This is a genomic window from Ruegeria sp. AG6, from assembly GCF_056541565.1.
This window is the reverse complement of sequence record NZ_JBQFYQ010000012.1, coordinates 1-57,671: the sequence shown is the minus strand read 5'-3', so window position 1 is coordinate 57,671 and position 57,671 is coordinate 1. Positions and strand designations below refer to the sequence as shown.

Below are 57,671 nucleotides of genomic sequence, written 5' to 3'. Positions count from 1 at the left end.
GAACCCGTCGACGCGCAGATAGGCCTCGGTGCTCAGGCGTGCCCACAATGTTCCTTGCTCGGCATGAGCCAGTAGGTTCGAGACAGGCGTGGCGACGCCTCCGCTTGCGGTTTTCGTTTGCAGGAAGATCACGGCCGGTGCGATGGCGATCGATGCAAGTCTTGCGGCTTTACGCAACAAAACCGGTAGCCCGGGATAGCCTGATCGGAACGCAAGCGACAGTTCGACCATACCCAGCAGCAGCCCCCACAGCGCAAAGGCCAGCCCGTGAATGAAAAACAGGATCAGCCCCAGGCAAGCCGTGACAGCCAGTTGCCGGACGGGGCGGTCCTGTGTCGCAATCCAGTATCCGATTGCGCCCAGCAGAACCCCCAACCCAAGCAGGAAATTCGAAAAACCCCAGATCAGGATATGGTTATACGCCACCAAACCGGCCAGAAATACGGTCAGTGCCGAGAGGCGGCCGTGCAGAACACGTGACAGGTACAAAATTCCCGCGAACGGGGCCGCAATGATCAGGCCAGCGATCAGCTTGGCACCCAAAAGCGGGGGCAGCACTTTCATGATACCCGTGCCCAGAACATCCAGCCCGAGATTGGGCAGCAGTTGCCAAGCCGCCTCATAGTTCTGTTGCAGTGTGGTCGAGTCCGGAAGATTGGCCAGAATGTAGTAACGGGCGATATGAGCGTAGAAATCCGTCAGTGGCAGAACGGGTGTCACGCACAAGGGGATAAGGCTGGCAAGCAGAGTCAGTGCCAGAACTGGTCGCAGAGAACGGCTTTGAGGTGTCGTAATCATTTCTGCCGCAGGCACTTTTCTAACCATATACTAGAAACTAAAAACTGATCCATCAGGTACCGATAGCACATCATTGTGCAATCTATTTTTCTTATCGCGACCACTCAAAATCCAACTGCGATGACTTGGCGTCAAAGGCTTAGAAGCCTGAGCGCCGAATTTCCTCCTCAAAACGGTACAAAGCGGGGCAGGCGGTTCAGGCTTGGCTCCATGAAATGTTGCAACCTTGCATCCGCATCCGCTTCGGTTTCACCGGGCAGGATGGGGGTCACAAACCGGACCAGAGCGCCATCGGTGCGCCCCATGGTGAAGCCGTCCTGAATAACGCTCATCTTGGCGCGGAAATCATTGACCATACGCTTGCCGCGCTGTTCGAACCAGTAATAGACCAGCTGTTTTGACAGCTCTTTCTGGATCACGGCGCGGTTGACCGTAAAGCGGCCATAAGGCGTGTTGCCGGGGTTGATCTCATACGGTTCAAGGCTGAAGATTTCCCAACCGCCCACCGGCAGGCACACTTCGGGCGAATGGATGCCGTCGCCGTCGGTCTGCTTGTCGTAAAAGGCCACGAACATGTTCACGAAATCGCCCGATCCGGTGTTGATATAGGTGGCATTGAGGTAATCGCTGGCACCCAGAACCTGTTCTACCTGTGGATCCAACGTGGTGGGCGACCCGGACCAGGGCCCAAGCTGCCGTGGATACAGTACAAACGGGTCACGTTCCACAGGCCGCACTTCGGAAGCGGGCCGCAGGGTCCAGGCGGTTGAAACCGTAAGCGTCAGAAGGGCCGCAACCGCCAGCGCCACCGATGCGCGAATGCCAAAGATACGCAAGGCAACAGAACCCAGCCCCTGGGTATCCAGATCAATGGTCTCGGCAAAGGGTTGCGGATTCGGCGCCAGGCGCTGCAAGCCGATGGCCATCAGGAACAGAATGGCGACGCAGAGCAGGAAGATGATCCAGCCTTCAAAGAAATGCATGAAGCCTTCAGCCTGCTCGATGCCGTGCTGATTAACCAGCACGCCGATCACGCCAATGCGGATCGAGTTCATCAGCACGGTCAGAGGGGCCGCCGAAACCAGCAAAACCACCTTGTGCCAGATCGGGCCACGATAAAGCAGGGCAAAGAGATACGAGAAGCTCAGGATCGGGAACAGATAGCGCAGCCCGGAACAGGCCTCGGCCACCTGCAGTTTGTAGACCCCCAGATCGATGATGTTGCCTTCGATGAAAACCGAAACACCGGCCATCTGCACGAACCAGACGCCCAGTTCGGACGAAATCCATTGCAGGAAGATCGTGAGCTTCCAATAGACGAACTGCGGCAGCGGCAGCATGAACACCAGATGCAGCACGGGCAGCTGGTGGTATTTGCCCCGCTGCCAGCCGAACACGGTCAGCATGACGCCGCCCACCCAGATGATCATGGCATAGGTGACGATATCGGGAATACGGGCCAGGTTGCCCAGAATGGCGATGATCAGGGCCACGGCAATCACAAGCACGCCCGGCCAGCGATCATGCACAACCGGGTTGGGGGGCGGCATATCCCGCAATTCACGCAGGAACAGATACAGCGAGATGATCGGGATCAGCGGGCCATGGCTGTATTCGGGGGTGCTCCAGGCGGCGCCCAGAGACACGATCCCGATCCAGAAGACGGGTACCGATCCAAGCAGCAGCAGGACAAACCAGAACAGCCCGACGGTGTTCAGGACCGGCAAGCCTCTTCTGGCCGCTTCAAGGATATTACTGCGGCTGTTTTTCGAATCGAGGTGATGCATCACGGTCCATCATGCACAATAAGGTGTGGCCTGAAATTATGACGGCTCAAGTTCCCGCTATTTTGATCCGTTTTCGGGACATTGGGCGCGGGATGTCCTGATTGTCGATATCATGAACCGCGTGAATGAACGTCAGGGTTTGAGAGAAAAGCGTCGGCCCAAAGTCAGAAAGACCGAGTTTGAAGTTGCCTTAAAGCCGTTCTGATCGTCCATTTCATATTGGTACCCCACGTTTACAGCCCAGTCTTTCGTGACCGCCCGTGTATAGGACGCACTGAACGTACCGCGCTGGCGCGGGTTGGGTTGACCGGTTCCCTCGTCTTCCTGGTCGATGTAATCGACGCTGAAAGACAGACCCGATACCGGGTTGATGAAATAGTCATATGTCAGAAACACCAGTGTTTCACGTGTTTCTATGCTCTGCGTACTGGTGCCGACCCGGCGTTGCACCGTTGCTCCGATCCGGGAACTGGCCAGCTGATAGCTGTAGTCGAGCTGCCCGATCGGTGTGACTTCGTCGAATGGTCCTCTGGTCAGGCCCAGGTTGAAGCTGAATAGTCCGTTGGCGCGCTGAAAACTGCGGCCGGCCGTTGCGTTTATCCGTGACCCATTGACCCCGAATGTCTGGTCAATCTGAAAATCCGCCGAACCATCTGGCAGGGTTTTATTCCATGCGAAATCCCAGACGAAATCCTCGGTCACGGTGTTGGTATTGGTTGTGCGCTGCGTGTCATCCACCTGACTGTAACCGATATTCGCACTGACGGTGGTGACAGGGGATATGTCATAGGTCCCCCCTACTGTCACAACCGTTGTTTGCTCATCGGTTCGCACGTTGTCTTCTGCCGAGAAATCAGTGTAGCCGAGACGCAAGTTGGCTTGGAAAACCGGTGACACCCGCAATGTCGTGATCGCCGTGTAATCGCTTGATTTGTTGTCGAACAGGTTCGGATCGATCGTGTTTGTATAAGTGCGTTCGCTATAGCTGTAGATGAATTGGAACCCGATTGGATCATTCAGGCCGGTTTGCCAATTCAGGTTGCCCAAGGAGTTGACCTGATCCCCGATGGTTCCGGTCACATCGGCGGCATCGATTCTGCCATCCAGATTGGTGTCGGTCAGTGAACGATTAAAAGCCAGATCCTGTTCGCGGTAATCCAATAGCAGGTCAAGCTGGCTGTTCTGGCGCGACCGCTGATACGACAGGCGGGCAGACGGGTCCGCAAAGCTGGAATCCGTCCCGATAATCGGCTCATTGGCGATCCGGTACAGTCCGGAAAGGTCAAGAGCCAATCTCGAATCCGAGGTCTGCTTCAGAATACCCAATGCCAGCGTATTCTCCCACCAGGTCGTGGACCCAAGCGAAGGATCGGTCAGGCGAAGATTGCTGTCATGTCTGAGCGACGAGAGATAATCCAGGGTCACACTCAGGCCGGTCCCGGTCCCAATCTGCTGACCGGTCGGCAGGCCGACCCTTCGGGCCGGGTTTCGCTGTGCCCGTTGTGCGATCAATTGCTGGCTGGGTGTCTGCTGCACAACTGTCGGTGCGACGGTTGTCTGCTGCACGGATGTTTGCTGTGTCGAGGTTTGTGTTTGCTGCGCAGTCGTTTGCTGTGTCGAGGCCTGCTGCCCGACAGCTGGTGTAAACGAACTTATGACAGCGATCCCGCCCCCCAGAATGGTGGACAGCCTGCTCCTGGATTTCCCCACCTGTATCAGCCCCTATTCGAACAAGCGGCGTGCTGGTACGACAACCACGTCTCCGGGTCTAAGCACTGTATTGCCTTGGATGCCACCGCCCGAGCCTTTGTAGTTATAGGTGTATTTTCTCATCACGCCTGTTTTACTGTCAGCCCGGCGCAATTCGATGCGCTTGCGAGCCGCGAAATTGGTCAGACCACCGGCCTGAGCCAAAACCTGAAGAATTGTCGTGCCTTCGGTTGCCAGATGCTTGCCGGGCACATTGACCTCACCCATGATGAAAACATCGATGGTTGGTCCGGATGCGGCCTGTCCGCCCAGAAGCGGCGGCGGAGCCAGCGACGCCACTGAAATAAAGACTGTCGGCGGCGTATTGAAATTCGAGGCCAACGCCGATGAGAGCGACGCGCTTAATCCGCTGGTCGACTGACCGGCCGCACGGATCGAGCCGGCAAGCGGAAAGTTGATGGACCCGTCCGGCAGAACCAGAATGGTCCGATTCAGGGTGGGGTCTTCGAGAACTTCAACCTGCAGCGCATCACCCGGTTGGATTTGATAGGATTGCGCCCATGATGCGGTGGCCGCGATCATGGTAAGGGCAAGAGCGATTAATGACCCGATGACTGTACGCATATTCAAATCTCTCACTTTTTCCTACTTATGCCTTCCCACAAGCTGCAAAACAATCAGCAGGGAGTCTGATACATACAAGATGCGGCAGAAATGCAGCGGCGGCGCGCGTGCACTCTGTGCGCTTACTGACCTGCGTTGCTCATCGTGACCAGCCGTTCGATCTCGGCCTCTATGGATGAGGCAATCTCAGCCGAGGCTGCCCCGGTCGCTTCAGCTGCACGAAAACTGCGCAAAGCTTCTTCGTGCCGGTCCAGAGCGGCGTATGTTTTGCCCAGATGGTACAAGACCAGAGGATGCCCAGCGAAAACCTGTGCCGCAGATTCCAGGTACTGGACGGCCTCTTCATAATTGCCGACCTGATACGCCACCCAGCCATAGGTATCTTGAAAGGCGGGCTCTTGCGTGCCCCGCAGACGCTGCGCCAAAACATGCGCTCGTTGCAGGCTTTCGGCATCGTTGCGCTGGGTTGTCAGCAGGCTGGCAAGGTTGTTGGCAACCAAAATCGACTGACCACTGAGGGGGTAGAGCTTTTCGTAAACGGCAATGGCCTGCTCCATATCGCCGGCCTGTTCGTGAAGCGCTGCCTGCACAAATAGCAGATCGGGATTTTCGGGCAGGGCAATCAGTGCCTCGGCCAGGACATCCTGGGCTTTTTCGATATTGCCACGCTCGGCTTCCAGCATGTGAAGCGCGACCCATGCCCGTGTTATGTCAGGGCGCTCATCGATGATCGCGCGATAAATCTGTTCGGCCTTGTCAAGTTCCCCTTCTTCTGCCAGCGCACGTGCCTTTACAAAGCGCAATGGCAGGGAATCCGGGGTTTCCGTAAGTTTCCGATCGATCCGGGCAAAGGCTTCTTCGTGTTTGTCCTGAGCCAGCATCAGTCGGATAACCGCGATATCAGCGGGCAAGCCGAATTGGGGATCTGCGGCCAATTCGTTGAGAAATTCCATCAGGTCGTCAGAGCGGTTCTGGGAGGCCAGCATGTATGCCCTGAGCTCGTTCGAAAGGCGTTGCGCGTTGGGATCTGTCAGCGCTTCGAGCGACTTCAGAACAGCTTCAAGGCGGTCCCAGTCCTGCTGACGCATATAGGTTTGGGCAAGCAGAGACAGCAGGTCCGGATTTTGCGGGCTTTTACGCAAGGCATCCAGCAACACGCTCTGGGCGATTTCCAAGTCATTTTTTGACAGCAGATATTGACCGTAGCGCGCAGCCTCGGTTCCTGCGTTCTGGGACATCTCCGCAGCCAGGGCAAGCATTTCGCCCATCAGTTCGTGATCGCCGTTGCGCTCGTGAGCATTGGCCATAAGGGTCATCAATTGCGGATCGCGGGGGGTCTGGCTCAGGGCTTCGCGCAGCAGGATAATCGCATCACCGGTCTGATTATCCTCAATCAACCAGGCAGCCTTGAACTTGAGCGCCCCCACCTGTTTCGGATCTTCTTCAAGAATCTTTTCGACCAAAGCACGAGCTTCTTCAGATTCCCCCTCGCTGAACAGCATCCGGGCAAATTCTACTTCGTTTTCCCGTGTTTGTGCGGTTCGCTCTGCATCTGCCAGAAGATTGCGCATTTCAGAAAGCGCGGTTTGCGTGTCCCCGCTGTGAAATTTCAAAGTGGCCCGCCATGCGCGGAGCTTTGCGGCGTTTGTACTATCCTGCGCGATGATTGCATCAATTTCGTTGATAGCGGCTTGGGGACCGCGATGGTCGTTCAGGAATGCAATAAGGCGTTGAGTTGGCATGTGATCTTCGGCCTGAGGGTCGATCTTCCCGCGCAGAATATCCTCAGCCGCATCCAGCTCGTTCCAGTCGATGTAATGCTGAACCAGCATCGCCTCGACGCCCTCATCCTCGGGGTAAAGCTGAAGCATGCCTTTGAGCTGTAAAGCTATCTCTTCGTGTTTGTTCTGAGCCTGTAGGGCACGCAGTCGGATCGCGTACAAATTGTCCTGCTTCGGCACTACGGCCAGTGCGGCATCAATCTCGTCGATAGCATCATCCCAGAGCTCGTTGCGGACAAGCCAGTCGATCACGATTTTCCGCGCGCTCATCAGATCGGGTTTTTGGTCGATCATTTCGCGTGCGGTCCGAATGATGGAATCCGTTCTGGCCACATCCCCGTTACGGATCGAGTCGGTATAGGCCAGGCTGTTATTGATGGACTCGACCTCTATATTGTCGGGTTCCAGTTCGGCGGCTATCGCACCATGGCGTCTGACAGCGTCCCAGTTGCCCAAGTCAAACGCCATCTCGGCCAGTGCGAAGTGGCTTTCGAAATTGTCCGGGTATTGTTCGACCAACAACAGGTACTGGCCGAATGCGACAGGGATGTTCTCTCGATCACGCTCAAGCCGGGCATAGGTCAGGCGCGCCTCTTTGTGCTGGCCGTTCAGTTTGAAGACGTTGCGGAATTCGACCAGAGCGCGCTCGACGTCGCCCTCTTCCAGCAAGGCCAGCCCGGCCTGGTAATGTTTCTCGGCCCGCTCTTCAGCGGTGTCACAGGCACTCAGGAACAGGAACGCAGCACACAGAAGCGATGCAAGACGTGGGAGACGGGAAAAGACGGACTGGTTCATGGGTAGGTTTCCACACGATCTGGGCGCAACAAGGATACAGCCATCCCAAAAGGCTGCAAAATGACCGTTTCAGCAACCGGTCCCACGCAGAACCGCAAAAATTGTCCGAAACAGGATATGCATGTCCGTCTTGAGCGACATATCCTTCCAGTATTCCACATCATGCTGCGCGCGCTCGGCGAATGTCGAGTTGTTTCGGTTGGAGACCTGCCATGAGCCGGTAATGCCGGGGCGCATTCTGTAGTACATGTTGTTTGGATAAAGCTCTTTCTGGCAAACCATCATGGGGCGGGGCCCAACCACGGACATTTCGCCAACGAAAACATTCCAGAATTGCGGCAACTCATCCATCGAGGATTTGCGCAGGAATGTCCCGAACTTGATGATGCGCGGATCATTCCGCAGTTTCTGGTCGCGATTCCATTCCTCACGGGCTTCAGGGTTTTCTTTCAGATGTTCTTGCAGCACATTTTCGGCGTCATGCACCATTGTGCGTAGCTTGATCATCTTGAACGCCTTGCCGTTCTTGCCCAGCCGTTCCTGCCGATAAAACGGAGTCACGCCCTGGAATGCCAAAAATGCGGCTAGCATAAGAACAAAAGGCACAACGAAAGGTGCTGCGAGCAAAGCGAACGCAATGTCAAAAAGACGCTTGCCCGCACTTCTGTACACCCCTCGACACGGCAACGGAGTGGATACAACAGAAATACCGGAGTAGCCCGCGCCAGCGTTGGCCACTTCTTTCGAATGACTTGTCACTATTTAAACCCCCAACACACACAATTACTCACGAACCACTCACCAAACTTACGAACCGAACACGCTCGACCTCAACCACACATATTTAAAATCTTATATTTTTATACCACTTCGACCCTGCACTTACTCACTTGCGAGGCCGCTTTCCCGTATCCAACTGTTAACAAATTCCACCTGCCTTGCAAAACATTAATGCTGGCGAACGTGTTCTCTGGTCGCTGAATACAGTTGCTTTTTTATAGTATCGTGAAGATGCGATCAGCTGATTGGCCGCAAATTCATGAACTTTCGTTTCCCCGTGGGACACAATGAGCGAAAATTTCACCCTTTGGGTTTGATTTCCGCCCTTAGAATCTTTTTTAATGTGTGATCACATCAGGTTCTGGTCGCCTCTTTTTTGGTCAACCTAATAAGGACACAACGGAAACAATCGCACCGATCACTCCAGATTGAGAAAGCGGAAAGGTCAATTCACCGCGTGTGCAGTTTAGTGGTGCCTGCTATCTTGATTTTGTGACAAACTAGTACCCAAGTACTTTTTGTTTATGTGATGTGTTCTTTGTGTAAGGGATTTCTGGTGGTTCAGAGCATGAGTTTGGATAATCTCCGGGGGGCCAGTACGAGGTTTGACAAGGCAGAAGGCAACCGAGGTGCAATGGCGTCCAGCGACGGGTTTTATCTAGATTATTTCGGGCTTGACCGACGGCCCTTCACGCTGCTTCCGGATCCCGGATTCATGTACTGGTCGCCGCTGCACAAGCGCGGTTACTCGGTCCTGCAATTCGGCATCATGAGTTGTGCGCCCATCACCGTGCTGACCGGGGAAATCGGGGCCGGGAAAACAACCCTGATACAGCATCTCCTCAGCGAGATGGAGCAGTCGATCACCGTAGGGTTGATCTCGAATGCGCAGGGCGGTCGCGGAGAGCTGCTGCAATGGGTCCTGCACGCGCTGGGTCTGCCGATCGAGGCGGATGCAAGCTATGTACAGATATTCCGGGCGCTGCAGGATTTCCTGGTCGCGGAATATGCCGAGGGCCGGCGGGTGGTTCTGATCTTTGACGAAGCGCAGAACCTGACCGTCGAAGGGTTGGAAGAAATCCGGATGCTGACCAATATCAACTCGAATACGGATGAGCTGATCCAGCTTGTTCTGGTTGGTCAGCCTGAATTGCGCGACATGGTTCTTGATCCCAAGATGCGCCAGCTGACACAGCGCGTTGCCGCAAGTTTTCATCTTGAACGGATGGATGAGTCTTCGGTCAAAGCCTATATCAGCCATAGGATGAAAACGGCTGGCGGTTCAGGCGATGAATTCACCGAAGAGGCCTGCAAGCAGATTTTCAAACAAACGCGCGGTGTTCCGCGACTTGTAAATCAGTTCTGCGACTTTGCCCTGCTTTACGCCTGGACGAATGAGGCCGAGAAGGTGGATGAAGAGGTTGTGGAGCAAGTGGTCAAAGATGGCGTGTTCTTTGGCGGAAACTCACTCGAGAAGGAGCTGACAGTCTGATATGGGCCCGGTTCGCTATTACTTTTCCATTTTCCTGAGACGGTTTCCGTATTTTCTGATCGTCGCGCTCATTGTCTCTGTGGCATCGATCATCATAGCACGGGCGCTGCCCCCGACCTACCTGTCTCAGATGCGCCTGATCGTGGAATCGCCCCAGATTCCAGGCAGCCTGGCCGCGAGTACTGTGACCACACCTGCAGCAGAGCAACTGCAGATCATCGAACAGCGCCTGCTGACCCGACCAGTCCTTCTTGATATCGCCCATGAATTTGAGGTTCTGCCTGATCAGGACGAGGCAACCCCCGATCAGATCGTCAACGCCATGCGCAAGAGCACCTCGATCTGGATCACCGGGGGTCTCAATCAGGCCAATCTGATGACAATCACCTTCGAGGCACGCAGTGGCCAGATTGCGGCAGGTGTGTTGAACAGATACCTGACGGAAATCCAGAAGCTGGATGTCACCTATCGCAAGGAACGCGCGACCGATACGCTGGCCTTCTTCCAGTTGGAAGTCGACCGCCTCAGCGACGAACTGAGCAAACGTAGCGCCCGTATTCTTGAGTTCAAGAATGACAATTCCGATGCGCTCCCCGACAGTCTGCAGTTCAGGCTGGCGCAACAAGGGGCGTTGCAAACCAATCTTGAACAGACGGACCAGCAGATATTTTCCCTCAAGGCGCAGCGAGAAAACCTTATAAGCATCTTCAGCTCGACAGGTCAGGTTGTCGGTGTTTCACCACAAAATCAGACCCAGGCACAGCAGCAACTCAGTCAGTTGCGATCTCAACTCGACAACCAACTCGTGGTCTATTCCGAAAACAGTCCGCAGATCAAACTGCTCCGCGCCAGGATCGAAAAGCTTGAGCAGGTGGTAGCTGCCGAACAAGCAAACGCCCCGGCACCATCTAACCAGACAGGCAATTCGTCCCTTGATCTGCAGCTGGCGCAAATCGACTCGCAGATTGCGGCGCTCGAAGATCAGCGCCGCGTGCTTCAGGACCGGCTCGACGCACTCACCCTGACGATTGATCAGACCCCGGCCAATGCCATCACACTATCTGAACTGCAGCGCGAACATGACAACATCCAAACCCAGTACAATGCCGCAGTCAGTCGTCTGGCCGCAGCCTCGACCGGGGAACGGATTGAGGTCACGTCCCAAGGGCAACGTATTTCCGTCATTGAGCATCCCTCTACGCCAAGCGAGCCTTCGAAACCCAACCGCCTGATGATTGCCGGAGGGGGATCGGCCTTTGGTATCCTGCTGGGGCTGGGGCTGGTGGTTTTGCTGGAGGTCCTGAATCGGTCCGTGCGTCGGCCCGAAGACCTGATCAACAAGCTTGAGGTCTGGCCAATCGCCACTATTCCCTATGCTCCATCACGCGGTGAAGTGTTGATGCAGCGCGCGGTATGGGGTGGGATCATACTGGCCATTCTAATCGGAGTGCCAGCCGGGGTCTGGGCGGTGCATACCTATTACCTGCCCCTCGATCTTATTACCGAGAGAGTGATGGATAAACTGGAGACATACTGGTGAGTATTGTTTCGATTGATTTGGTGAATGTGTGATGGACCGTCTTCAGAAAGCGATTCAAAAGGCGCGCGAGGAACGGCAGAGCCGCGAAAGCCCGCCGCCGGTCATGGAACAACCGCCCCGTCACGCCCCGTCAGAAGACACTCGTGACGCCCGGTGGCAAAGCGTGCCCGAGATACAGATCGACCCAAAGCTCGCAGTGCGCAACCGGCTTGCATCTCTGGCTGGCGGCGCGGACGCCACCCCCTACGACATGTTGCGGACCAAGATGCTGCAGCAGATCTTGTCCAACAAATGGCGCAGGGTGGCATTGACCTCCCCGTACAGCGGGTGCGGCAAAAGCACGACGACGGCCAACCTGGCGTTCAGCCTGGGGCGGCAGGAAGATCTGCGGACGATCGTGATCGATTTCGACATGCGGCGCAGGGGGCTGGCCGAGATTCTGAAGCAAACCGGCAACCACAGTATGGCCGACGTCATTCAGGGGGCGGTGCCGTTTCATGAACATGCGCTGCGGTATGGCAAGAACGTGATCTTCGGGCTGAATTACACGCCCACGCGCAACCCGGCGGAGATCTTGCAAAGCCGACGGGCAATCGAATTCCTCGAACAGCTTGAGGCGGATTACAAACCCGACGTCATTCTGTTCGACACGCCCCCCCTGATGATGAGCGATGACAGCCACGGGTTTCTCAGGAATGTCGATTGTGCCCTGCTTCTGGCGGCCGCCGAAGAAACCAGCATTGACCATATTGACGTTGCCGAACAGCAACTGGCGGAACTGACCAGCGTCATGGGGATCGTGCTGAACAAATGCCGATACATCAGCGGGACGTTTGGCAATGAGTACGGATCCTACTGATACGGCCCCGGCCGATGCAGTGATCATTCCCCATTACAACGATTTGCCCCGGCTGGAACGATGTCTTCTTGCCCTGAGAGAGAATGATCTGACGGCAACTGAAATCGTTGTCGTTGACAACAACTCTCCGGTGTCGCTGGATACGATGCGCCGGGCCTTTCCCGAGGTGCGTTTTGTGGTGGAAACCCAAAAGGGCGCGGCCCATGCCCGCAATCGCGGAGTTGCAGAAACCAGAGCGCCCCGACTGTTTTTCATTGACGCCGATTGCGTACCCGCGCCGGACTGGTTGAGCGTCGGGCGTCAGGTCGCGGATCAGGCCGATCTGATTGGTGGCCGGGTAGATGTTTTTGACGAAACCCCACCCCCGCGCAGCGGCGCAGAAGCGTTCGAGGCTGTTTTTGCATTCAACTTCCGCAGGTATATTGAGGTTCAGGGGTTCTCCGGCGCCGGCAACCTGCTGACCCGACGCGATGTGTTCGATGCGATCGGCGGATTCATCAACGGTGTCTCGGAAGATCGGGAATGGACCATGCGCGCGGTCGCGCGCGGGTATAGCCTGATCTACCGGGATGACTTGCGTGTCAGCCATCCATCCCGGCAGAACTGGCCCGCGCTCAAGGCCAAGTGGCGGCGCACGACACAAGAGGCATATCTGCTGCACGGCACCAACGCGGCCGCGCGCATGCGGTGGGCGATCCGTGGATTGGCCATGCCGGCCAGTGCAATTGTGCACACCCCGAAAATCCTCAGCAGCGACAAGCTGTCCTCGGCGGGCGAAACCAGTCGGGCGGTCATCACGTTGTTCCGGCTCAGATGTCAGCGGATGATCTGGATGTTGCGCCAGGCGGCAGGTGGCAACATCTGATCAAAAGAAAAGGGACCGCGAAACGGCCCCTTGTCCTGTTTGTCAGGTTTGTGTGTCGCTCAGGCGGCTTTGCGGCGACGCGTCAGAGCCAGACCACCAAGCGCGGTCAGAAGCAGCAGACCACCGGCGGGCAGCGGAACTGGTGCGACGTCGAAATCAAACGTAACCGGCACCGGATTGCCATTGGCATCGGTCGCCCCTTGAGAGTTGGCCCAGCTAAACACCAAATTCTGGCTCAAGGTGTTCGGGCTGACGCTGCTGAACAGCGTGCTGAGTGTCGTCTGAACACCACCCAGAACCGACGTCGATGCCAGCACGTTGGCCGGGTTCAAGGCGTCGACCCAGCTCACCGTCAGACCTGTGAACGTGTTCAGCAGATTGATGGTGATCGAAGCGTTCGCAACACCAAAAAGAGGATCAATGGGCGACTGGAAGTTGATCATGTAAACCCCGGGTCCACCCATCGTGGAAACCGTACCGGAGAAGAGCGTGTCGGAGGTGATGTCATATCCACCCCCTGGCAGAGGACCACCACCCGCTGACACCGAGGTCAGAGCGCTGGCCGATCCGGCCATCATCACAGCAGTAGCAAGCCCCGCCGCCATCATCTTAAAAGTTCTAAACATACAAAGTCCCACCTTTGATTTTTATACACACAACCCGCTCGAAATCTCGGCAGGGCACCTACTGCATTTATTAATAATTCATTTCTATTTGATTGCGAAGGATTTTTCTCGGAATTGTGGCTTTTTTTGGGCGCAAAGGCCGATTGCTCGGAACAATGGGTGCTCGAATTATAGTTTGTTTCCCCATCGTGAACCAGAATCACCCGAATAAGGCGAATCTGCGTCTGGAGAACATGCCAACTTTCCGGCGATTCCGAGCGTTTCCACACTGCACCAAACATAATCCAAACCGGTTCAGGCAATGCAGAACCAACCCCGATCACTCTGTCATGAAATGCAACCGGCACGCCTTTTCACATGACGGGCGCCCCGTTCTGCGCAAGGCGAGAAACAATACAAACCATTTCAGCGCACTGTCTACTTTCGGACCGCCGCAAGGACCCTGCGGATCACAACAGAAGGGAAAAAGGCCACAAACCCGGGTTCCACCATATTTATTCTTCGACGGTCCGAAAGTTTCGTGTAGCTTTGGATTGTTATTGTACCAAGTTCAGGCACGCATTTTCAATCGGAAGCCCTTGTTTAGCCGTTTGTCCATTGTGCCTGCCTATTTAGCGAGGAGACATTGCGCATGGGCGTTGGCCAGAACATAGCCGCTGAGAATGCGAACTGGACCTTTGGGGGCAGTGTTCCCGATACGTTTGTAGACCACATCAAATTGTCTGTTCCTCTTTATGAAATGGGTCACGGCCTGATCTGTCAGGTTTCCGATTTCTTCGTCCGCAATGACAGTCTCTGCTATGAAATCGGCACATCGACCGGAGAGTTGATCCGCAAGCTGGCAGAACATAATGCGGGAAAGCCTGACGCACGCTGGATCGGCATCGATGTCGAACCTGAAATGGTGAAAGTCGCCGAAGCTCATTGCGCGGATGTCCCGAACATTTCCATTCTTCATGACGATGCCCGTCATATGGAGATGGAAAAGGCGGACATGATCGTCAGCTATTATACAATGCAGTTCATCCCGCCCCGGTACCGGCAGGAACTGTTCACCAAGATCTACAACACCCTGAACTGGGGCGGTGCGTTTGTCATGTTCGAAAAGGTCCGGGGGCCGGATGCGCGGTTTCAGGATCTTGTGACCCAGCTCTACAACGAATTCAAAATCGGCAACGGATTCTCAAGCGAGGAAATCGTCGAAAAGGCGCGCAGCCTGAAAAGCGTGCTGGAGCCGTTTTCCACTCAGGGCAATCTGGATCTGCTGGGCCGGGCCGGTTTCAAGGATGTGATGAGTATTCAGAAGTATATTTGTTTTGAAGGTTTTCTTGCTATCAAATGATTGCTTAACGCCATGCCGGCAGAGACCGGAGTGGGATAACACCGCTTATGGCCCGATTGATGGAGGCTGCCGAGGACGCTGATGAACGCGCCTGATTTTGATCCTTGTGAAATGGCACTGGAAGACGGGCTGAATGCAATAGTTGCTTGCTTTCAGCACACCGTACTTGTGGCGAAGCTGGTCGCAGAACGGATATGACCGTGTCGGCTCTTTCGGATAAGCCATCTTGGACGGTCGGGGCTTTCCTCCTGGTGATCGCGGCGCTGCTGGTTTGCCTGTCCGTTCTCATGATCAATGGCGGGCCGCTTTATTACTTCGATACCGGCAGTTACATCCGGCAGGGAAATGTGGCCTTGAGCAGTTTCCTTCCGCCGACAGCTGACAGCGTTGCGGCAGGTGTAACCCACACCGCCGATGAGGATAACACCGCAACCGGATCACGGTCACTGATCTATGGCCTCATCATGGCTGCGCTTGTTCGGATCGATGCCCTGTCCGTCCTTCCGGTATTGCATCTGGTTGCTACGCTGCTGGCCGTCTGGATGCTGGCGCGAACCGCTGGCCGGTCGCCGGGCGGGGCACCGAACACAACCATTATGACCGCAGTGCCTTTGTTGGTCGCAGCCAGTACTTCATTGCCGTTTTATGTCGCCTATATGATGCCGGATATTTTTGCACCGGTGCTGCTGATCGTGATTGCCTCACTGACGGCCTTTGGGCGGATGATGCAAACCTGGGAACTGTTTTTGGTATCCAGTCTGGCCCTGTTCAGCGCCCTTCTGCACCCGTCTCATCTGGCGGTTGCGGCGTTAATGATACCTTTTGTCGCTTTGGCCGCGCTCTGGGGGAAAAGACCACGGCGCTGGCGCGCGACAATCTTGATGATGATGGTTCTGGCGCTGGCACTGGCCGAGCGCAAGGCCTTTCAGGTCACCGTGGAAATCGCCACCAACAAAGAGGTCGTCTATACGCCGCATATCACCGCGCGGCTCATCGTTGACGGGCCGGGCATGGATTATCTGGACGAGGTCTGCCCGAATGCCGAAGTGCCCACCTGCGCACTACACGAAGCGCTGTCGTGGTCAGATGATCCCTACAGGCTGACACCCTCCCATATCATTTTCGAACGCTCCCCCAACCTGGGTTCATTCCGGCTCATGTCACCCGAAGATCAGAAACGGGTTGCCCTGTCCCAACGGGAATTCGCCAAGGCGGTTTTCCTGTCCCGGCCTCTTTCCACCTCGTTGGCACTGGCCCGGAACGGCTATCAGCAGGTATTGCGCTATAGCATTGCCATGACGATCCCAACGGATGTGGAGCTGGAAAACGCCCGCTGGTTGGCCAGAATGGAAGATATCCGGCCCGATATGTTCCAAGGCGGTTCATTGTCTCAGGACAGGGGCTGGATAGAAACGGCCGATATCGTGCACGGCGTGATCTATGCCGTCTCTTTTGCCTTTATCGTGTTTATTCTGCTGCGGCCGGGTAGTGTGTCGCGTGACATGAAGCTGTTTGCGCTGTTCATCCTGTTCGGAATAGCGGTCAACGCTCTGGTCTGCGGAGGAGTATCACAACCCGCGGATCGTTACGGCGCGCGCGTGATGTGGTTGTTGCCCTTTACAGCGGCCTTTCTTTTCCTTGTTCAGCGCTCAGGCGCTTCGCGTATCATTGCCGGAGATCCTTCGTGAGTTCAGATCACCCCCTTTCCATCAGCGTGGTCATGCCGGCCTACAATGCCGAACATCTGCTGCCGCGCGTTTTGCCGCCATTGATTGAAATGTTGAATACCGGACAGGTGCAGCAGGTTCTGGTGGTGGATGACCAGTCCCCCGACGGTACCGCGGCGCTGGCACGGGAAATGGGCGCAACTGTTCTGACCACACCCGTCAATGGCGGGCCAGGGGCTGCCCGCAACCTGGCCGCCCAACAAGCCACGGGCGATATCCTGTGGTTCGTGGATTCCGATGTCATCGCCTGGCCGGACGGGCCTGACCATATTCGCCGGGCGATGTCCGAAGACAATGTGGGCGCCGTGTTCGGATCCTATGATGATGCCCCGGACGGGCAGGCCTGGTTTTCACGCTACAAGAACCTTCTGCACCGCTATCACCATCAACGCGCCCGCCGCGAGGCGCGCACCTTCTGGGCCGGGTGTGGCGCCATCCGGCGCGACGTGTTTCTTGAAGTCGGTGGGTTCGATGTCAAAACCTATGAGGTGCCTTCGATCGAAGATATCGAACTGGGCTACCGGATAGCGGCCACCGGTCGCCGTATCCTGGTCGAGCCGCTTTTGCAGGGCAAACACCTGAAGGTCTGGACCATCCGCAACAGCCTGAGCACGGATATCTTCTGCCGTGCCCTGCCCTGGGCCCGGCTGATGATCTCGCGTGAGGGGTTGACCGATGATTTGAACACCTCGATGGCTGAACGTGCACGGGCCGCAATTGCCGGGCTGTTGCTGCTGTCGCTTCTGGCCCTGCCGTTCTGGCCGGGAAGCTGGCCTTTGCCTTTTGTGTTACTGGCTGCGGCCTTTGTCGCCAATCTGGATCTGGTGCGCGCCATGTCCGGGCATGGCGGGCCGTGGTTTGCGTTCAAATGTCTGCTCTACCATCAGGTCTATTATGTCTATTCGGCCACCATCTATGTCTGGTGCCTGTTCGAATATCACATGCTGGGCAGACGGCATAACTTGTCGGTCAGGCGAAGTTAGCCTGTCCGGTTTCACCCGTCGGAAACCGGGCAAACCGATCAGTTTGCCCTGCGCAAGTTTCCTTTGAGGGACCGCGTTCTGGGCTTTCTGGCAGCTTCAATCTGGCCCGGCAGCGTTACCGAAACGCGCGCACCACCCAGAGAGGATGTTCCGATACTGACGGATCCGCCGTAAAGTTCAGCGATATCCTGCACGATCAAAAGCCCCAGCCCATGCCCCTCGGTCTCATCTGTATTGTCTTTCCGAGCCGACCCCTCTGATCTGCCCGCCCCCATTCCGGGGCCATCATCCTCGATACTCAACGTGATCATGCCCGGCTCGGGTGCCGTCACGGATATGCGCACATGGCTCTTGGCCCAGAGACAGGCGTTTTCAAGCAGATTGCCCAGGATCTCCTGAATGTCGGCCTCCTCGCCCCAAAAGGTGGTTCCGGCGTCTATGGCGTTTTCGATATGCGGCATCCTGTTTCGGAGTGTGATGCCAAGTGCAAACGATACATCTTCGGCGCAGGCATGCACCGGAGAGGATTTTCCATAGGGGCGTTCGGTACGCGCGCGGCTGAGGTTGCGTTTGATGACACCGGTCATACGCCCCACAAAATCCGTTATCTGATCTCTTTTATCTCCCTCAAGCTCTTCGGCAACGCGCGCCAATGCCGCCAGCGGCGTTTTCAGGCCATGCGCCAGCTCTGCGTTTTTTCGACGGTGTTTTTCGATGATCGTGCCGTTGCGCCAGTGCAGCTCGCGCAGTTCCTCGACCACGGGAACCAGATCGGGGGGCCATTTCTGATCGTCTATGATGGTGTCGTTTTTACGCATGACCTTCACGGAATTGCTGAGCCGCTTGAGCGGCATCAGCCCCCTGTTCACAGTGATGTAGACCGAAACCGAAACCACTATGGCAAGACCAATGAAAATCAATGCAATCAGCTTTGCAGCCCGGTTGGTTTCTTCCGTGACATGCATCAGTGGGGCCGCAATCCGGAAGGTCAATGTCTCATCCGGTTCCATCCCGGGAAACGCAGCCCGCCTTCCACGCAGAACATCTCCGCCCGGGATTACGAAATTCCCCCCGGCTTCCGGGACGTCCAGAACCCAGCTTTCTGCGGTGACAGGGCCAAGTGACGGGGATTGCAGCAGGATTTCGTCAGACCCGTCACGCGTCAATTGCCAGAACCATTGCTCATTGGTCAGGTCATAATAGCTCGGGCCAACGCTCTCGAGCAGTTCAGCCTGTGCCCCGTCATAGGCGACCCGCCGGGCTTCGATCAACAAATCCTGCCCAAGCAGCAAATCCATTTCGCCGATTTCATGAGCCCGGTAGACCTGAATGCAGATCATGGCCCCGATACCCAGTATGGCGCAGCAGATCGCTATCGTGGCAATCGAAACGCGACGGGGGATCGTAGCCCAATTATGCGTCATCTACCGGAATCCGATACCCATGCCCCCGCACGGTTTCCACCATTCCCGCCGAAGTCTTCCGACGCAAACGTGAGACAAGAACATCGATGACGTTCGATTGCAGATCCATATCCTCGGCATAGATATGTTCGATCAGATCTGCCCGGCTGACGACAGATCCCGCATGTCGGGCGAGATGCTCCAGCGCCCGGAACTCGAAAGCGGTCAGCGATACGCTGCGCCCTTTGAAAAAGGCAGCTTTTTCATCCGGCATAACCGAAAGATCTCCGACATCGATCGAGGGCGTGCCACGCCCGCTTGCACGGCGCACCAAGGCCTCGAGCCGCGCCAGAAGTTCTTCTGAATGAAAAGGCTTTGACAGATAATCATCAGCCCCGCTGCGCAGCCCGGAAACGATATCGTTCCAGCTGTCACGCGCCGACAGGATCAGAACCGGTGCTGCAACCTTGCGGCTGCGCCATTCCCGCAGGATCGACAACCCGTCCAGCCCCGGCAGCCCCAGGTCCAGCACGATCGCGTCCCAATCCTCGGTCTCTCCCAGAAACAGCGCATCATTGCCGTTTCCTGACAGTCTTACGATATCACCCCGGGCGCGCAGCAAACATTCAAGATCACCGCGCAGTGTATCGTCATCTTCCGCAACCAGTACCTTCATAACCCCTCATACGGGACAAACGGTCCAAACGTGAACACAGCATGACAAGACCCGACATGCACCGTTCACCCCCCCTTTTATATATTTCACCAGATCGGTTGTCGAAAGCGATCCGTTTCAGAACCCGAAATTAAGTTTTAACGATTTGAGGTGCCGGATGTGCGGTCTGTTTGGAATTTTCCCAGAGGATACAACCTCATCCCCTGATGTCACACGGCTTCGTCAAAGCGGTTTCGCCATTCGGCACCGCGGCCCCGATGCCGGCAATATTCTGAGCGAGCCCGGTCTTGGCCTGGCCCATCAACGCCTGTCTCTGGTTGATACCGACACCCGGTCGGATCAGCCCTTTACGGACCCAAGCGGCCGCTACATCCTTGTCTACAATGGCGAAGTCTACAACTTCAGAACCCTGCGCGCTGAACTTGAGGCATTGGGCATCCCGTTCCGCACCACCTCGGATACCGAAGTGGTGCTGCACAGCCTGATCCAATGGGGCGAAGATGCGCTTGCCCGGTTCGATGGCATGTTCGGACTTGCCTTTATCGACCGGCAGACACACCGGGTTCTGCTGGCCCGGGACCGGTTTGGCATGAAACCTCTTTACTGGATGCAAGGCATGACCGAACAAGGCCCCGCCTTTCTGTTCGGTTCAGAGATCAAGGCCTTCGAACCCTGGATAACCCTGCAACCCGATGTCAACTCGATCGCGGCTTACCTGATGAAATTCGGAGGCCCGACCAGCGGCCCGACCTTCTATCAGGGGATCCGCAGCCTGACACCCGGCACTTACCTATGGCATGACGGATCGGGCAATATCGACACCGCCTCTTTCTTCCACCTGACCGACTTTCTCGATCTTGATGAGATGACCCGTCTCGATGGCCTGTCGGCTGTCGATATCGTCGATGAATATGCGGATCTCATGCATAAATCCGTGGCCTCACATTTATTCGCGGATGCACCGGTTGGCGCGTTTTGCTCTGGCGGGGTGGATTCATCCCTGATCGTTGCTATCGCAGCGGCCCAACACCAGAATATCGCCCTGTTCCACGCCAATGTGAAAGGCGCCTGGAGCGAGGTGGACGCCGCCTCGGAACTGGCCAAAAGCCTGAAACTTGATCTGCATGTCATCGAGGCTGAAGAGCAGGATTTCGTCGACATGATCCCGCGCGTAATGCGTCACTACGAATACCCGTTTTCCTATCATCCCAATTGCGCGCCATTGATGATGATCGCCCAGCTCGCGGCGGATTCAGGGATCAAGGGGCTGTTGTCAGGCGAAGGATCGGATGAGCTGTTTCTGGGCTACCCCTGGCTTGGCCGCAAACGCCTGACAGACGGGTATGAAAGGATGATCAGCGGGTTGGGTTCGGCCATACGCGCAATACCGGGGGTTGGCCCGATCCTGGCACCTGACCGGATGGGAAACATGGAAAACGTCCGCGACATCCTGAATGGTCGCGAGATGGCGCAGGACAAGCGGGCCGTAGCCGACAGCCTGGCACAGCTGCCTCGCAAGTTTCAGGAAAGAGGCCGGCAATGGAGCCTGGATTACATGCACCACCATCTGCGAACGCTTTTGCATCGCAACGATACAATGGGCATGGCTGCCGGGATCGAGGCGCGGTTCCCGTTTCTGGACACACAGGTTGCCCGGTTCGGGGTCAATCTGCCGGCACGCTACAAGCTCAGAGCCTCTCCGTTCGTTTTCGAGAAGGCACACCCCTTCATCCGCGACAAATGGGTGGTCCGCGAGGTTGCCAACCGCTACATCCCCAACACCCTGAGCCAGCGCATCAAGATCGGGTTCTGGACGACGGTGTTTCAGCGGCTTGAGATCCGGCCGGAATACTTCAGGAACGCCCATTTGGGGGATCTTTTCAGCCTGACCCGGACACAGATGACAAACACCATCGAAGAGGCCGGTCCGGATCTGCGGCTGCGGTTGCTGCTGACCGAGGTGTGGCTGCGATGCCGGCTGGATCATCAGGACGAAGATTGCGAAATCAACAGATTACGCGATCACGTCAGCATCCGGCCGGACAGATTTCGCCCCCGACCCTCCTCTGCCAACAAACCTGTGGGCGCTGCGGTCCACAGTTGAAGGGCTGCCCCTTCCTCAGAGGGCCCTGCTTTTGCGGACGGCGGATTGCGGGGCCGCCTTTTTCTTGGGTTTGGCTTCAAACTCTTCGTGATAGGACCGCTCAACATTGACATCCCAGACGTCATGATTTTCACCCAGGATATTGCGCGCGGCGTACATCGCCGACAGCATGGAATGATCCTGGTTGTTGTAGCGGTGCAGACCATTGCGACCCACGGTCTGGAAGTTTTCCAGCGTCTTCAGCCAGCCGCTGACCGTGTCCAGGGCGTCCTTGTATTCACTGTCATAGACCGGATAGGCCTTGGGCTGCCGGATAACCGCGTGATCGATGACATCGCTGGCCTTGGCCAGACCCAGCTTTTCAAGCTCTTCACTGGCGAGATGCCTGAGGTCCTCGTCACTTGACGACCACAACCCGTCACCTTTCTGGCAGAAATATTCCATCCCGATCGACGCGGTGTTCTGATCGGGCAGCATTTCCGCGGACCAGGCCCGGAAATTCTGGATGCGCCCCACCTTCACCTGCGGGCTGTGGATGTAGATCCAGTTGTCCGGGAACGGGTCCGCGTGATCCAGGATCAGAGTCACGATCAGGAAATCACGATACCGCAGACGGTCTGCCGCCTCGACGACCTCGGGCGGTGGCGGCGGATCAAAAGCATGGATCAGATCACGAACGGCCATCGAATTGACGAACTCCGTGCCTTCCACCCGTTCTGTGTGTTTTTCGCCATCTTCAGTCCAGTGGCGCACATCGATCGAAGTGACGCGATTGCCATCACGGTTCACTTGGATCACTTCGGAATGGGTTTCGACCGAGCCCCCCTTTTCCCGGATCAGATCGCGGGTTTTTTCCCACATCATGCCGGGGCCCAGGCGTGGATACTGGAACTCCTCGATCAGGCTGGCGGTGTCGTTGGCCCCCGAAATCGCGTTCCAGACAGCCTTGGGCAGGGACAGGTTCTTGATCCGCTGCGCGGCCCAGTCGGCGCGGATTTCGGACGGCGGAATACCCCAGACCTTCTTGGTGTAGCTGTGGAAGAAATGCATATAAAGCCGCCCACCAAAGCGGTTGACGACCCAGTCTTCGAACGTGTCTTCCTGCGGCTTCGGCCGCAGCTTCCATTTGATGAAGCTGCCGATGATCTTGTAGGTCTCGTAGGGGCCGATATTGCCAAGGGCGTTGAAGATACGCAGCGGGTAATCGTAGAATTTGTTGCGATAGAAGATGCGGCTCAGGCGTTGCACGGTGATGAAATCATCCCCCATCACCTCGTGCCACATATCCTCGACTTCGCGCACCTTGGTGAAAAACCGATGCCCGCCAATGTCGAAGCGATACCCTTTGTGCGTTTCGGTTCGCGAGATGCCACCAACCATGTCCGAGGCTTCGAACACCCTGGGAACATGTGTGTCGCTCAGTTTCTGAAGTTCATAGGCTGCTGTCAGCCCTGCTGGACCACCACCAATGACGACAACGGGAACAATATCTTTTTTCAAATGACTAACACCCATACCAAAACACTGACCTAAAGCTACAAGAGGTTATCCGAGATTCACAACAAAATCCTGTCAGTTCCCGAAACGGGGCTCCTGCGCTTTGAGTTCCACCCCTTCCGTGCAGAAAAATCAACCATTCCGTTTGACGAACCGCACTCGCGTCCTTCTCTGCAAATCGATGGCAAAACCCAAACCGGGTCGCCTGTACCGAAAGCCGGTTTGGGTTTTGCGAAACCGACGGTCTTTCACACCGCCCGAAACAGCACGCGTTTTCCACAATGCCCTGAAACATAACGATGATTGCTGACTGGCACAGCCAGCCGAAACTCCCCGCCCGGAAGCGAAACATAGATTGGATCCATACACCTCTTGCACGGCGCCTGACCTGAACCATGACCGTTTTTTTCAGGCTGCGTCTGTGATGTCCTTCACTGTATCGACGGACCGAAAGGGCGCATCAACAATGCTGTGACTTTCCTCGCATTGTGTATAGTTGAGCGCCAGAGCAGCAGGAAATTCAGCACCTCACGACTCGTCGCTTGGTGAATCTTGACAGGGTGGCACCGCTGCCGTCCTAATACGTGAGAATGTTTGCAAAACCCAGGTGTCTCAAACCTGGGGACGATGAGTGAATTGGTAGCCAGTCTCGTTGTTAACGAGGGAGCGATTTTATGAAGTGTGTTATTCTGGCCGGCGGCTTGGGAACCCGGCTCAGCGAAGAAACCGTCAAGATTCCAAAACCCATGGTCGAGATCGGCGGCAAACCGATCATCTGGCATATCATGAAAATCTACGCGGCACACGGCATCACGGATTTCATCGTCTGCCTCGGCTACAAGGGTTACGTGATCAAGGAATACTTCGCGAATTTCTTTCTGCACAGTTCAGACGTCACGATCGATCTGGCCAATGGCGGGCTTGAGATTGCAAACAGTAAATCGGAACCGTGGCGCGTGACGCTGGTCGATACCGGAGAGGACAGCCAGACCGGGGGGCGGCTGCGCCGTGTCATGCATCTGCTCAAGGATGAAGAGGCCTTTTGCATGACCTATGGCGACGGGGTCGGGAATGTCGATATCAGTTCGCTGGTCGCGTTCCACAAAAGCCACGGCAAACGCGCCACGCTCACCGCAGTCGTGCCACCGGGGCGTTTCGGCGCGTTGGAGCTGGCTAGCGATCAGATCGAACGTTTTGCCGAAAAACCTGGCGGTGACGGTGGTTTTATCAATGGCGGGTTCTTCGTGCTGCATCCTTCGGTTGGTGATCTGCTGGACGGGGACGGCGCAATCTGGGAACGCGCTCCGCTTGAAACGCTGGCCGCAGACGGCGATCTGATGGCGTTTCGCCACAAGGGATTCTGGCAACCGATGGATACGCTGCGCGACCGCCGTCAGCTCGAAGCCCGCTGGCAGGAAGGCAATGCTCCATGGAAGGTCTGGGAATGACGCTGGGTTCCACTCCGAAAATCATCCTGCTTGGCAATCTGGGCTATATTGGTCCGGTCGTGGCGGCGGCCTTGCGGAAATCCTATCCCAACGCCAATCTGATCGGCCTTGATCCCGGGTTTTTCTCGGACCGGCTGACCACGCATGATGCGTGGCCCGAGCGGGTTCTGAACCAGCAGATCATCGCGGATATTCGCGATATCGATGCGTCACTGTTCCAGGGGGCGGATGCGGTTGTTGCACTGGCGGCCATCTCGAACGACCCGATGGGTGCCCGGTTCGAAACAGTCACCACGGAAATCAATCAGGATGCCATCGTGCAGGCCGCTCATCTGGCCGCCGAAGCCGGGGTGTCGCGCTTTGTCTTCGCCTCCAGCTGTTCGGTCTATGGTTTCGCCGAAGGCGATGCCAGATCCGAGGACGCGCCCCTGAACCCGCTGACCGCCTATGCCCGCAGCAAGATCGGGACCGAGCGCGCGCTGGCGGCCATGGACACGCCGGGGATGCTGCGTACAGCGCTGCGTTTCGCCACCGCCTGCGGGCCGTCGCCCCGGCTGCGGCTGGATCTGGTGCTGAATGATTTTGCCGCCTGTGCGGTCACCGCTGGCAAGATCACGGTGCTGAGCGACGGCAGCCCGTGGCGGCCGCTGATCGACGTGCGCGACATGGCCCGAGCCATCGACTGGGCCATCACCCGGACCCAAGATGCCGGGGGGCAGTGGCTTGCGGTCAACGCTGGATCGGATGTGTGGAACTATCAGATCCGCGATCTGGCGCAGGCCGTGGCCGAAGCGGTCCCCAGGGCCAGCTACTCGATCAATCCCGATGCCTCGCCCGACAACCGGTCCTACAAGGTCGACTTTTCGCTCTACAAACAACTGGCACCCGAACATCAGCCGGTGCAGACGCTTGAAGGCACCATCCGGGATTTGTTGCAATTGCTGAACGATATCAACTTTGGCGATGCCGATTTCAGGTCATCTCCGTTGATGCGGCTGAAAGCGCTTGAAGAGCATATCCGCACAGGCACACTGAGCGAGGATCTGCGCTGGAGGATGCCGCAATGACACACCCCGCTTGCCGGAGCTGTGGCGCAGCCCTGACCCAGACGCTGGTCGATCTGGGGCTTTCGCCGCTGGCCAATTCCTATGTCCCGCCCGAGCGCGCGGGCACGGCCTGTCCGCGCTATCCGCTGCATGCCTGGGTCTGCAACGACTGCTATCTGGTACAGGTCGAAGACGCCGTACCGGCGGATGAGATCTTCAATGCCGATTACGCCTATTTCTCGAGCTATTCGGACAGCTGGCTGGCCCATGCCAAAGCTTATGTCGAACAGATGGTCGACCGGCTTGATCTGGGACCCGATGATCTGGTGATCGAGATCGCCTCGAATGACGGGTATCTGTTGCAGTATTTCGTCGAGAAAGGCATCCCGGTTCTGGGGATCGAACCTTCGGGCAGCGTGGCGGCGGCAGCCGAAGAAAAAGGCGTGCGCACGCTGGTCGATTATTTCGGCGAGGCGCTGGGCCGCAAGGTGGCCGCGACCGAGAAACCTCCGGCGCTGATCGCATCGGCCAATGTGCTGGCGCATGTGCCTGACATCAACGATTTCGTCGCCGGGATCGCCACGCTTCTGACCGGCGATGCGGTCTATACGGTCGAATTTCCACATCTTCTGAACCTGATCAGAGAAGTGCAATTCGACACGATCTATCACGAACATTACTCCTATCTGTCGCTGCTGGCGGTGGAAAAGATTTTTGCCAAGGCGGGCCTGCGTGTCTTCGACGTCGAGGAACTGCCCACCCATGGCGGTTCGCTGCGGGTGTTCGCCTGCCTTGAGGGTGCCAGCCATCCCGAAGGGCCCGGTCTGGCCAAGGTCCGCGCGGATGAGGCTGCGGCGCAGTTCGACCGACCTGAGGGCTATATGAATTTCACCATTCAGGTCGAAGCGCTGCGCGACGGGCTGCTTGGCTTCCTGCGCGAAGCAAATGCTAGGGGTGACACCATTGCGGCCTATGGCGCCGCCGCCAAGGGCAACACGCTGCTGAACTATGCCGGGATCGGCCCCGACCTGATCTCTTACTGCGTTGATCGCAACCCGGCCAAGCAGAACACGCTGCTGCCCGGCAGCCATATCCCCGTGCATGGGGTCGAAGCCCTGCGCGAGACGCCGCCGGATTACGTGCTGATCCTGCCCTGGAACATCCGGGACGAAGTCACGGATCAACTGTCCGACCTGAAGGCACATGGCACCCGCTTCGTAACGGCCGTGCCAGAGATCAGGATCAGCTGATGGCACGGGTTCTGCTGACGGGCGCAACCGGATTGATCGGGCGCGCGACAGCCACGGCTCTGACAGAGGCGGGCCACGAGGTGGTGACGCTGGGCCGCAACCCGGCAAGCGACATCACCTGCGATCTGCTGGACCCCGATGCCATCACGACAGCCCTTGAAACAGCCCGCGCCAACTATCTGGTGCATCTGGCCTGGCATGACGGCGCGCGCGACCGCTGGACTTCTGGGGCCAATCTGGACTGGATGGCCGCCACCCTGCATCTGGTGCGGGAGTTTGCACGCACAGGAGGCCAGCGCGCGGTCTGCGCCGGAAGCTGTGCTGAATATGACTGGTCGGTACCGGAGCTGATCGAAACCAGCCCCCTGCGCCCCCGCACCCTTTATGGGGCGGCCAAGGCCGGAACCGGTCTGGCACTGTGCGCGGGCCAGCAGACGCTTGGCCTGTCCCTGGCATGGGCCCGCATCTTTTTTGTCTACGGGCCGGATGAACCGCCGGGGCGACTGTTTGGCGATCTGATGTCAAACCTCGGGGCGGGACGGCCGGTTGATTGCACCGATGGGCGGCAGGAGCGGGATTTCCTGCATGTCGATGATCTTGCCCGCGCCTTGTTGCGCGTGCTGGAAAGCGATCTGACCGGCCCGGTCAATGTCGCCAGCGGTACGGCGACCCCGGTTCGAGACCTGATTGCAGAGGTGGCAAACCAGATGCACCGGCCCGATCTGATCCGCTTGGGCACCATCGCCCGCGCAGCGGACGATCCGCCCCGGCTGGCGGCGGACGTGACCCGGTTGCGGGACGAGACCGGTTTTATGCCACAATATGACATTGCTTCCGGAGTCGCCCGGTGTCTTCGGTCAAGGGAGGAGGCCGTATGAAATCTTCATCCTTTCTACGCAAGCAATCCTTCATGCTTTTTGCCCTGGTCGGCATCGTGAATACGGCCTTCGGGTATGCGGTTTTCTCGGTTCTGAGCCTGTCGGGGTTGCCCGCACAGGCGGCTCTTGCGATCTCGTTCGTCATCGGCGTGTTGTGGAATTTCATGACCCACGCCCGGATCGTATTCGACACCAAAGGGTTCAGGAAATTGCCCTTCTACCTGCTGGCATATGTCATGGTTTACGTTTTCAACGCCTTTTCGCTCGAAGCTCTTCTGAGCACGGGACTGCATCCGATCCTTGCACAGGGCCTGCTGGTTCTGCCCGCGGCCGTTCTGGCATTCATCCTTGTTTCCCGGGCGCTGACCGATCGCTTCCCGTGGCAGCAGGAGGTCTGATATAATGCCTCAAAACTACAGACATAAACACTTTCGATCCGTAACCGGTCCATCTGATATATAGTAGGATATGGACTGTTAAATGTATTTGGTACCAGTGCTGGAAGGATAATCGTCAATGCGTCTTTATCTTGCTGATCTTGGACATAACCTCGTTACTGCCACGTCGGACACCTACCCGTTGGGTGTTGGAAATCTTGCAACCTATGCCCAGGCTCATGCAAAAAGCCCGACACCGATTGAGGTCGCGATCTTTCGTGATCCGCAGGAATTCAAAGCGGCCGTCGACACAGCTCCGCCCGATGTGGTCGGCTTTTCCAGCTATTCCTGGAACCACCATCTGGCCCTGTCCTTTGCCGACTACGTCAAGGCGGTCAATCCCAACAGCCTGACCCTGATGGGTGGTCCCAACTTTCCGCTGACCGAAGAAGAGCAGGACAGCTGGATCCGGACCATGCCGCAGATCGACATGCATGTGCGCGGCCCCACCTATGAGGGCGAGCGCGCGTTCCTCAGCACGCTGCAACGCTTCATCGATGTCGGCGCCCGACGCGAAGGCATGTGGGAAGAGGCCGTCGATGGCGCGCTTTACGTGCACCCAAAAACCGGAGAGATCCTGCGCGGGGCCGAGCCGCCCCGCATCCGCGATCTGGATGAAATCCCCTCTCCCTATCTGGCCGGGTTGATGGACAAGTTCTTTGACACCGGCCTGTTTGCACTGATGCAACTGGCACGGGGCTGCCCGTTCACCTGCGCGTTCTGCAATTCGGCGGTCAAATCGAACTCGAAGGTGTTCCGCCATTCGTTTGAACGCACCAAGGCCGATCTGGATTACGTCGTCGCCCGCATCAACCATGCCAGCCCGCTGTGCTTTGCGGATGACAATTTCGGCATGTATGTGCAGGACGAAGAGGTGGCCGATTACCTGGGCCATCTGATGGATCGGTACGACTGGCCCAAATACATCCGGACAACCACGGGCAAGAACCGCGGCGACCGGATCATCAAGGTGATGCGCAAGGCCAAGGGCCGGTTGCCGATGACCTCGTCGGTTCAGTCTCTGAATCCGGAAGTTCTGAAGAACATCAAACGCGACAATATCAGCCTGGACACCTATGCCGAGGTACAGCAGGAGCTGCATTCAAAGGGCATGCAATCCTATGGCGAGCTGATCCTGTGCATGCCCGGTGAAACCCGGGAATCCTTCATGGATGCCGTCGATCAGCTGATCGAAACCGGCGTCAGCCGGGTCGCGGCGCACCAGTTGATGCTGCTGCACGGCGCACCGCTGGCCAACCCCGACAGCCGCGAGAAATTCGGCTTCAAAACCCTCCATCGCGTGGTTGCCCGATGCCTGGGCAAATATACCGGCCCAACCGTGGTCGAGACCGAGGAAATGGTGGTCCAGTCCGAGAATTTCTCGTTCCAGGATTATCTGGACACCCGTGTTTTCCATCTGCTGCTGACGATCTTCTATTACGAAGACAATTTCGAAGAAGCCTTCCGGCTGGCGCGGTCCCGTGGCATCCGGCCCTTCCTGATCGTCAAGCATATGCAGGACATTCTCGATCAGGCCCCCAAACCCTTCCGGGATGCGGTGGCCGGTTATCTGGAGGAAAACCAGCAGGAGCTGTTTGAAACCCGCGCCGACTGCGTCGCCTGGGCGCAGGAAAATTATGACGACCTGATCAGCGGCGAATTGGGGGGCAATCTGCTCAGCAAATATTCGATGATTGGCCGGTTCATCGTGCTGGACGAAGCACTTGATTTCCTGAAACGGGCCATCAGCGACCTTCTGGACAAGGACGACCACGAAGCGCACGAGATGCTCGACACGATCATCAATTACTACAGCGCCGTGATGCTGCATGTGCCCTTCTCGGAAACCCTGGAACACGAACCCGTCTGGAGCTCGTCTTTCGATGTCGAGGCCTGGAGGAATTCGGGATATCAGGGCGTGCTGCAGGATTACCAGTTCGATGCCCCCCGCGAGTTCCAGACCCAGGTCGATCAAAGGGTGAAAACCACCTTGCTGTCGCGGATCGAAACCTTTGGCGAACATGCCTCGGGGCTGGGCCGGTTTACCCGAACGATGTTCGCCAATGATTTCCGGCGCAACTTCGTGTCAGGCGAAAGCCAACACGCAGCCGAATAGGTCTGGCTTTGGGCTGGGCCTATTCGCCATCCCCCAGATAGACAACGTCGCGGCCCGGGAAGGCCGCGATGATGCCTGCGTTCTGCTCGGGGCCCATATCGCGCAGGAAAATCGGTTTGCCCTCGGGCAGGAACGGATCGTTGAGATAGAGTGCAGACCCGATATCGCCCTGTGTCGAAACAAAGACCAGAGAGTTTCCAAGCCCGGCAGCCTGCCGCCGTATGTCACCGGTATAGCCACCATACCCATTGTATTTCGACACCCCCCGCCATGGGGTGAAGCTGACAACAGACACCGCACACAGCAATAGGATGACGCAGTGCAGGCGGCCACGATGCCGTTCGGGCAGCCGGTCCCGGACGGTCTCGATCCCGGCCGCCGCCAAAGCCAGCGCCGGCAACAAAGCCGTATGCCAGTAGCGCGGCCCAAGATAGAACGTGCCCGTAAACCAGTAAAAAAACAGGGCCCCCACAAGGATCGCGAACACCACCAGCATAGCCCGGTCGAACCCGGTCAGCTTTCTGCCCCATATGAACGCAATCCAGACCGGAACCAGGGACCCGAATGTCCAGCCCAGAAGTTCGTAATTGAGCGCGGCAAAACCATTGATCAGATTCAGCAGACCCTCGGCCGGACTGTGCCCGACCCAGATGTCGAGCGCGCCCCAGCTCTCGGCCGGTGGCCCTACATTGGGACCAAACCCATAGGCATTCTGCGTGTCGGGCCATAACCGGCTCAGGTAATCCGCTTGCGGGGTCAGCAGCGCGTCTCCGGTGATCATCAGGTTGAGCAGTAAAAAGACGCCACCCGACAGAACACCGCCCAAGGCGCAGGCGATCACCTGTCCGATCCCCCCCGGCAGGCGCCGCAGCAACCACAGGCCGGTTAAAACGCTTATGATCAACCCATCAAGCTGTCGGGTGACAAAGGCCCAGCCCAAAGCCAGACCCGCAACAAGCGCAAGCAAGACATCCCTGCGCGTTGACCCCTCCCCAGCCCTGAGCAGACACCACCATCCCAGCAGCACCATCACCAATGTCGTGGAATGTGCCATCAGCGTGCCACCGACGGCGAGCACCCAGGGCGACGTGGCCATCAGCAACGCCACCAGATCGGCCCGTTCGCGACTGACGGCACGGCACACGATGCCATGCGCCAGCCAGACAGAGATCCCGGTCAGCACGGGGTTGACCAGCCAGGGCGCCCCGGCCAGCACGCCCAGGCTCAGCACGATGGCCCAACCCTGTGCCGGCACGCCGATCCACTGATCGCCGCGAATGTCGAACAGGTAATATTCCAATGCGGGCTGCGCCGCTGCGGGGGGGGCCGGGCTTCCGAGGACGCCCGCAGCAAAGGTACGCGCCTGAAACAGATATGCCACCTCATCCTCGACATGAGGCACGCGGTCGAACGCCGCCCAGGCCAGAGCCGCGCTGGCCAGCATTGCAAAGACCGCGAGGGCAGCCACCGGAATGCGGGGTGCCCGGTCAGGCCCGGCAACTGTGAAAACGGCGACCAGCGTCGCCATCTGCACAAGGTTCAGCGCACCGCCGATCCCGATCTGCAAACCGAAGGCCAGATAGTACCCGTAAGCCACGTACGGCGTCGCAGAAACGCAAAAGGCCGCAGCCAGCCCCAGCAAAAGGATCAGCCGCCACCGTCCTGCTTCTGCCATCAGGCCCGTTATGGCCGCCCTTCCCTGCGGCCGCACAAGCACAAAGCCCGTCAACACCGTCTGCCCCGCCAGTATCGCCAGCATGATCAGGTTTTCAGGAGGGTTCGCGGAAATCTCGAGCCGTGGAAACCAAAGGGGTTGGGTCAACCACAACCGGGCCGCACTACCCAGAAGCAGCGCCGCGCCAAGCAAGCCAAAAAGAAACTGGCCACACTGCCGGAAAACACCCCCCACAAGCAACGCAGCAATCACCACGGCCGCATACCAAAGGCGCAGTTCCGCCAATGTGGCATTGCTGCCCGGCAGGTCCGCAGCCCAGGCCGAGCTGCCGCACAAGGCCATCGCCCCGGCAAAGAGCCACATCACCCGACCTGAACGCATATTCATGCCATATGCTCGTCTTTGACAATCGCCGGGTCCCGTGCAGGACCTTCGATATTGATGCGTTCCTGTTCAGTGACGATCGGACCGCCCCGCACCTGATTGTGGATCGAGGTTATGTATTCCCCCAACATGCCGATAAACAGCATCTGGATACCTGACAGGAAGAACAGCGCGACGATGATTGTCGTGGTTCCCCGTGGAGCCAAATCCGGATTGAAGAAATAGAACACCACTGAAATGAGGGAAAACAGAATACAGCTGATGGCAATCACCAGACCACTCAGCGTGCAGAACCGCATTGGGGCACGTGTGAAAGAGAAGATCGCATTCAGCGCCTGATCGGTCAGCGCCATCAGATTGTGCTTGGAAACACCTCTTTTGCGGGCCCGCCACACATACGGAACGATGATGCGGCGAAACCCGCAACTGGCGATGATGCCGCGGATATAGGGGTAGTGGTCGTTATGCGACAGCACCGCATTGAGCACTTTGCGGTCAATAAGCTGGAACTCACCCACTGATGGCTCTAGCCAGACATCGGACAGCCGGTTGACGATCGTATAGAAGATGCCGCGCGCCGCGCGCATCACGATCCCCTCTTCGCGGGTGGTGCGGGCACCGGCCACCACATCGTAACCGCTTTCCCATAACTGCACGAATTCCGGGATCATGTCCGGCGGGTCCTGAAGATCCACCGGCAGGATGACGACCACGGCATCCCCTTCGGCATAACGCAACCCGTTGAAGGCGGATCGGAACACTCCAAAGTTGCGGGCGTTTACGACAACTTTCACATTCTGATCTTTTTCAGCGATCTCTCGCAGGATCTCGACAGTCCGGTCGGAGGATGCATTGTCGACAAAGATATGCTCGCACCTGTAGCCTAGCAGCTTTTCCTCAAAAATCGCTTTTACGGTTTCATAGCAATTCGCCACATTGTCTTCTTCGTTGTAGCAAGGCGAAACAATGGAAATTGTTTTGCGATTTTGTTCTAAATCTGAAGACACCAATTACCCAACCTCCAAGTTGGAAACGATTGTATCACCCGGTGCTGTATCGGATTCGCACATCGCCCAAAGTACAGGAATATTTTGCAATAACGTGCGCACACCGCCACATCTTTTGCCGATTTCACGCATTCACAACAGTCAGTTTTCTCCGACCCCTTGTTTCTTGAACATCAGTTTCATTTAGTGTGCCGGTAAATTTATCAGCTGTCAGCGTTTCAGATGACCCGAACCTTTCGCAACTGGCTATTTTCCCTGCACACCCGCCTGGGATTGCACCTGTCGATCTTCTTCGCCTTTATGTTCCTGACGGGGGCAGTGCTTGTCATCGGCATCGAGGTTGAATCCATTGCCCGGCCGGAAATCTGGACCACCATTGCCAAAGAAGACCGGACGGCCAGTTTTGCGGAAATCCATGACGGCATTAAAACCGCCCATCCCGAAAGCGCTGTATTTGTCATCGAAAAATACCCCGCCCCGTGGTTCGCAGATCGAACCTTCGGACGAACCGGCTGGGGCGAAAACATCAGCTTCTGGACTGACCCGGTGACCGGAGCAGTCGTTTACGAAACGAGGGATGGCGGGTTTCGCGACATTCTGCGCGATCTGCATGATACGTTCCTGACCACCAAACGCCCCATCTTCATCCTGATCTCGGCAACATCCGTTCTGCTGCTGTATCAGATCGTCAGCGGGCTGATTACCTACCGACGTTTCTGGAAAGGGTTTTTCCGCTGGCCCAAACGCTCCGGGGGGTTCAGATCCTGGGTCGGCGCCACGCACCGGCTAACGGCCCTTTGGGCAGCGCCGCTTCTGATCCTGATTGCAATCACCAGCTTTTATTTCATGCTCGGCGGTCTGGGAATCGAAGGCACAACCCCAAAACCTCAGCCCACTTCCCCCCGTGACACCGCCCTGCCTATCGGCTTCAGTTCCGACACCCTTGAACAGGCCGAGGCAAACGCTGTTGCCGCCTTGCCGGGCCTGGAGCCGCTTGTCATGGTGCTGCCGGGAGATCCGGCTGGCACTTTTGCCTTTGAAGGCCCCGTGGTCGGTTTTGCGAAGACGAGTGGATGGGGCAGCGTATCGGTTGATCCAGTGACCCTTGAGGTGCTCGGCGCGTTCACCCCGGATGATACCCGCGGCTTCGCACGCTGGAAGGCATTGATGAACACATTGCATTTCGGCACCTGGGGTGGTGCGTTCTCATTGGGTCTCTGGGTTCTGTCAGGCTTCGTGGCCACCGGCGTTGCCCTGACGGGCGCCTTGATCTTTGCGGCCCGGCTGGCTCCTGAGGCCGCACAATACGGCCCGATCCGGCGCATCTGGCGCGGATTGGGGCTGTCCCGCTGGATCTATCTGTTGATCGTTCTGGGTATCCTGCTGACCGCGTATCAGCGCTTTGGGCCGGGCAGCTACCCGAGAGCTGGGGTCTTCCCGACCGACGCACCTGCTGCGGTGGCCTATCTGATCCTGCCCGCACCTGTGCGCCGCGATACCCCGCTTGATGTCGAAATGCTGGTTGGGGAACCCGGCATCACTGCGGCGTCCATAGCAACAGATGGGGGGGCAGAGCAGCCCGTCGAACTGGTACGGAACGGTGAAAAGGCGCAGGCATCTTTTCGCATCACCCCCAATGACACGGCCAACCGGATCACAGCCCGCCTGACAAAACCCGATGGCACTAAAAAAACCGTCACGTTCCGACTGGGGCAACCGATATGGTAAACGAAACAACACTTCCTCTGACGAATGAGAAGGCGTTTCAGGAACGGCTCAGCATCCTGCAAATGTGCTCGTTTTTCACATTCGGAGGCGGCATTCAGCGCCACATTACCGATCTGGGCGGGTCCCTGATGGCGCATGGGCACAAGGTGATCAAGGCTGGTGCCCCCGGCGAGCTTGGCGAGACCGCGGATGGCAGTGTCTTTGTACCTTTGCAACTTGACCGGGTCAGCGACCACAGTGCGAATGGCAAACTCAACCCGGCCCTCAGAATGTACTGGCTGGTACGTTCGGCCCTGACCCTGCGCCGGGCGCTCAAGGACCATAAGGTCGATATCATCCATGCGCATGAAACCGCCCCGCTTCTGACGGCTCGTCTGGCCAGTCTGGGAATGGGAATTCCCATTGTGATGACCTATCACGGCTCGTCGCCCGACCGTCTCAACGCGGTGGCCCGCGCCTGCCGACAGCAAGCCGATCTGGCGATCTGCCCCAGCGAAACCGTCATGCAATCCCTGCTGGAACGCCAGGTCGATCCCGACAAGGCGCGGGTGATGCTTTTGGGGGTACGTCCCAACCCGCCCGCCGATCCGGCAGCTGCGGATGCCCTGCGGCGCGAACTGTTGGGCGCAGATGGCACACATCTGGTTCTGTCCTTGTCCCGTCTGGACCGCCAAAAGGGCCTCGACGCGATGATCGAAGTGGCCCGGCGTGTGCGGCAGGATCTGCCCGGTCTGCGGATCGTCGTCGGGGGCGAAGGCGTGCTGCGCGGCCAGGTCGAAGCCTGGGCCGAACAGGCCGGGGTTTCCGACATCATCCGTTTCCCCGGGGTGATCTCGGATGTCGCCACCTATCTCGCGGCCTCGGATCTTTATATGCTGACCTCCCGGTGGGAGGCCCTGCCGATTTCAATTGTCGAGGCGTTCCGCGCCGGGCTGCCGGTGATCGCCACCGATTGCGGCGGTGTGCGTGAATTGGTGGATGGCGATGTCGGGCGCCTGTGTGCGGTCGATGATCTTGATGCCCTGTCTCAGGCGCTGCGCGATCTTTGCATCGACCGTGCCGAATATGACCGGCTAAGCGCCAATGCCACGGCGCGCGGTGCAGAAGACAGGTTCTCGCCAGCCCATGTGCATAGCGGGTTTGAAAAGCTGTATCGGCAACTGGCCGGGCGGGGATAACCCCCGGTCAGCCCGATGCGCCGTTCTCGAAAGCACCAGCTTCCAAGGCATGGGCCAGATCGGCCCGCCCTGCACGATGCGCGGCCTGCGCGAAAGCCGCGCCGAACCGGCCCAATACCTGATCTTCACGCCAGAGCGTCTCAAACCCCTGCCGCGCCGCTGCTGCCATCTGATCCCGCGCGGCACCTCCGTTCTGAAAACGGCGCATGGCTGCGATCAGATCATCCTCGGTTTCGAACAGTTCCCCGCCCCCTGCCCGCTCCACGATCTCGGGGAACGGACCCAGCCGCCGGGCGATCACCGGCGTGCCCAGCCGGAAGCTTTCGATCAGGATGATGCCGAAGGTTTCATAACAGACCGAGGGCACGATCAGCCCCAGTGCGCCACGATAGTAAGCGTTCAACTCGTCCGGCGTCTTGCGGCCCAGGAATTTGATCCGGTCATTGCCTGCGGCCTGTGCCTTCAACTCATCCGCATAGTCACCATCACCCAGGATCAGCAGATCCGCGTCGGGATAGCGGTCAAAGGCCGGGAACACATCCTGCAACCCCTTGATCTTTTCCAACCGCCCGACAAACAGGAAATAGGGGCGTTCCTGCGCCGCCGGTTCCGGCAAGGCGCTCTGATCCAGGTCGGGCAGGAAATAGGGCAGCACCTGCATGTCCTGCCGCAGGCCGAATTCACGATGTTTGGCGCGGCTGAATTCGCTTTTGGCAATGATCAGATCCATGTGATCCAGCGCCCGGTCCAGCGCACCGGTATACCGCCAGAGCTGCGGCGGACGTTTGTGCTGCAACACGCAGCGCAGGCACTGGCGCTCATCGCACAGCTCGCGCCCATGCCGCCACAGAACATGGGTGGGGCAGACCAACCAGTGTTCATGCGCTTCATAGATTTTCAACCCCTCGCCCATCGGCAACAGGCCGGGGCCGCCGATCAGGGATGTGTTGTTGTGCCAGATGATATCCGGCTTCCGCTCGGCCAGTAACTCGCGGATGCGGGCAGCATGGACAACCGGACGGCCCAGTTGCTGGGTCAGCAGGTTCGACATCATGCCGTTGCGGCTGCGCAGCCCGATCCGCCGCACCCCGTCAGGGGTGCCTTCGGGCTGCGGTTTGCCGCCCAGAATCAGATAGCTGTCTTCGTCATGCACCACCGTCACGTCGTGCCCGCGCGCCACTAGCGCCCGCGCCATGCGCTGAATGCCGATGGCGTCACCGCCAAAGGAATAGGGGGGATAAAATGTGGTGAACATCAAAATGCGTAACGATTTCATCTATCTCTCAATTCCTTGAGTGTCAGCCGCAGGCAGGTGCCCGCCTTGCGGCCCAAGCATCGAAACCAGCAGGCGCAGCCTGTCCCGCTGGAACAGAAAAGCCAGCAAACCATAGGCCAGAACACCCGTCACCGTACCGGCAAGTAAAAGCAAAGCCGGGGACAGGCCGTCCAGTTGCCACATGACCCCCTGCACGGCCGCCACCATCCCCCCTGACAGCAGAAGCGGCGCAAGATGCTGCCGCATCAAAGCCGGCCCGGACAGCCCGGCAATATGCCCCAGATTGGCAAATTTGAGCGGCCAGACCAGCAGAAAGACAGCCACAAAACCGGCTGTGACGACCGGCAACCCATACGGGGCCAGCACCACAATCACCCCCGCCGCCAGCGCCACCTCGACCCAGGACAGAACCGCCAGACGACCGGGCTGACCGGCCGCCAGACAAAAGGTCTGCTGCACCTTTTCGGCGCACAGATACATGCCAAACACCGACATCAGGCTCAGGACCGGAGCCGCCGGAGCCCATTTCTGACCGAACAGCAGCACCAGCGCCGGTTCCGACAGAACCGCCAGCCCGGCAAAGGCCGGAAAGGCCAGAAACCCGGTCAGGCGCATGACGTCGATCAGCAAATCCGTCGCCGGACCACCATCGCGCGCCGCCGCACCAAAGGCAGGCTGCGCCACGGTGCGCAGCGGTGTGATAATCAGGAACGAGGCGGTCTCGATCACGCGCCAGGCGATTGCATAATACCCCGCCGGAACCGGCCCCAGCATCGCGCCGATGATCACCGCAGGCGATTGCACCGCAGCCAGTTCGGCCGCGCGCAGGCCCAGAATCCGGTGACTGAAATGCAAGACCCTGCGCATGTGATCCCGCGACGCATGGAATGCCGGGCGCCAGGAGACCGCCCCCCAGGCCATCACGATATTGGTGGCCGTCATCGCCAGCCGCTGACCGACCAGGCTCCAGACCCCGTATCCCGCCAGCGCCATGCCAATGCCCACGACCCCTCCGACCGCCGCGCCGAGCGCTGCACGGATGGCCAGAACACGGAACCGCATTTCCCGGCGCAGGATCGCAACCGGCACCGCCGTCAGTGAAATCATCAGCACCGTTGGGGACAATCCGATCAACAATTCACGCGCAACCGGCTCATTGTAGAAATATGAGACCGGCCCCGCCCCCAGATACAGCACAACCGTCAACACGCCCCCCAGCAGCGCCAACAGCCAGAAAACCGAGTTCAACCGCTCTGGTGACAGCGCCTCATGGGTCAGCAGAATGTCGGAAATCGTTTCGCGCACCAGGAATTCGGAAAACAACACAAAGGCTGCAACCATCGCCAGAAGACCAAAGGCCTCGACCCCTAAAATACGGGCAAGAATGGCAAAAATGATGAAATTGAACGCCTGCTCGACCCAGATACCGGCCGACATCCAGGCAACTCCGCTGCTGAAACTCTGCCGCCCTGACACCCGTTTCCTTCCTGTTGCCCGAACCCCGCCAAGTGCCGATGGACACATGGCTCAAACACTCACACCTGTTGCGCACAGTATGCGCAATTGCAAACTTGACGCCTTAACGGTCGAATTTGGTCAAATTTATTGTCTATGTTCAGTCTGTACGTGTTCGAATACTATACGCAATACAGGGAATTATGCCCGTCGCGTTCCATGCGCCACGCAATTCTTGCAGCGGGGGCTGGGGCAGGGATTATTGAGTGAATAAAAGGTTTTCATTTTCATGAACAAAGTCGCAGAGCCGATGGAGACGAACAGCACCACACCCGAAGAGCTGATCGCATCGGAAACCGCCGGCATGAGCCTGAGCGTGGTCATCCCCGCCTATAACGAGGAAAACGCCGTCCGCCACACGGTCGAAGACGTGCGCACCCATCTCGAACCGCTGGGCATTCCCTACGAGATCATCGTGGTGGACGATGCCAGCCAGGACAACACCCGCGCCGAGGCCGAGGCCAGCGGTGCCACCGTCACCTTCAATGATGTCAATTCCGGCTATGGCGCCAGCCTCAAGCGCGGGGTGCGGATGGCGCAGCATGAATATGTGGCCATTCTGGATGCCGACAGCACCTATCCCGCGCGCTACCTGCCCGGAATGCTGGCCATGTGCCGCGATCAGGACATGGTCGTGGGCGACCGGGGCGCGGCGATGAAGAACGTGCCGCTGCTGCGCCGGCCCGCCAAGAAATTCCTGTTCGCCTTTGCCTCGTTCCTGGCCGAGCGCAAGATCAACGATCTGAATTCCGGCCTGCGGGTGTTTCGCAAATCCGAACTGATCCCGTTCCTGCCGCTCTTGCCACAGAATTTCTCGTTCACCACCACGATCACGCTGTGCATGACCTCAAACGGCAAGCGGATGATCTATACGCCGATTGAATACGGCAAGCGGGTGGGCAAATCGAAAATCCGGCCGATCGACTTTCTGAACTTCATCATCCTGATCCTGCGCATCAGCACGCTGTTCAATCCGCTGCGGGTGTTCATTCCGCTGGGGCTGGCGTTTTTCACGCTGGGCACGGTGAAGTTCATTATCGATATGTTCTACTGGAACCTCAGCGAAACGGCGGTGTTCTCGTTCCTGGCGGCGATCATGATCTGGTCGCTGGGGCTGATCGCCGACATGATCTCGCGGCTGCATCTCAGACCGTGACATGAGCGGCGGTATACTTTCCGACCCAAATCAACGGCGCTGGCTGATCCGGGTGACCGGGTCGGCTCTGGTGCTGGCAATCCTGTTCTGGATTCTGCCGGCCGACGCAATCGTAACAGCGCTGAGGGCGATCCCGATCTGGGTCTTCCTGTCCGTGTTCGTTCTGTTCCTGTTGGCCCATGTTGGCGCGGCCCTGAAATGGTGGCTGCTGCTGAACCGGGGGCTTTCGCCCCTGCTGGCCATCCGGGCGCATTTTGCCGGTCTCGCCGCCAACCTGTGCCTGCCCGGTGCAATTGGCGGCGATACGGTGCGGGCCGGTCTGGCGCAGGCGGCGATGAAGGACGGCGCGCAGGTTGTTGCGGGCGCAACCGTTGACCGGCTGATCGACATGGTGGCGCTGCTGACCCTGTCCTGTCTGGGCCTGGTCCTGACATGGGAAAGCGCGGCGGGCGGGCATATGATCTGGCCAGTGGCGCTGATCCTGCTGGCCGCGCTGGCGGGTATGGTCGCCTTGCCGCGCCTGCTGCCCCTGCCCTGGCGCTATGCCCCATCCCTGCCCGGCAAGGGGTTTGCCCATCGTCTGGCCGATGCACTGGCCGGGATGGGCCGCAAACCCGGCACGCTGGCAGTCGCTTTCATCACATCTGTGCTGATCCAGTTGCTGCTGGTCCTGCTGGCCTGGTGGCTGGCCCTGGCGGCGGGTGTTGATGTGGCCGCCGGGCCATGGATCTTCGCCTGGCCGCTGGCCAAGATCATCGCCGTGCTGCCCGTGTCTTTGAACGGGCTGGGCCTGCGCGAAGCCACATTAGCCGGTTTCCTGGCCCCCTTCGGCGCCAGCGTCCCAGCTGTCGTGGCCGCCGGGCTGGTCTGGCAGGTTGTGTTGTTTACAGCGGGCGGGTTTGGCGCGCTGGTTCTGACCATGTCCGGAATGCGGTTCAGCACCCCGGCAAATCCCCAAAAGGAAGAGTGCAAGTGACGGATGTTTCCCGACCCAATGGCGGCGACACGCCTGAAATCATCATTCTGGGCGCCGGGCCGGCCGGTCTGGCCGCAGCCCATGCCCTGACCGGGCAGGCGAAAGTGACCGTGATCGAACGCGCGCCCAGTGCCGGGGGCAATTCGGCCTCATTCCCGATTGAGGGCGTGATCTGTGATTACGGCTCGCACAGGTTTCATCCGGCGGCAGAGCCCGAGGTTCTGGCCGATGTGAAATCCCTGCTGGGTGACGAGCTGCTGCTGCGCCCCCGCCACGGGCGCATCCGGCTGGGCGGCAAATGGATTCACTTTCCGCTGAAACTGACCGATGCGCTGATGCGCCTGCCCAAACCCTTTGCCGCGTCGCTGATCGGCGACATGGTGCTGAAACCCTTCCGCAAGAAAAGCGAAGGCCCCGAGACATTCTCGACCGTGCTGTATGACGGGCTGGGGCCGACGATTTCGGACAATTTCTATTTCCCATACGTGCGCAAGCTTTGGGGGCTGGATCCGGACAAGCTGGCGGTGAAACTGGCCGAACGTCGGGTGGGCAGCGGATCGGTCGGCAAGATCCTGATGAAGATGCTGCGCCTGTTGCCGGGGCTGCGCAGTGAAACGGCGGGGCGGTTCTTTTATCCGCGCAAGGGGTTCGGGCAAATCTCGGACGCGATGCGCAACAGTGCCGAGGCCAATGGCGCCACCTTCCTGTTCAATACCGAAATCACCGCCATCGAACGGGACGGCAATCGCATCACCGGGTTGACGATCCGCGACGAAGAGGGCGAGCGGCACCTGACCGGCGATCTGATCCTGTCGACCATCCCGCTGACCGGGTTGACGCGCCTGATCAGCGACCCTCCGGCAGAGGTGGTCGAGGCCGCCCGCGCCATCCGCTTCCGCGGCATGATCCTGCTGTATCTGGTGCTGGAGACAGACCAGTTCACCGAGTTCGATGCGCATTATTTCCCGGAACTGTCGATCCCGATCAGCCGCATGTCCGAGCCCAAGAACTATAACGCCAGTGGCGCGCCGAAGGGCGTCACCGTTCTGTGCGCCGAGTTGCCCTGCGACCCGGATGAAAAATGGTGGTCCATGTCCAACGAGGAGTTGGGGCAAGAATTCACCAAATGGCTGGGGCAACTGGGCCTGCCCGTCACCGTGCCGGTGCGCCGCTGCGAAACCCGGCGGCTGAGCCATGCCTATCCGGTCTACGATGTGGGCTATGAAGACCGGTTCGATACGGTTGATCAGTGGCTCTCAGATCTGGACGGATTGCTCGTATTTGGACGGCAGGGCCTGTTCGCCCATGATAATACGCACCACGCATTTGCCATGGCCTATGGCGCGGCGGATTGCATCGACGACAAGGGCAATATCGACCGCGCGAAATGGAACAGCTATCGTGAGGTCTTTGCCACCCATGTGGTGGAAGACTGACCATGCCCGCCTGGCAGGCCGATATCCTGATGTATCATTCGATCTCGGACGCGCCGGGGCCAACCTCGATCGCACCCGACATCTTTGCGGCACAGATGCAGGCGCTGGCGGCGTCCGGCCTGCCGGTGGTGACGCCGGACGCGCTGGCCAACCCGCCTGCCCCCCGTGTGGTCATCATCAGCTTCGATGACGGGTTCCAGGATTTCGCCGATACCGCCTGGCCGATCCTGCGCGAACATGGCTTCTGCCCGATCGTCTATCTGCCCTCGGGCCTGATGGGTGGCGCCGACAGCTGGGCCGGGGGCAACATCCCGCCCCGCCCGCTGATGGAATGGGACCGGATCGAAACACTGGCCGGTGAGGGGGTTTGCTTCGGGGCGCATAGTGTCAGCCATCCCGATCTGTCGACGCTGGATGCAGAGACCTTGGAGGATGAAGTCAGCGGATCCGGTCAGGATATTGCCGCCCGGCTTGGTCAACCCGTCCGGCATTTCGCCCCGCCCTATGGCGCGTCGAACCCGAATGTACGCGCACAGATCGCCCGGCACTACGACACCTCGGTCGGCACAAGGCTGGGCGTGGCAAAAGCGGGCGATGATATACACGACCTGCCGCGGCTCGAGATGTTCTATTTCACCGACATCGCCCGCTGGCAGGCTCATCTTGCCGGGCGCGGCGGGGCCTATTTGGCGGCCCGCAAACTGATGCGCGGCGTGCGAAGCGGGCTGAGCAGGGTGCTGCCCATCAACTGAGTGTCAGGCTTCGGGTGCAAGCGTTCCGATCCGGTGGGCATTCGCCATCACACTGAATGTAATTGTCGTCGCGGGGATAGTCGGCAGGACAGAGGCATCAACGACGTGAATGCGCGTCGCGCCATGCGGGCGCCCCAGCACATCGCTTTCACCCGGGCCCGGGTCATCCGACATCGGCAGATCACCTCCGACATGAAAACTGGCCCCCGGTGCCCCGAACCGCGCTGCAAAAGACAGGCTGGTCAGACCAAGCCCCCGCAAGGCCCGGCCATAGCGCGCAAGCGCGGCGCGCATTGTCTCGGCGGTTGCGGGGTTTTCGTTCAGTTCCGGGCGTAACCGCCCATCCTCTGCCAGACGCAAGGCTATTTCATGCGAATGATCGGAATGCAGGAAAACCTGCGCCACGATCAGACGTCGGGCCAGCGCCTCAAGCAGCGGCCCGCTGCCGGGTATCCGGCGGCCATAGTTCTGTTTCAGATCGCGGGCATAGTATTCATTCCAGGTATAGATCTGCGCGTGAACCAGTTGCCGCGACACGGTCGGGTCATCCAGTTCGGCAAAAAGCTGCGGCAGCGTCTGATAGGGCAAAACATCGGGCCGCCTGGGTGCCCGCCAGCGGTGCAGCATCGGCAGAAAGGCCTGCTGGCTGTCTTTCAACACCAGCTCCTTGCCCCGCAAGCCGGGTGACGCCAACAGGATACGCGCGCTTTCCAGCACCCCGGCGGCCAGAAACACCCGGTTTCCGCGGACATCGCTGCCATCTGCCAGAGTGACGACAACATCGTCGCCTTCCTCGCGGACCTGCCGCACCACGTGATCCGCGCGGTAAGTAAAGCCCGGCTCTGCCTGCAGTGTTGTACGCGCCTGCCGAGCCGACCAGATCAACGACCACGGGCACCCGTGCAGACACAATCCACAGGTCTGACATCCCGGTCCAACCGCCTGACGCGCAAGACCGACATGCATTCCCACCCCCTGCAATGCCTTCGCCTTCTGCCTGGACCGGGCCAGCAGCATCTCGGCCTGCGCGGTTGGCGGAATGGGAGTTCGACCTGTCATATCGCAGGCGGGAAAGAGGTCTTGCAGCCCATCTTTTTGCCCGGACACAGGCATTATGTCCGCCACCGCGCTGTAATGTGGGGCAAGATCATCGGTCGTTATGGGCCAGTCGTCGATATCCGCCTGCCGATACGGCAAAACCGCAGCGCCCCAGACATTGGACAGCCCGCCCGCCGCCCGCGACGCGCGCAAAGCAAACCAATCCGCCCCTTCCGCCAGTGTACGCGCAGGTGAGGCCAGCGCATAACCGGATCCATAGCGCCACACCTCGCCCTCCAGGGCCTGAAACTGAGGCTCCATCCAGGCTGTACGCGCCTCGGCACTCCAGTCTTCGGCGCGTGTTCGAGACATCTGCTGCACCCGGTCCGTGACCCCGGGCCCTGGTTCCACCCCGGCATCCAGCATCGTGACGTTTCGCCCTCGCGCCAGCAAGGCCCGGGCGACGGAAACCCCGGCAGGCCCGGACCCTATGACAAGATCGCTCACTGCGCCTTTACTGCCCGGACCAGAACCAGCATTTCATAGTTAGGATCATGGGTGGACAGTTCTTCGGGCGCAATTTCACTGGCCCCAAGGCCATGCAGGTTGCAGATGCAGGTAAAGACGTTGCCAACGGTCGACACCTCGACATTCTCTGCCGGGAAGACCGCCCGGAACAGGCGGCGCTTGGACTGGCTGGTGAAATGCCAGTATTCGCCCCAGTCATCCACGCCTTCGCGCCGCGCCACACGGGTCATCCCATGCGAGGTGCACAGCACCACGCCACCGGGTTTCAGAATGCGTTCCAGCGTTGCAATCGCCTTGTCGACCTCAAAGATCATCTGAAGGGTCTGGGTGATGATGATGCAGTCGAAACTGTTGTCGGGAATATGCGGCGCATCGGTGATATCCGCCACGATGGTCGCTTGTGGATTGCCCTCGACATAGCTCAGTACATCCGCCTGCGTGACCCGGTCACCGCCGAATTTCTTCGTATAGGCCGGATCGCCGAATTCCAGAACCCGGCCACGGATATCGTCGCTGTGGTTTTGCAGGAATTCTTCCATGTAATGGCGTTCGATGGTCAGCAGGTCGCGATCCTGCCCGAACACGGCACTGATCGGCGACAATCGCCGTAAGCCGCCGAAATCGACCGACCCAACCGGCACCGACTGAAGATTGTGCAACCGTTGTTGTTTACGGATCCATTTGCGCAGCCGGTCCGGCAGCAGCACGGTCGCGGTGTCGCGCACCAGCTTTTCAACTCTTTGTCCCGGTGTCATCGTGTTTGGCTCTTCATGCGTAGGCTTTGGCGCGTTTCTCGGCCATGATATCGGCGATGATATCATCCAGCGTGCGCGCCGGGCTGAACCCGGTGAACCGCCGCAGCTTGGACACATCGGGCAGACGGCGGGCCATGTCTTCGAACCCTTCGGGATAGACCTCTTCGTAAGGCACCAGCCGGATTTCCGAGGTTGAGCCCGTCATCGCGATGACCTTTTCGGCCAGCCCCCGGATCGTCACTTCCTGTTCACCACCGATATTGAAGACCTGCCCCCGGGCTTCGGGGACATCGAGCAGACGCACAAGCGCCTCGATCACATCGGCCACATGGCTGAAACAGCGCGATTGCTCGCCGGTGCCATGAACCTGAATGGGCTGATCCGTCAGCGCCGCTTCGATGAAGTTCGGAACAACCATGCCATAACGCCCGGTCTGGCGCGGACCGGTCGTGTTGAAAAAGCGCAGGACGATCACCGGTAGATCAACCTCGCGCGCATAGGCCAGTGCCATGAACTCATCCAGCGTTTTGGCGCAGGCATAAGACCAGCGCAGAATGCTTGTGGCGCCAATCGTTAGGTCGTCATCCTCGTTGAACGGGAACTTCGATGCCTTGCCGTAGACCTCGGAACTGGAGGCGATGAAGACCAGGGGCTTGTGGCGCAGGGCCGCGCGCAACACGTTCTGCGTGCCGTCCACATTGGTCGCAATCGACTGGCTGGGCTGATCCATGATCAGCTTGACCCCGACCGCGGCGGCCATGTGAAACACCGCGTCAGCAGCCCCGACCAGTTCCTCGACCAATGTGGCATCCAGAACGCTGCCTTCGACAAAACGAAAGGCGGAATGATCCTGAACGGAAGACAGGTTTTGCAGCGATCCGGTGGACAGGTCATCCAGCACCGTCACCTCATGCCCATTGCCAATCAGGCGCTCGGCCAGATGTGATCCGATAAAACCGGCCCCGCCCGTGATCAAAATTTGCATGAAAAACCCTCGTACCAACAGAATCCACTCTAATGCCACAGGCTTAGCATAGGGATCGGTGGCCACCAAATGGTAGATACCGCTATGGTGCGCTGACAGGCCGGGCCTGCACAGTTTTGGAAAAAGGGCTGAATTGTTGCACAACGCATTAAGAATGTTGAACCTGCGGACATGACCGAAAAACACGTGGACCCCCGCCCCGGCGACGGGCTTGCAGGCCAGCGCGTGGTCGTGACCGGCGCCACCGGCTTTATCGGCCGGCGCCTGATCGATGCGCTGCTGAAACTGGGATGTGACGTGACCGCCTTGCTGCGCACACGCCACGGGGCTGCCACGTTGGAACAGGCCGGAGCAAAGGCACTGGTTTGCCCGCTGCACCCTGGCCCGGCTCTGACGCAGGCGCTGGACGGTGCGGCGGCTCTGTTTCATCTGGCTTATGATTTCCGGGCCTCCGGCGCGGACAACCTTGCAGCCTTCGACGCGCTTGCCAAAGCCGCCGAAGACGGGTCTTGCAACCGTATCGTGCATCTGAGTTCCGCCGTGGTCTATGACAGCTGGCCCAACGGGCCGATCACCGAACGCAACCCGATCACGCCGGAAGATGTACAAAGCTATCGCGGTGCCAAAATTGCGATGGAACAGAGACTGTTGCAGGGGAAATGCGACGCCGCCATCTTGCAGCCGACCATCGTCTATGGGCCCGGCAGTGCACTTTGGACCAACGGGCCATTGGCGATGATGCGCAGGGGCGGCATCATCCTGCCCGACCCGCCCGGACAATGCCCGGCCGTGCATGTCGATGACGTGGTACAGGCCGCCCTGCGCGCGGCCTCATCACCCCGGACCGGGGTCGAGCGATACCTGATCAGCGGACCGGACACGCTGGGGTGGAAGACGTTTTTCGAAGGCTATGCCCGCCTTGCCAGATGCGGAGAGGTGCGGATTGATCCGGCTGCGAACCCGGCCCCGCCCCCGTCGCCCAATGGCAATGCGCCCGCAGGCCCCTCTCTGGCGGGGCAGCTCAGCGCGCATCTGCGCCGCCTTGTCGGGCGCCGCCGGGTCGAGGCCGCCGCAGACTGGGCACGGTCCGTTCAGGCCCGGCTAGCAAAACCCCGGCCCGTGATGCCTGACATGGCGGGACGCAGACTTTTTGCCGGTCAGCCAGAGGTTTCAACCCGATATGCACAGGATCAGATCGGGTATGTGCCTCGTGTTTCCTTCGACGAATGGATCGAGCATATGCGAAAACAATCGGCACGCTGATTCAAGACTGCCTTGTTTTTGGAAACACCCATTCCGGGTCTTTGCCGGGAACGACAAATTAGTTGGCTTCGTTCCCGATCTGTCCTATCCGATGAAGAGAGAAGGTTTCCAATCTGCTAAGCTAATTTTAATTCAGTGTGACTTTGTACGATCAGGATAGATTATGAACTACGAAACCTCGCACCATCAATCCCTCAAGCAGCTTATCGCGGCGCGCGATGCGCGGGTTGCCGTGGTCGGGCTGGGCTATGTTGGCCTGCCGCTGGCGCTGACGGCTTATGATGAAGGGTTTGATACCACCGGCGTTGATCTCAACCCCGACCGGGTGGCGCGGATCAATCAGGGGGGTCAGGTCATCTCGTATCTGGCACCGGATCGGATCGCACACGCGGTAGAGAGTGGGCGCTTTCGCGCAACGCAGGACGCCGCAGCACTGGCCGAGGCCGATATCATCCTGATCTGTGTGCCGACCCCGCTGACCGACGCACAAGATCCCGACATGCGTTTTGTCGCCGCCGCCGCGCAGACCATCGCACAGCATCTGCGCCCCGGTCAGATGGTGGTGCTGGAAAGCAGCGTCTGGCCCGGCGCCACGACCACGCTGGTTCAGCCGATCCTCGAAGCGGGCGGTTTGCGGGCAGGTTCCGATTTCTTTTTGGCCTTCTCGCCCGAGCGCGAAGACCCCGGCAATGACAAGTTCGACACGCACAGTATCCCCAAGGTGGTCGGCGCCGACGATCCGCTGTCGCGGCAACTGGTCGAGGATTTCTATCGCGCCATCGTCACCAGCGCCGTACCGGTCAGTTCGGCCGCCACGGCCGAAGCGGTGAAGCTGGTCGAAAACAGCTTTCGCACCGTCAATATCGCGCTGGTCAATGAATTGAAGACCGCGCTTGAAGCAATGGACGTGGATGTCTGGGAAGTGATCGAGGCTGCGGCGACCAAGCCGTTCGGCTTTATGCCCTTCTATCCCGGTCCTGGAATTGGTGGGGCCTGCATCCCGGTGTCTCCGGCCTATCTGGCCTGGCGCGCCGCGGATGCAGGATCTGATACGCCGCTGATCAATCTGGCCCGCTCCAGCAATGACGCCGTTCCGTCGATGCTGGCGGCACGGATGGCGGCGGAACTGGCCGCGCGCAACGGGTCTGCATTGGCGGAAACCGGGCAACCCCTGACCGGACAGCGCATTCTGCTGATGGGCATCGCCTATAAGCGCGATGTCGAGGATACCCGCCGCAGCCCGGCGCTGGTGCTGCTGGACGAGCTGGAAAAGCTGGGGGCCGAGATTGACTATCACGATCCGTATTTCCCCCGCCTGCCCGAAGGTGGCGAATACCCGCAGCTTGCGGGCCGGACATCCCAGCCACTGACGGCGGACAACCTGAAACGCTATGCGGCGGTGGCCGTAATCACCGATCACAGCGCCCCGGATTATGGTCTGGTCGCGCGCGAGGCCGCGCTGGTCTTTGACACGCGCAACGTCTTTGAAAAGCAGGGGATCAGGGTGGCAGACGGGCGCTTGGTCAAGATGTGACCGTCTTGTGGTCGGCGGGGGTGTCTATACCTTCGGAACACTCGGTGGGATTGCGCATTCCGACGGCAAATCACTCTAGGTAATTCAATTGATAAACCGCAAAGCGCGAAGAAACATAGGCTGTCCCGCTCTCGGGATCGATGACGATATCGCGCAGCCAGGGCCCAAGCCTGTAACGCCGCAGAGATTTTCGAGTCTTCAGATCAACCACGTCAACCTGGTTCGTCAATATACTTCCGACCAAAAGCAGGTCACGCTCTGCATCCAATGCCAACCCGCGCGCGCCAAATACAGTGGGAAAGCTGTTCTTTGATGCCAAAGTGGTCGTATCAAAGACCTGAATACGCGCGTGCACCGGCGAGGTCACCAGCAATTCTTCTCGTGAAACGTCAACCGTAGATCGGTCACTGCGGTCGTCCGAAGGACTGCTGGCGAGCAGCTCTCCATTCCTCAGGTTGAAAGCATGTACGCCTTCATCACGGAAGAAAAAATTCACATACATAATTGGTTTAAGAGGATGGGTGATCAGATTTCCGGGATCCACGTCCAGTGTCAACTTGCGCGCCAGGCTATTGGCATCGAATATTTGCACCGAGTCTATATCTTCCGCCCGTTCTGCGGCTTCGGACGCTGCAATAAGAACGTTTTCCGAAGAATTGTAACCCATAATAATTTCCCCAGGGGGCAACGTTCCCAACGCACGGTCGGACACGATCTTGCGGCTTTCAACATCCACTAAAACCAACTTCTCAGCAGCCCGATTGGCGAAAGATATTTGCCTGCGGCCAGGGTCAAAAACACAGAATTGAGTTTTGTCGGTTATGATCCCCGTATCGTTTACCTCTTGAGTTTCGGGGAGCAGCACCAGCAACGTATTTGTCCCGTTTCCGCATAAAAAAAGCTGACCTGAAACAGGATCAAACACCATCGAAGTTATATCGTACTTTGTGTAAATTCCGAAACGCGGGCCGAAAATGACTTTGGCCTGAGGGGACATAAACAGGTTTTGTCCAATTTCTGCCAACCTCGGAAAAGGAAAAAAAACAACGATGAGAGCAGAGGCGACAACAACACCAGGAATGTAGCGTCCAAAACCGGGCTCTTTGCGTGGTGCATCTGAACCAAGCTTGCATCTTATCCAAAGATAGTAGGGGCGCGGAAACAATATTTCGGCCAGACCAACCGCGCAGATCATCACTGCATCAATTAATCTGGCGGACACCGGCTTACGAAGATATTGCGCCCAGAACACCCCGGAATTCGCAATCAAAACCCCACCGCTGACAACGCCAAGCACAACTGCGTCACGTCCCGTCCATGGATACAACGCCCAGCTGACGCCTGCCACGACAAGGACAAACAACGCAAGTGACCTGATGCGTTTTGGTAAGAAACGGGAAAGCAGGAAGATCACAGCACCCAAAGCCAGGACAATCAATACAAACAGCAGAGCTCTTTCCCAAACGGTTGAAATGCCCCCGATTAAACGCAGCATGAAACCCAAACTACCAGTCGTAGTCTCCAGAAAATCCACGAGAGCGTCTCGGAATATGAGAACCCCTAAAAAAATCAGCAGAGGTAAAGCCAAGCGAATGAAGACATACGAGTTCTTCATGGCTTTGTTTGCTTTAAGTCTTTCATTTTGATTCCTCCTTCGAGCGTATTACCGACCCTTAACGCCAAATGACCCCTGACACATGTGGTTCACAAATGCGCGCAATAGGGGGGCGTAGCAGACTAAAAAGCGGCTATCCCTGAGCGTCGAATCCAAGCTGCCTTCAACGATCCAAATCGGACGTCTGCGCCCTTCCTGGTAAAGCTAATCCGGATACTCCCCTATTTCCCAAAAAAAAACAACGAATTACAGTTTGGCTTTAACGGCATTATCCCCGCAAGCGCAGCAAATCGTGGCATCTCAATACCAAAAACAATCTCACCAAGTGCCATGAGCACACCAATGCAACCGGTTCTGGCGCGGACTTTTGATCGTTGATGTTCCTGGCTATATCGGGTGGTGGCTCCAGGATCAGGGCCCATCTCTTTCTGGGTCACGACGTAATGCCCGCAAAAAATCGAGCGTGCAGCGTGCTACAAGAGAACCAGGCCTCTCAGCCTCTGTTTCGCGCGCGAAACATCATGTGCCGCGCGCGTGCAGCCAGGCTTTCAGCTCCGCAAGAAATGTCTCGGACATTCCCTCGCCGGACAGGGTGACCTGTGCACCGTTTCGACTCTGTTTCAACTGAATGCCGCCGAATGTCTCTTTCAGGGGGGGCTTGGCAGCAGGTGGGTTTTCCCCATTCGACCCCAGGCCGTTCACTGCACGGGTCAGAGCTGAAATCTCGGCTTCCACGCTCTGAGGCGCGGCCTTCCGCAGAGCGGTGGTGATCAAGGAAGCTGCTTTTGCCTCCTCTTTCAGAACTTTCGCAATCGACAACCCCAACCGTTCAGGAATAGCTGACGCAAAGCGCAGATGGTCATCCAGCGCGTGATAGATCGCGATGAAAGACCCGATCTTGGATCGCTTCGCCCGGCTGGCCGAGGCGAATAACCCGCGCAGGGCCGCAGTCTCATCCGGGTAAACGCCCTGCTCTGCCGCGCGCGCCACGATCCGGGCGCGCTCATAATAGCTCAGCCCGACGCGGATTTCATTTTCCTCGACCATGGCCACATAGGCATCAGATGCGCTCTGCGGCTGCCTCAGGAACGCACGCACGGTCTCAAAGCGGGCCTCGCCCGTTTGCTGCGCCAAAGCTCGCAGCGCTGTCAGACGCCGCCAGCCCGAGATCAACCCGTACCGCCCGCCCTCCAGTTCCACGACCTCGATCGGGGTTTGCTGGCCACGGGCCTTCAGGCTTTCCTTCAGCGCCTCCATATCCGCGTCATCGGCCGCCATACGGTCACGGACCAGATAGGCTTCCTCGATGGCGTCCAATGGCAGATCCTGCACCAAGCGCCCTTCGGCCCGCGCGGCACGCAATTCTCCGGACAGCTCTTCCAGCGCCGCCTGAGCCGCCGTGGCCCCGGCCACCTGCGCAACCGGCGGCGTGGTCCGGGGGGCGTCTGTGGGGAACATGGGATTCAGCCCGGGGGCAGGGCGGTTGTCTTCCAGATAATCCGGTCGGGCAGGGGTCAGTCGTTTACGTTTTGCCATTGGTTTCTCCTTTTCCTGCGCGGATCAGACTCTGTTTCGGGACGTGGCAGGCGTGTTTCGCGCGCGAAACATCGCGCTCAGAGCGACAATTCCGGTGTTCCCGCCTCTTCGGCCTGCCGGGCCCGTTCTTCGCCCCGCCAGACGCCGATCAGCAGCTTCTTGAACGAGGCATAGGTGGCATCAAAGGTTTCCCGCCCGCGCACATAGGTCTCGCGGTTGAAATCGCGGTAATCGGCCTCGTAGATACCGTTGACCTGTTCCCCCGCCTGACCGATCAGCGCCGTGTAGCCCTGCCAGTGCGGCGACAGGGTCCGGCCCAGATAGGCCTGCATCAGCCCGGCCAGTTCCGCCTGCTGGCTGCCGTCATAGCGGGTGATGATCGTGCGCACCGCATCCCACTGAAACGCCATCTCGGGCCGCCCCAGGGCGCGGGCGGCCATGTTCTCGCCATCCTCGATGGACTGGAAGGTGGAATGCAGCATGTCAAAGAAGCGCCCTGTGGAGTCGAACTCCAGGAACGAGGCCCCCATGGGCACCAGAAGGATATCCGAGGCGGCCAGCCCGTTGATCGTCAGATAGCCAAGGGCGGGAGGGGTATCGATGAAAATGATATCGTAATCGTCCAGCACCCCATCTTCGTCCAGCGTATCCGTCAGCGCATCCCACAGCTTCCAGCTGCGGCCCTGCATTCGCCAGACGGGGATCTGGAATTCCGCCCAATAGAGGTTCAGCTGCGCTCCGATCAGATCGATATTCGGCCAGTGGGTGGTTTGGATCAGATCGCTGCTGCGGGTCTTCAGCGCCTCGGACAGGGTATCGTCGATCGGATGCGGGGCCTCACCCCGGTCAAGACGTCCCTGATTGTCCCGGCGCAGATGGGTGGCGTAGTGGCGGGCAAGCAAGGGGAACACCGTCTGCCATTCATCGCTGACCTTGCCGCCAAAGATCGACGTCATCGAACCCTGGCTGTCCAGGTCGATGACCAGCACCTTGTAACCGTCCAGAGCCGCCGACATGGCCAGATGCGCGCAGGTCGAGGTTTTGCCAACACCGCCCTTGAAATTGGCCACGGACACGATCTTGGCGGGCAGACCCTCGGGGCGGTAGGGGCGGTATTCTTTCGCTTTGGATCCTTCCGAGGCGAAATGCGCCCGCAGCCGCAGAACCTCATCCAGCGTAAACCACTTGGCACCGCCTTCGGTTTCGGACTGTCCCTGGGGCAAATCCGGATTGCCTTTCAGGACCCGGCGAAAATGAGCGGGCGCGACAGGGATCAGATATTTGGTGATTTCCCAGGTCGAAAACAGGCGCAGCTTTTTCTGACCGTTTTCTTCCAGCCCCCGGTTCGCCAAGTCGCTACGCCCCCGCGCACAGGCATCCGCGATTTGCGAGAACTCATGTGTTCCGGTTGGGTCGCCCAGTTCAGCATAGGCCAGATCCGGGTCGATATTGAAATACGGGGGAAGCCCCTCGGACGTTGCTGCTCGCATTGAAATACTGCCCATGTGCTATGTTTTCGACAATATACCACAAAAGGAAGCACGTGAAAGCATTATGAGCACAAAACCGGATTTTCTAAGCAAAATTAAGGGGTAGAAAGCCTTCGAGACGCTGCTTTTGGGCCTATAGCAAAAAAATGTTCAGTTAGAATCCTGTTATCTTATTAGTTACGGCTGAATTTGAATTCTATTAAGTGTAAGAAAAAAAAGCGGTTTTTGTATTTCTTGTAGATCATACTGAATCTGATCCCACGATAGGGTGACTCTGATCCCACGTTGCAGTGACTCTGAACCCACGTTCCGGCGGCTTTACGCATCCTGTGGATAACTCTACGGTGAGCGTCAATAAAACCACGAACAAAGATTCGGGCAGGACATATGGGCAGGGCAGTATGAGCGGGTCAGGGGCGTTGTTGCCTGACCGGCACCCAACGGGCGATTTTTTTGTATGCGATATCTTCGATGCGCTGCCCAAGACAGATATGGGTTCGATGGAGCATCCTATGTTTTCGCTCTCGACCCGGCCGGACCGGCGCATCCTCAATTACGAACATAACGGGGTCGAGATCACGGTGACGCCTTCGGTGCGCGGTCTGGCGACGATCCACGACAAGGACATCCTGATCTTTTGCATCAGCCAGCTGATGGCGGCGATCAATGCGGGCCGGACTGTCAGCCGGGTGTTGCATCTGAAGGCGCATGATCTGCTGGTGGCCACCAACCGCGAAACCAGCGGTGACGGTTACAAGCGTCTGCGCGAAGCGTTCGAGCGGCTGGCCGGCACAAGGATCACCACGAACATTGTGACCGGTGAAACGGAAACCACCACGGGGTTCGGCCTGATCGAAAGCTGGGAAATCGTGCGTCACACAAGGGCGGGGCGGATGGCCAGCGTCAGCGTGAAACTGTCGGACTGGCTGTTCCGCGCGGTGCTGGCGAAATCGGTGCTGACCCTCAGCCGCGATTACTTCCGCCTGCGCAAACCGCTGGAACGGCGGATTTATGAGCTGGCACGCAAACATTGCGGGCGTCAGCCCGAGTGGCGGATCTCGGTCGAGGTGCTGTTGAAAAAGTCCGGCTCGGCCTCGCCCCGGCGGGTGTTCCGCAAGATGATCCGTGACATGATCGCAGCCGATCACCTGCCCGATTATGAGATGACCGAAGAGCCGGGCGACCTGATCCGGTTCTCGCGCCGGGGTCAGTTGGTCGAGGGACCGGACAAGCCGATCCTGCCGCCGCAGGCGCTGGAGGAGGCCAGGGCGATGGCGCCTGGCCACGATGTCTATGCGCTGGAAGCGGATTGGCTGGCTTATTGGGCCGCGTCAGGCCGCCCACAGATCAGAAATCCGCAGCGGGCGTTTCTGGGCTATGTGGCCAAAAGGGTCGCCGGACGGGACTAGGCGCTTAGCTGGAATAGGCGGGGTTTTGTTTCTGCACGCGTGTCTTCACGATTTTGACAGCGCCGATAACAATGAGGGCTGCAATGATGAACAGCCAGCCAAAGAGGATGTAGCTGCCCAGAGCCATCAGGATGGACGCACCGGAAATCAAAGCAAACCCGCCGGCGCACAGGCCAACTAGAATGGCTATCCCGATAATTCCAATCATCTTCTCCAAGTCCTCCGGCTATGGTCTTGGTCTGGTCAAACCCAGGTGGGCGCCGTCATGCCATTGAGCAGATGCCCAAAATGATTCCGCGATGAAATCATGGCAAAACTTTGAACCACCAGAGGTTAAAATTTGGTTATTTTTACCGGAAGGAGCATTGCTCCACTACTCGTGCGACACTGCGTGTTTTTTTGTTGAGACATGAACATGTCTTGCTTTTCTGATGTGTAACTTATGAGGGGCAGCCATTTATGGCAATGGAGGTTCGTCAAGACGTGCAAAGGTCCGCCTATCTTGATTTCAGAATGCAGCCGGTTTCGCCCATGGCCATTTTGACCGGTGCCGCCAATTCTTCCGTGCTTTTCCGATGGCCTTATTCAAAGGCAAGCAAACGCCCGGGACTCAATCAGAGTGCCAAACGGAGAGAGGCGCGAACAGAGCTTCGCCCCATGCCGCCAGAAGGGCGCTTGGATCTACCCCAACAGATCCGTCGCCGGGTTTTCGGCGATATCCACGTCGTCATAGTATTTCTGCGCCTGCGCCACAGATCGGTGCAGCGACAGGCGCATGGCGGCCTGGATCGGCGCACCGTCCAGCGCGGCCTGGGTCAGAAAGCCAGACCGCAATCCATGCGGCGAGGCGAAATCCTCGGGCAATCCGGCCAGCCTGAGACGATGTTTGACAATCTGATAGATTGCATCCGGGGTCAGGCGGCGTTTCAGCACCCGGTCCGCCTTGGAGATGGGGCGGAATAGCGGGCCACCTGTAATCTCACCAACCTCGATCCAATGCACCAGCGCCTGCGCGGCGCGGCCTTTCAGGATCAGGCGTGGCGTCTCTCCCTTGGCCGTGGTCTTGGTTTCCAGCAGCGACAGCCAGGCGACGCCGGATGTGTCGAACTCCTTCAGCGACACGTCCTCGCGCATCAATCCGGTGATCTCGGACCGGCGGCGCCCGCCGCTGGCCCAGCCCAGCATCAGGATCGCCCGGTCGCGGCAATCGCGCCGCGAGCCGCGGCAGGTGGCCAGCAACTGTTCCAGCACGCCACGGGTGATGGGATGGGCGGATTTCGGGGCAGGGGGCCGGGCGGCCGCCCGGCGCGCCTTGGCCCGGGCCTGTTTCACCTGCGGCGCATCAAACGGGCTGGTCAGGTTCTTCATCCGGTGAAAGGCCAGCCAGGAGGCAATGCGCCGGTCCAGCGTCGACGGCGCCGGGCAGGCCAGCGATTTGCGCAGCCCCCGCGCAATCAGCACCTCCGCGGTTTGACGCGCAATATCTTCATCGGGCGCATCACCCAGATCGCGCGCATGATCAAGGATGAAGGCCAGCGCCGTGGCCTCACTTTCGGGCCAGTCCAGCGCCACCCCGAAGCGCGCCATTTTCCACGCCGTCACATAGATCAGATCGCGTTCATAAGCCCGCAGCGTATTGGCGGGGGTGCCGCGGATATAAAGATCACTCAGCGCGTCCTGATCTGCCTGCGACAGGGCAGGGGCGGCGGCGGGGAGATATGGGGCAGGGGGCTTCATGGCGGCCACTCTGCGCGCAAATCGGCGGGAAATCAATCACATCTGATAAGGGGTACTTATTGGGTATGAAAGAAAGATATTTGGCTCGAACAACAAGTAAACAAAATCAAAAGATAATGAGCGTAATAATGGTA

The 57,671-nt window shown here is 58.4% G+C and carries 45 protein-coding genes (1 of these 45 running past the window's edge); 23 read left to right on the top strand and 22 right to left on the bottom strand.

The annotated features are described in order from the left end of the window. The 6 genes from ACR0I0_RS18465 to ACR0I0_RS18440 form a co-directional block, all read right to left on the bottom strand. On the bottom strand, nucleotides 1-798 hold the 5' portion of the coding sequence (locus tag ACR0I0_RS18465) for a hypothetical protein (RefSeq protein ID WP_171637899.1). It extends 750 nt beyond the left edge of the window; 798 of the gene's 1,548 nt are visible here — the first part of the coding sequence; its start codon is at nucleotides 796-798; its stop codon lies beyond the left edge, outside the window. Nucleotides 799-965: 167 nt separating this feature from the next. Next, nucleotides 966-2,585 carry a VPLPA-CTERM-specific exosortase XrtD gene (gene xrtD, locus ACR0I0_RS18460; RefSeq protein ID WP_480492483.1) on the bottom strand — a complete coding sequence of 540 codons (1,620 nt, stop codon included), beginning with the start codon at nucleotides 2,583-2,585 and terminating at the stop codon, nucleotides 966-968. 132 nt (nucleotides 2,586-2,717) lie between these two features. Next, nucleotides 2,718-4,151 (bottom strand): hypothetical protein, encoded by a 1,434-nt coding sequence (locus ACR0I0_RS18455; RefSeq protein WP_480492482.1) that lies wholly within the window; start codon nucleotides 4,149-4,151, stop codon nucleotides 2,718-2,720. A 156-nt stretch (nucleotides 4,152-4,307) separates the two neighbouring features. Beyond that, the gene (locus ACR0I0_RS18450) at nucleotides 4,308-4,919 is read right to left on the bottom strand and encodes a polysaccharide biosynthesis/export family protein (protein WP_171637905.1); all 612 of its coding nucleotides are present in this window, start codon (nucleotides 4,917-4,919) and stop codon (nucleotides 4,308-4,310) included. A gap of 122 nt (nucleotides 4,920-5,041) precedes the next feature. Continuing rightward, nucleotides 5,042-7,495 carry a tetratricopeptide repeat protein gene (locus ACR0I0_RS18445; protein ID WP_480492481.1) on the bottom strand — a complete coding sequence of 818 codons (2,454 nt, stop codon included), beginning with the start codon at nucleotides 7,493-7,495 and terminating at the stop codon, nucleotides 5,042-5,044. Between the two features lie 69 nt (nucleotides 7,496-7,564). Next, the gene (locus tag ACR0I0_RS18440; protein ID WP_348539552.1) at nucleotides 7,565-8,167 is read right to left on the bottom strand and encodes a sugar transferase; all 603 of its coding nucleotides are present in this window, start codon (nucleotides 8,165-8,167) and stop codon (nucleotides 7,565-7,567) included. 742 nt (nucleotides 8,168-8,909) lie between these two features. Between ACR0I0_RS18440 and ACR0I0_RS18435 the strand changes: the two genes are divergently transcribed. From ACR0I0_RS18435 to ACR0I0_RS18420, 4 genes are all read left to right on the top strand, one after another. Then, on the top strand, nucleotides 8,910-9,767 hold the full coding sequence (locus ACR0I0_RS18435) for an ExeA family protein (RefSeq protein ID WP_171637909.1): 858 nt from the start codon (nucleotides 8,910-8,912) through the stop codon (nucleotides 9,765-9,767). Nucleotides 9,768-9,897: 130 nt separating this feature from the next. Then, nucleotides 9,898-11,307: a GumC family protein gene (locus tag ACR0I0_RS18430; protein ID WP_171637910.1), complete on the top strand. Its 1,410-nt coding sequence runs from the start codon at nucleotides 9,898-9,900 to the stop codon at nucleotides 11,305-11,307. 31 nt (nucleotides 11,308-11,338) lie between these two features. Next, on the top strand, nucleotides 11,339-12,166 hold the full coding sequence (locus ACR0I0_RS18425) for a CpsD/CapB family tyrosine-protein kinase (protein WP_171637911.1): 828 nt from the start codon (nucleotides 11,339-11,341) through the stop codon (nucleotides 12,164-12,166). Beyond that, nucleotides 12,147-13,031, top strand: coding sequence for a glycosyltransferase family 2 protein (locus ACR0I0_RS18420; RefSeq protein WP_171637912.1), 885 nt, complete (start codon nucleotides 12,147-12,149; stop codon nucleotides 13,029-13,031). Before ACR0I0_RS18425 ends, ACR0I0_RS18420 begins: the two co-directional genes overlap by 20 nt. A gap of 59 nt (nucleotides 13,032-13,090) precedes the next feature. Here the strand turns inward: ACR0I0_RS18420 and ACR0I0_RS18415 are convergent, their stop codons facing one another. Next, a complete protein-coding gene (locus tag ACR0I0_RS18415) occupies nucleotides 13,091-13,657 on the bottom strand; it encodes a VPLPA-CTERM sorting domain-containing protein (RefSeq protein ID WP_171637913.1) in 567 nt (188 codons plus the stop codon). Nucleotides 13,658-14,288: 631 nt separating this feature from the next. Here ACR0I0_RS18415 and ACR0I0_RS18410 point away from each other — a divergent pair. From ACR0I0_RS18410 to ACR0I0_RS18400, 3 genes are all read left to right on the top strand, one after another. Next, entirely contained in the window at nucleotides 14,289-14,999 is a 711-nt protein-coding gene (locus ACR0I0_RS18410; protein ID WP_170347013.1) for a methyltransferase domain-containing protein, read from the top strand. Between the two features lie 200 nt (nucleotides 15,000-15,199). Then, complete coding sequence (locus tag ACR0I0_RS18405) at nucleotides 15,200-16,687, top strand: hypothetical protein (RefSeq protein ID WP_480492480.1); 1,488 nt, start codon at nucleotides 15,200-15,202, stop codon at nucleotides 16,685-16,687. Then, nucleotides 16,684-17,709, top strand: coding sequence for a glycosyltransferase (locus ACR0I0_RS18400; protein ID WP_171617578.1), 1,026 nt, complete (start codon nucleotides 16,684-16,686; stop codon nucleotides 17,707-17,709). The genes ACR0I0_RS18405 and ACR0I0_RS18400 overlap by 4 nt, the downstream gene beginning before the upstream one ends. A gap of 38 nt (nucleotides 17,710-17,747) precedes the next feature. On the opposite strand, the gene ACR0I0_RS18395 is transcribed toward ACR0I0_RS18400, so the two are convergent. Continuing rightward, the gene (locus tag ACR0I0_RS18395) at nucleotides 17,748-19,133 is read right to left on the bottom strand and encodes a sensor histidine kinase (RefSeq protein WP_171637917.1); all 1,386 of its coding nucleotides are present in this window, start codon (nucleotides 19,131-19,133) and stop codon (nucleotides 17,748-17,750) included. Then, complete coding sequence (locus ACR0I0_RS18390) at nucleotides 19,123-19,788, bottom strand: response regulator transcription factor (RefSeq protein WP_171637919.1); 666 nt, start codon at nucleotides 19,786-19,788, stop codon at nucleotides 19,123-19,125. Before ACR0I0_RS18390 ends, ACR0I0_RS18395 begins: the two co-directional genes overlap by 11 nt. A gap of 157 nt (nucleotides 19,789-19,945) precedes the next feature. Here ACR0I0_RS18390 and asnB point away from each other — a divergent pair, with 157 nt between their 5' ends. Beyond that, complete coding sequence (asnB, locus tag ACR0I0_RS18385; RefSeq protein WP_171637921.1) at nucleotides 19,946-21,892, top strand: asparagine synthase (glutamine-hydrolyzing); 1,947 nt, start codon at nucleotides 19,946-19,948, stop codon at nucleotides 21,890-21,892. A gap of 15 nt (nucleotides 21,893-21,907) precedes the next feature. Here the strand turns inward: asnB and ACR0I0_RS18380 are convergent, their stop codons facing one another. After that, a complete protein-coding gene (locus ACR0I0_RS18380) occupies nucleotides 21,908-23,392 on the bottom strand; it encodes an NAD(P)/FAD-dependent oxidoreductase (RefSeq protein ID WP_480492479.1) in 1,485 nt (494 codons plus the stop codon). 671 nt (nucleotides 23,393-24,063) lie between these two features. Between ACR0I0_RS18380 and rfbF the strand changes: the two genes are divergently transcribed. From rfbF to ACR0I0_RS18350, 6 genes are all read left to right on the top strand, one after another. Beyond that, nucleotides 24,064-24,837, top strand: coding sequence for a glucose-1-phosphate cytidylyltransferase (gene rfbF, locus ACR0I0_RS18375; protein ID WP_171233823.1), 774 nt, complete (start codon nucleotides 24,064-24,066; stop codon nucleotides 24,835-24,837). Next, nucleotides 24,819-25,904 (top strand): NAD-dependent epimerase/dehydratase family protein, encoded by a 1,086-nt coding sequence (locus ACR0I0_RS18370; RefSeq protein ID WP_209835489.1) that lies wholly within the window; start codon nucleotides 24,819-24,821, stop codon nucleotides 25,902-25,904. The genes rfbF and ACR0I0_RS18370 overlap by 19 nt, the downstream gene beginning before the upstream one ends. Next, complete coding sequence (locus ACR0I0_RS18365; protein ID WP_480492478.1) at nucleotides 25,901-27,133, top strand: methyltransferase domain-containing protein; 1,233 nt, start codon at nucleotides 25,901-25,903, stop codon at nucleotides 27,131-27,133. Before ACR0I0_RS18370 ends, ACR0I0_RS18365 begins: the two co-directional genes overlap by 4 nt. Continuing rightward, the gene (locus tag ACR0I0_RS18360; protein WP_171642541.1) at nucleotides 27,133-28,011 is read left to right on the top strand and encodes an NAD-dependent epimerase/dehydratase family protein; all 879 of its coding nucleotides are present in this window, start codon (nucleotides 27,133-27,135) and stop codon (nucleotides 28,009-28,011) included. Before ACR0I0_RS18365 ends, ACR0I0_RS18360 begins: the two co-directional genes overlap by 1 nt. After that, on the top strand, nucleotides 28,008-28,409 hold the full coding sequence (locus ACR0I0_RS18355) for a GtrA family protein (RefSeq protein WP_170347032.1): 402 nt from the start codon (nucleotides 28,008-28,010) through the stop codon (nucleotides 28,407-28,409). Before ACR0I0_RS18360 ends, ACR0I0_RS18355 begins: the two co-directional genes overlap by 4 nt. Nucleotides 28,410-28,527: 118 nt before the next feature. After that, nucleotides 28,528-30,564, top strand: coding sequence for a B12-binding domain-containing radical SAM protein (locus ACR0I0_RS18350; RefSeq protein WP_171637930.1), 2,037 nt, complete (start codon nucleotides 28,528-28,530; stop codon nucleotides 30,562-30,564). Between the two features lie 19 nt (nucleotides 30,565-30,583). Here ACR0I0_RS18350 and ACR0I0_RS18345 read toward each other — a convergent pair whose 3' ends face one another. Beyond that, nucleotides 30,584-32,626, bottom strand: coding sequence for a hypothetical protein (locus ACR0I0_RS18345; protein WP_210093870.1), 2,043 nt, complete (start codon nucleotides 32,624-32,626; stop codon nucleotides 30,584-30,586). Then, the gene (locus ACR0I0_RS18340) at nucleotides 32,623-33,630 is read right to left on the bottom strand and encodes a glycosyltransferase (protein ID WP_480492477.1); all 1,008 of its coding nucleotides are present in this window, start codon (nucleotides 33,628-33,630) and stop codon (nucleotides 32,623-32,625) included. Before ACR0I0_RS18340 ends, ACR0I0_RS18345 begins: the two co-directional genes overlap by 4 nt. A gap of 222 nt (nucleotides 33,631-33,852) precedes the next feature. Between ACR0I0_RS18340 and ACR0I0_RS18335 the strand changes: the two genes are divergently transcribed. Together ACR0I0_RS18335 and ACR0I0_RS18330 are read left to right on the top strand one after the other, a co-directional pair. Then, nucleotides 33,853-35,358: a PepSY-associated TM helix domain-containing protein gene (locus ACR0I0_RS18335; protein WP_480492476.1), complete on the top strand. Its 1,506-nt coding sequence runs from the start codon at nucleotides 33,853-33,855 to the stop codon at nucleotides 35,356-35,358. After that, complete coding sequence (locus tag ACR0I0_RS18330; RefSeq protein WP_209835485.1) at nucleotides 35,352-36,536, top strand: glycosyltransferase family 4 protein; 1,185 nt, start codon at nucleotides 35,352-35,354, stop codon at nucleotides 36,534-36,536. The genes ACR0I0_RS18335 and ACR0I0_RS18330 overlap by 7 nt, the downstream gene beginning before the upstream one ends. 7 nt (nucleotides 36,537-36,543) lie before the next feature. Here the strand turns inward: ACR0I0_RS18330 and ACR0I0_RS18325 are convergent, their stop codons facing one another. After that, on the bottom strand, nucleotides 36,544-37,812 hold the full coding sequence (locus ACR0I0_RS18325) for a glycosyltransferase (RefSeq protein WP_171725040.1): 1,269 nt from the start codon (nucleotides 37,810-37,812) through the stop codon (nucleotides 36,544-36,546). After that, nucleotides 37,813-39,249 carry a lipopolysaccharide biosynthesis protein gene (locus ACR0I0_RS18320; RefSeq protein ID WP_480492475.1) on the bottom strand — a complete coding sequence of 479 codons (1,437 nt, stop codon included), beginning with the start codon at nucleotides 39,247-39,249 and terminating at the stop codon, nucleotides 37,813-37,815. Between the two features lie 307 nt (nucleotides 39,250-39,556). Here ACR0I0_RS18320 and ACR0I0_RS18315 point away from each other — a divergent pair, with 307 nt between their 5' ends. The 4 genes from ACR0I0_RS18315 to ACR0I0_RS18300 are packed head-to-tail and all read left to right on the top strand — an operon-like array spanning nucleotide 39,557 to nucleotide 43,647. Further along, a complete protein-coding gene (locus ACR0I0_RS18315; protein ID WP_171120566.1) occupies nucleotides 39,557-40,483 on the top strand; it encodes a glycosyltransferase family 2 protein in 927 nt (308 codons plus the stop codon). A 1-nt stretch (nucleotide 40,484) separates the two neighbouring features. Next, nucleotides 40,485-41,459, top strand: a complete 975-nt coding sequence (locus tag ACR0I0_RS18310; RefSeq protein ID WP_480492474.1) for a lysylphosphatidylglycerol synthase transmembrane domain-containing protein — start codon at nucleotides 40,485-40,487, stop codon at nucleotides 41,457-41,459. After that, a complete protein-coding gene (locus ACR0I0_RS18305) occupies nucleotides 41,456-42,895 on the top strand; it encodes a protoporphyrinogen/coproporphyrinogen oxidase (RefSeq protein ID WP_480492473.1) in 1,440 nt (479 codons plus the stop codon). The genes ACR0I0_RS18310 and ACR0I0_RS18305 overlap by 4 nt, the downstream gene beginning before the upstream one ends. Nucleotides 42,896-42,897: 2 nt before the next feature. Further along, nucleotides 42,898-43,647 (top strand): polysaccharide deacetylase family protein, encoded by a 750-nt coding sequence (locus tag ACR0I0_RS18300; RefSeq protein WP_210093874.1) that lies wholly within the window; start codon nucleotides 42,898-42,900, stop codon nucleotides 43,645-43,647. A gap of 3 nt (nucleotides 43,648-43,650) precedes the next feature. On the opposite strand, the gene ACR0I0_RS18295 is transcribed toward ACR0I0_RS18300, so the two are convergent. The 3 genes from ACR0I0_RS18295 to ACR0I0_RS18285 are packed head-to-tail and all read right to left on the bottom strand — an operon-like array spanning nucleotide 43,651 to nucleotide 46,953. Beyond that, nucleotides 43,651-45,192, bottom strand: coding sequence for a GMC oxidoreductase (locus ACR0I0_RS18295; protein WP_480492472.1), 1,542 nt, complete (start codon nucleotides 45,190-45,192; stop codon nucleotides 43,651-43,653). Continuing rightward, the gene (locus ACR0I0_RS18290) at nucleotides 45,189-45,968 is read right to left on the bottom strand and encodes a class I SAM-dependent methyltransferase (protein WP_170347056.1); all 780 of its coding nucleotides are present in this window, start codon (nucleotides 45,966-45,968) and stop codon (nucleotides 45,189-45,191) included. Before ACR0I0_RS18290 ends, ACR0I0_RS18295 begins: the two co-directional genes overlap by 4 nt. Before the next feature lie 13 nt (nucleotides 45,969-45,981). After that, nucleotides 45,982-46,953 carry an NAD-dependent epimerase/dehydratase family protein gene (locus tag ACR0I0_RS18285; protein WP_171725045.1) on the bottom strand — a complete coding sequence of 324 codons (972 nt, stop codon included), beginning with the start codon at nucleotides 46,951-46,953 and terminating at the stop codon, nucleotides 45,982-45,984. A 171-nt stretch (nucleotides 46,954-47,124) separates the two neighbouring features. Here ACR0I0_RS18285 and ACR0I0_RS18280 point away from each other — a divergent pair, with 171 nt between their 5' ends. Both ACR0I0_RS18280 and ACR0I0_RS18275 read left to right on the top strand, forming a co-directional pair. Further along, nucleotides 47,125-48,216 carry an NAD-dependent epimerase/dehydratase family protein gene (locus ACR0I0_RS18280; protein ID WP_209835477.1) on the top strand — a complete coding sequence of 364 codons (1,092 nt, stop codon included), beginning with the start codon at nucleotides 47,125-47,127 and terminating at the stop codon, nucleotides 48,214-48,216. 163 nt (nucleotides 48,217-48,379) lie between these two features. Beyond that, nucleotides 48,380-49,750: a nucleotide sugar dehydrogenase gene (locus tag ACR0I0_RS18275; protein WP_171637955.1), complete on the top strand. Its 1,371-nt coding sequence runs from the start codon at nucleotides 48,380-48,382 to the stop codon at nucleotides 49,748-49,750. A 70-nt stretch (nucleotides 49,751-49,820) separates the two neighbouring features. Here the strand turns inward: ACR0I0_RS18275 and ACR0I0_RS18270 are convergent, their stop codons facing one another. From ACR0I0_RS18270 to ACR0I0_RS18260, 3 genes are all read right to left on the bottom strand, one after another. Beyond that, nucleotides 49,821-51,365, bottom strand: coding sequence for a YncE family protein (locus ACR0I0_RS18270; protein ID WP_480492471.1), 1,545 nt, complete (start codon nucleotides 51,363-51,365; stop codon nucleotides 49,821-49,823). 519 nt (nucleotides 51,366-51,884) lie between these two features. Then, nucleotides 51,885-52,901, bottom strand: coding sequence for a ParB/RepB/Spo0J family partition protein (locus ACR0I0_RS18265; protein WP_171637959.1), 1,017 nt, complete (start codon nucleotides 52,899-52,901; stop codon nucleotides 51,885-51,887). A gap of 77 nt (nucleotides 52,902-52,978) precedes the next feature. After that, entirely contained in the window at nucleotides 52,979-54,391 is a 1,413-nt protein-coding gene (locus ACR0I0_RS18260) for an AAA family ATPase (RefSeq protein ID WP_245223642.1), read from the bottom strand. A gap of 401 nt (nucleotides 54,392-54,792) precedes the next feature. On the opposite strand from ACR0I0_RS18260, the gene ACR0I0_RS18255 reads away from it, so the two are divergent. Beyond that, nucleotides 54,793-55,800 (top strand): replication initiator protein A, encoded by a 1,008-nt coding sequence (locus ACR0I0_RS18255; protein WP_480492470.1) that lies wholly within the window; start codon nucleotides 54,793-54,795, stop codon nucleotides 55,798-55,800. Nucleotides 55,801-55,804: 4 nt separating this feature from the next. On the opposite strand, the gene ACR0I0_RS18250 is transcribed toward ACR0I0_RS18255, so the two are convergent. Together ACR0I0_RS18250 and ACR0I0_RS18245 are read right to left on the bottom strand one after the other, a co-directional pair. After that, the gene (locus ACR0I0_RS18250; RefSeq protein WP_171172364.1) at nucleotides 55,805-56,017 is read right to left on the bottom strand and encodes a hypothetical protein; all 213 of its coding nucleotides are present in this window, start codon (nucleotides 56,015-56,017) and stop codon (nucleotides 55,805-55,807) included. 464 nt (nucleotides 56,018-56,481) lie between these two features. Next, nucleotides 56,482-57,537 carry a tyrosine-type recombinase/integrase gene (locus ACR0I0_RS18245; RefSeq protein ID WP_171637963.1) on the bottom strand — a complete coding sequence of 352 codons (1,056 nt, stop codon included), beginning with the start codon at nucleotides 57,535-57,537 and terminating at the stop codon, nucleotides 56,482-56,484. Nucleotides 57,538-57,671: the final 134 nt, after the last annotated feature.

What these genes read in the sequence shown, in the direction of transcription:
- ACR0I0_RS18365 (WP_480492478.1), top strand. Translation starts at nt 25,901, where the DNA reads ATGACACACCCCGCTTGCCGGAGCTGTGGCGCAGCCCTGACCCAGACG.
- ACR0I0_RS18355 (WP_170347032.1), top strand. Translation starts at nt 28,008, where the DNA reads ATGAAATCTTCATCCTTTCTACGCAAGCAATCCTTCATGCTTTTTGCC.
- rfbF (WP_171233823.1), top strand. Translation starts at nt 24,064, where the DNA reads ATGAAGTGTGTTATTCTGGCCGGCGGCTTGGGAACCCGGCTCAGCGAA.
- ACR0I0_RS18275 (WP_171637955.1), top strand. Translation starts at nt 48,380, where the DNA reads ATGAACTACGAAACCTCGCACCATCAATCCCTCAAGCAGCTTATCGCG.
- ACR0I0_RS18345 (WP_210093870.1), bottom strand. Translation starts at nt 32,626, where the DNA reads ATGAATATGCGTTCAGGTCGGGTGATGTGGCTCTTTGCCGGGGCGATG.
- ACR0I0_RS18315 (WP_171120566.1), top strand. Translation starts at nt 39,557, where the DNA reads ATGAACAAAGTCGCAGAGCCGATGGAGACGAACAGCACCACACCCGAA.
- ACR0I0_RS18285 (WP_171725045.1), bottom strand. Translation starts at nt 46,953, where the DNA reads ATGCAAATTTTGATCACGGGCGGGGCCGGTTTTATCGGATCACATCTG.
- asnB (WP_171637921.1), top strand. Translation starts at nt 19,946, where the DNA reads ATGTGCGGTCTGTTTGGAATTTTCCCAGAGGATACAACCTCATCCCCT.
- ACR0I0_RS18280 (WP_209835477.1), top strand. Translation starts at nt 47,125, where the DNA reads ATGACCGAAAAACACGTGGACCCCCGCCCCGGCGACGGGCTTGCAGGC.
- ACR0I0_RS18290 (WP_170347056.1), bottom strand. Translation starts at nt 45,968, where the DNA reads ATGACACCGGGACAAAGAGTTGAAAAGCTGGTGCGCGACACCGCGACC.
- ACR0I0_RS18390 (WP_171637919.1), bottom strand. Translation starts at nt 19,788, where the DNA reads ATGAAGGTACTGGTTGCGGAAGATGACGATACACTGCGCGGTGATCTT.
- ACR0I0_RS18310 (WP_480492474.1), top strand. Translation starts at nt 40,485, where the DNA reads ATGAGCGGCGGTATACTTTCCGACCCAAATCAACGGCGCTGGCTGATC.
- ACR0I0_RS18420 (WP_171637912.1), top strand. Translation starts at nt 12,147, where the DNA reads ATGAGTACGGATCCTACTGATACGGCCCCGGCCGATGCAGTGATCATT.
- ACR0I0_RS18350 (WP_171637930.1), top strand. Translation starts at nt 28,528, where the DNA reads ATGCGTCTTTATCTTGCTGATCTTGGACATAACCTCGTTACTGCCACG.
- ACR0I0_RS18450 (WP_171637905.1), bottom strand. Translation starts at nt 4,919, where the DNA reads ATGCGTACAGTCATCGGGTCATTAATCGCTCTTGCCCTTACCATGATC.
- ACR0I0_RS18260 (WP_245223642.1), bottom strand. Translation starts at nt 54,391, where the DNA reads ATGCGAGCAGCAACGTCCGAGGGGCTTCCCCCGTATTTCAATATCGAC.
- ACR0I0_RS18300 (WP_210093874.1), top strand. Translation starts at nt 42,898, where the DNA reads ATGCCCGCCTGGCAGGCCGATATCCTGATGTATCATTCGATCTCGGAC.
- xrtD (WP_480492483.1), bottom strand. Translation starts at nt 2,585, where the DNA reads ATGCATCACCTCGATTCGAAAAACAGCCGCAGTAATATCCTTGAAGCG.
- ACR0I0_RS18245 (WP_171637963.1), bottom strand. Translation starts at nt 57,537, where the DNA reads ATGAAGCCCCCTGCCCCATATCTCCCCGCCGCCGCCCCTGCCCTGTCG.
- ACR0I0_RS18370 (WP_209835489.1), top strand. Translation starts at nt 24,819, where the DNA reads ATGGAAGGTCTGGGAATGACGCTGGGTTCCACTCCGAAAATCATCCTG.
- ACR0I0_RS18395 (WP_171637917.1), bottom strand. Translation starts at nt 19,133, where the DNA reads ATGACGCATAATTGGGCTACGATCCCCCGTCGCGTTTCGATTGCCACG.
- ACR0I0_RS18410 (WP_170347013.1), top strand. Translation starts at nt 14,289, where the DNA reads ATGGGCGTTGGCCAGAACATAGCCGCTGAGAATGCGAACTGGACCTTT.
- ACR0I0_RS18415 (WP_171637913.1), bottom strand. Translation starts at nt 13,657, where the DNA reads ATGTTTAGAACTTTTAAGATGATGGCGGCGGGGCTTGCTACTGCTGTG.
- ACR0I0_RS18255 (WP_480492470.1), top strand. Translation starts at nt 54,793, where the DNA reads ATGAGCGGGTCAGGGGCGTTGTTGCCTGACCGGCACCCAACGGGCGAT.
- ACR0I0_RS18335 (WP_480492476.1), top strand. Translation starts at nt 33,853, where the DNA reads ATGACCCGAACCTTTCGCAACTGGCTATTTTCCCTGCACACCCGCCTG.
- ACR0I0_RS18330 (WP_209835485.1), top strand. Translation starts at nt 35,352, where the DNA reads ATGGTAAACGAAACAACACTTCCTCTGACGAATGAGAAGGCGTTTCAG.
- ACR0I0_RS18320 (WP_480492475.1), bottom strand. Translation starts at nt 39,249, where the DNA reads ATGTCGGCCGGTATCTGGGTCGAGCAGGCGTTCAATTTCATCATTTTT.
- ACR0I0_RS18360 (WP_171642541.1), top strand. Translation starts at nt 27,133, where the DNA reads ATGGCACGGGTTCTGCTGACGGGCGCAACCGGATTGATCGGGCGCGCG.
- ACR0I0_RS18445 (WP_480492481.1), bottom strand. Translation starts at nt 7,495, where the DNA reads ATGAACCAGTCCGTCTTTTCCCGTCTCCCACGTCTTGCATCGCTTCTG.
- ACR0I0_RS18430 (WP_171637910.1), top strand. Translation starts at nt 9,898, where the DNA reads ATGCGCCTGATCGTGGAATCGCCCCAGATTCCAGGCAGCCTGGCCGCG.
- ACR0I0_RS18325 (WP_171725040.1), bottom strand. Translation starts at nt 37,812, where the DNA reads ATGAAATCGTTACGCATTTTGATGTTCACCACATTTTATCCCCCCTAT.
- ACR0I0_RS18425 (WP_171637911.1), top strand. Translation starts at nt 11,339, where the DNA reads ATGGACCGTCTTCAGAAAGCGATTCAAAAGGCGCGCGAGGAACGGCAG.
- ACR0I0_RS18270 (WP_480492471.1), bottom strand. Translation starts at nt 51,365, where the DNA reads ATGAAGAACTCGTATGTCTTCATTCGCTTGGCTTTACCTCTGCTGATT.
- ACR0I0_RS18265 (WP_171637959.1), bottom strand. Translation starts at nt 52,901, where the DNA reads ATGGCAAAACGTAAACGACTGACCCCTGCCCGACCGGATTATCTGGAA.
- ACR0I0_RS18435 (WP_171637909.1), top strand. Translation starts at nt 8,910, where the DNA reads ATGGCGTCCAGCGACGGGTTTTATCTAGATTATTTCGGGCTTGACCGA.